A 57,671-nucleotide genomic window follows, 5' to 3' on the forward strand; every position below is an offset into this window, starting at 1 on the left:
ACGCCAGTTGCTGCGGAGCCGCTGTTGGGATACCACCCTTGCAGTACTGGGCTTCTAACCAGCCGCCGTGAACCGGCGGTGGGACAATGCCAGACGGGGAGTTTGACTGGGGCGGTCGCCTCCGAAAGGGTATCGGAGGCGCCCAAAGGTTCCCTCAGAATGGACGGAAACCATTCGAAGAGTGCAAAGGCAGAAGGGAGCTTGACTGCGACACCGACGGGTGGAGCAGGTACGAAAGTAGGGCTTAGTGATCCGGTGGTATTAAGTGGGAATGCCATCGCTCAACGGATAAAAGCTACCCTGGGGATAACAGGCTTATCACTCCCAAGAGTTCACATCGACGGAGTGGTTTGGCACCTCGATGTCGGCTCATCGCATCCTGGGGCTGTAGTAGGTCCCAAGGGTTGGGCTGTTCGCCCATTAAAGCGGTACGCGAGCTGGGTTCAGAACGTCGTGAGACAGTTCGGTCCCTATCCGGCGTGGGCGTAGGATATCTGAGAGGAGCTGTCCTTAGTACGAGAGGACCGGGATGGACGGACCGCTGGTGTACCGGTTAGACTGCCAAGTCTACGGCCGGGTAGCCAAGTCCGGAAGGGATAAACGCTGAAGGCATCTAAGCGTGAAGCCCCCCTCAAGATGAGATGTCCCATTCGAAAGAAGTAAACCCCCTTGAAGACGACGAGGTAGATAGGGCAGGGGTGGAAGTGCAGTAATGCACGGAGCTGACTGTTACTAATAGGGTGAGGGCTTGACCAAGAAATGGGAAAGGCGGTTATAAAGTAGCTGCCGGACTCACGCAGAGGTAAAATGATTCCATTAGGATGTAACATGTATGTAGTTTTGAAGGTACAGAACGGAAACGGTAGCCGGTTGGTTATCGTTTTTTTGTTATTAAATTCTGAAGAATATTAATTAAGGTTGCCTGCCCACTGGATTTGTAATATAATGGGAACGTTGAAAAATCGAAAAGAATAAGATCTGCTGTCATGTTTTAAACATAAATATACAAGGCTGTCAGCAGAGAAGAGGATGAAAAAATGAGCAGATTATCAGTGGTTTTGCCAGCTTATAACGAAGAACTGATGGTAGGAAAAACCTGTCGTGTTCTTCATGAAGTATTAGCAGAAGCCGGCATTTCCTACGAACTAGTTGTTGTTGACGATGGCTCAAAAGACAAAACCTGGGAAGAAATCACCAAAGCCGGAGAAAAAGATGGAAATGTTCTTGGCGTTCATTTTTCCAGAAATTTTGGAAAAGAAGCAGCAGTATATGCAGGAATGGCCCAGGCTACAGGAGATGTGGTGGCAGTTATGGATTGTGATCTGCAGCACCCGCCGGAAACTTTGATTTCCATGTACCATCTCTGGGAGCAGGGATGGGAAGTAATCGAAGGCGTAAAGAAATCAAGAGGAACGGAAAGTCTGCTTCACAAAGAGAGCGCTGGCTTTTTCTATGGAATCATGTCCAAGGCTACAGGTGTGAATATGCAGAATGCTTCGGATTTCAAAATGATGGACAGGAAAGCAGTGAATAGTATTCTTTCTATGCCAGAACGAAATATGTTTTTCCGTGCGACCTCATCCTGGGTGGGATTTAAGACCACTTATGTGGAATTTGAGGTGCGGGACAGAGAAGCTGGACAGTCTAAGTGGTCTACCTGGTCCTTGATAAAATACGCGTTTACCAATATTGTGGCTTTTACTACAGCACCGTTGCAATTTGTAACGGTCGTAGGAGGGGCATGCTTTGGATGCTCCCTGATTTTGATTATTTATTCGCTGGTACAATTTTTTGCCGGCAGAGCGGTAGAGGGATATACAACTACCCTTATCGTTCTTTTGCTTATTGGAAGCGCTATTATGCTCAGTCTTGGAATCATCGGCTATTATATTGCAAAAATATACGAAGAAGTAAAACGGCGTCCACGTTATATCATTTCCCAGATTCTTCGTGGAAAAGAGGATGTCTATCAGGAGGTAAACCATGACTGCTCTCATTAAGAAACTGTATGCCAGTGATGTGGTACGTTATGTGTTTTTTGGAGGATGTACTACACTGGTGAATTTGGTGAGCTTTTTTCTTCTGCGCCAGGCAGGAGTTCAAAGAGATCTTGCAAATGTGATCTCGATTATTCTGGCAATTCTTTTTGCTTATGTGGTAAACTCTAAATTTGTTTTTCAGGACAAATGCGAGACTTTGAAAGACCATATCCGTCCATTCTGCAAATTTGTCGGAGCGAGAGGTGTAACAATGGTGATCGAAGTAGCAGGCGTATGGTTCTTTGCAGAGATCATACACATGAATGATATGGCCGGCAAATTTATCACCCAGTTTGTAGTTCTGGCATTAAATTACATATTCAGTAAATTCCTGGTATTTACCAGCGGGAGGAAATCATGACATTAGAAGAAACACTTAAACAGATAAAGCCTCTGAATGAGGAAAAAATGAAAACAGCCAGAAGACGATGGGATAGCATCGCCAAGCCTCTCCATTCCCTTGGAAAAATGGAAGATCTGATTACGCAGATCGTTGGAATTACAGGGGAAGAGAAAGTGGATCTTGGAAAAAAGGCTCTTGTTGCCATGTGTGCAGACAATGGCGTGGTAGAAGAGGGGGTTACCCAGACAGGACAGGAAGTCACTGCAATTGTAGCAGATAATTTTGTAAAAGAAACCACTACCGCATGTGTAATGTGCCACCAGTGTGGAGTGGATGTAAAGCCAGTAGATGTGGGAATGGTAAGAGATACTACAGCACGTACAGATCTGAAAGTTATGTATGGAACCCACAATATGACGAAAGGTCCGGCTATGACAAGAGACGAAGCCATAAAGGGAATTGAAGCAGGAATTGCTATGGCAGAAGAACTGAAGGCTCAGGGGTATCGTCTTTTTGCAACTGGTGAGATGGGAATTGGAAATACCACAACCAGCAGTGCAGTTGCATCTGTGCTTCTGGGGCAACCTGTGGAAACCATGACTGGCCGTGGTGCAGGACTTTCTAGCGATGGGCTTACCCGCAAGATTCAGGCGATTAAGAAAGCCATTGATTTAAATAAGCCGGATGCAAAAGATTCCATAGACGTGCTTGCAAAAGTTGGAGGTCTTGATATCGCAGGAATGGCAGGTGTGTATCTTGGTGGAGCTGCATTACAGATTCCGGTTCTTATTGACGGTTTTATTTCCGGAGTTGCCGCACTTGTAGCAGCCAGAATTTGCCCGGAGACAGCGGATTATATGATCGCCAGTCATGTGTCAAAAGAACCGGCAGCACATCTTGTTCTGGATGAGCTTGGAAAAGAAGCTGTGCTTCATGCTGACATGTGTCTTGGGGAAGGCACTGGAGCCATTGCCCTTTGTCCGTTTCTTGATATGGGAGCTACTCTTTACAATACATTAAGTACATTTGATGATATTCACGTGGACCAGTACGAGGAGCTGAATTAATATGATGACAGTCGTGACCGGAGGAAGCGGAAGCGGAAAATCTGCTTTTGCAGAAGATAAAATAGTATCTTTTGGACCGGCAAAAAGAATCTATATTGCAACCATGCATCCATATGACGAGGAAAGTCATAAGCGTGTGGCACGTCATCGGAAAATGCGTGCAGGAAAAGGATTCGAGACAGTTGAATGCTATACCGGATTGAAGAATCTGGATTTCCCGGAAAATGCTGTGGTTCTTCTGGAATGTATGTCCAATCTTGCCGCTAATGAGATGTTTGAGGAAAAAGGGGCTGGTGAAAAAACTGTGGAAGCCGTTTTGGAAGGCATAAAAAAGTTGAGTAGCCAGGTACGTCATCTGGTGATTGTCACGAATGAGATTTTTTCCGAAGCAGCCAGTTATGAGGGCGATACCATCCGCTATCAGGAATATCTGGGGATAATCAATCAAAACATTGGAAAAATGGCTGATGAGGTGGTTGAAGTAGTATATGGGATTCCAATCTGGCATAAAGGAGGAAAAATCATTGAAAATGCTGTGGAATAATTTTAAAGTGGCATTTGCCATGTATTCAAAAATCCCTATGCCAATGGCAGACTGGAACAAGGAGAATATGAAATATACATTCTGTTTTTTTCCTTTTATCGGCCTGGTAATTGGAGCGCTTTCTTATCTGGTAGGATGGGCAGGCGGAAAATTTGGATTTAATCCGTCTTTTGTCTCAGCAGTTCTTGTACTGGTTCCGGTAATGGTGACAGGTGGAATCCATGTAGATGGTCTTCTGGATACTTCGGATGCATTAAGCTCCTGGCAGGAAAGGGAGAGACGTCTTGAAATTCTGAAAGATTCCCATGCCGGTGCATTTGCGGTTATTACAGCCTGTGCTTTTTTTCTGATATGGTATGGAGCTTACAGTCAGTTGTGGACGGACAGGCGGGCACTTTTGATTATGGCTCTCGGATTTATGGTTTCCAGATGTTTGTCCGGAATCAGTGTCATGATGTTTCCAAAGGCACGTAAAGATGGAACTGTAGCAGAATTTTCCAGAAAAGCAGAAGATATGATCGTGCGAAATGTGCTGATCGTCTATCTTGGAATTCTGCTGGCGGTGATGATATGGATCCAGCCTGTGATGGGCATTCTGGCATTTGGAACTGCAGTACTTGTTTTCCTTTATTATCATTATAAGGCAATGAAATATTTTGGCGGGATCACAGGTGACCTGGCAGGATATTTTCTGTGCCTTTGTGAGGTGGGAATGGCTGTTGTACTGGCTGTTGTTTCTGTATTTATTTAGACGTGTCTGAAAAATCATTCCCGCAATCTGCACGCCCCACTTTGCGGTATATTTTGCCCGAATTCGGTTGTCGTAGCCCGCTACGCGCCCTCATCCGGGCAAAATCTCCCACAAATTGTGACGTACATCTTGCAGAAAGTCTTTTACAGACACGCTCCGGGAACTGGGAAAAAAGGAGAAATTGTAACAATGGAAATGATCATTGGAGGTGCTTTTCAGGGAAAGAGCACATATGCAAAAGAACATCATCCTGATGTCTGCTGGAAAAAGGGAGCCGATCTGGAAAAAGAAGAGCTTATGAATGCAGAGGGCGTCCTTGATTTTCAGGAGTATATCAAAAAAGAATTAAAAGCAGACAAAGATGTGGCCAGACTGGCAGAAGAATTATGGGAGAAAAATCCGGATATCATTCTGGTAAGTCAGGAAGTAGGATACGGCGTTGTCCCCATGGATGTTTTTGACCGGAAATACCGGGAGGCAGTGGGAAGAGTCTGTACGGATCTCGCATCAAAAAGCAAAAAGGTAATACGTGTAGTATGTGGAATTGGGACGGTGATCAAAAATGCTTAAACTTATTCTGATTCGTCATGGGGAAACCCAGGGGAATAAGTTAAAAAGATATATAGGAAAAAGAACGGATGAACCTCTTTGTCCGGAGGCTGGGAATATGCTGGCGCAGCTTGCTTATCCGGAGGTACAGGCAGTTTATGCAAGTCCTATGATCCGCTGTACCCAGACAGCAGGAATCCTTTTTCCCGGAAAAAAGCTGAATATTATTGATGAGCTTGCAGAATGTGATTTTGGAGAATTTGAAAATAAAAATTATCAGGAACTGGACGGAAATGAACATTACCAGTCCTGGATCGATTCTGGTGGACTACTGCCATTTCCGGGAGGAGAGAGCAGAGAGGAATTTAAAAGACGCAATGTGACTGGCTTCCAGAAAGCTGTAAATGGTTGTCTCCGTAATGGGATTTCTTTGGCAGCACTTGTGGTGCATGGCGGTACGATCATGAATGTTATGGAAGAATATGCAGACGAAGACCGCTCTTTTTATGACTGGCATGTGCAGAATGGCAAAGGCTATGAGGTGGAAATTGATCCTGAATTATGGAAAAAGGGCCGGAAATTCTTGCATGTGATCCGGGAGTTATAAAGATACATATACGAATAATGCAGATGGAAAATCAGCTATGGATTAGAGCTTGTTTGAAAAATCCATTAATAGAGAGAACAAGGCAGTTTGTTTAATTGACAGACTGCCTTGTTTTCATGTTTATGCAGACTGCGGGCAAAATCTCCCTCGAATTGTGACGTACAGCTTGTAGAAAGCATTTTCAAACATGCCCTAGAGCGTGTTTTGGCTGTGATCAGTTAGTTTGTTTGAACAAAAATTTTGAGAAAGCCAAAAATATTTTTAGATTTCCTATTGAAATTTATATGGGAATGTGTTACATTATCTGTATAAAATATCCTAAAAAATGTTGAATTGTGCTATTTGATTCAACAATTTTAACAAGTAAAGGAGGATGCCATATGCTTATTATTGGTAATGGAAGAATGATCACACGGGACGCATCCAAGGCATTTATAGAGAACGGTGCAGTTGCAATGGATGGTAACACCATAGTTATGGTGGGGACTACAGATGAGGTGAAGAAGGCATATCCGGATGGAGAATTTGTAGATGCCAGAGGCGGAGTTATCATGCCTGCATTTATCAATACCCATGAGCATATCTACAGCTCTTTTGCCAGAGGTCTGAGTATTAAAGGATATAATCCCAAGGGCTTTCTGGATATTCTGGATGGACAGTGGTGGACTATTGACCGTCATCTTACCCTGGAGCAGACCAGACTTTCTGCGATGGCTACTTATATCGACAGTATCCGGAATGGTGTAACGACTGTATTTGATCATCACGCAAGCTTTGGACATATTACCGGTTCCCTCAGTGCTATTGAATCAGCAGCTAAGGATCTTGGTGTCCGTACCTGCCTTTGCTATGAAATTTCCGACCGTGACGGCATGGACAAGTCCAGAGAATCTGTAATGGAGAATGTGAACTTTATCAAACACGCACTTGCAGATGACAGCGACATGATCGCTGCTATGATGGGTATGCATGCATCTTTCACTATTTCCGATGAGACCATGGAATTGTGTAACGAACTGAAGCCAGATGGTGTTGGCTATCATATTCATGTTGCAGAGGGAATCTATGACCTTCATCAGTGCCTGAAGGAGCACAGCAAACGAATTGTAGACAGACTTTACGATTGGAATATTCTTGGGCCGAAGACGCTTCTGGGACATTGTATTTATATTAACGAGCATGAGATGGATTTAATTAAAGAGACTGACACCATGGTTGTCCACAATCCGGAATCCAATATGGGAAATGCCTGTGGATGTCCACCTACTATGGAATTGGTACATAAGGGAATCGTTACAGGACTTGGAACTGATGGATACACCCACGATATGCTGGAATCCTGGAAGGTTGCCAATATCCTTCACAAGCATCATCTCTGCGATCCAAATGCTGCATGGGGTGAGGTTCCCAAGATGCTCTTTGAGAACAATGCAGTTATTGCCAACCGTTACTTTAAGAAACCACTTGGTGTTCTGAAAGAGGGGGCAGCTGCAGATGTAATCGTAATGGATTACAACCCGCTTACACCTATGAGAGCAGACAATGTAAACGGACATCTTCTGTTTGGAACTACAGGACATGACGTTGTGACTACTGTATGTAACGGCAAGGTTCTTATGAAAGACAGGGAAGTGCTGGTTTGTGACGTAGATAAGGTTATGGCTGACTGCCGTCAGTCTGCACAGGAACTGGCTGACGATATTAACGGAGGAAAATAAATATGAGCGATATTATGACATGTATGCCTTTCGGGCAGCTGATGGACTGGGTCCTTCAGGAGAAAAAAGGGCAGGACACTGTATTTGGGGTACATCGCCCATACACAGCAGATCCGAAGAATGATATGACTATTTTTACCAGAAACCTGGAGACACCAGTGGGACCGGCAGCAGGTCCCCATACCCAGCTGGCACAGAATATCATCGCTTCTTATTATGCAGGAGCCCGTTTTTTTGAGCTGAAGACAGTTCAGAAGATGGATGGCGCAGAGCTTTCAGCATGTGTGAATAAACCGTGCATTCTTGCAGATGATGAGGGATATAACTGCGAATGGTCAACTGAGCTGACTGTTCCGGACGCGATGGGCGAGTACATCAAGGCATGGTTTATCCTTCATGTGATCGCAAAAGAATTCGGCCTGGGTGCACAGGATGGGTTCCAGTTTAATATTTCCGTAGGATATGATCTTGCAGGAATTAAGGGAGACAAGGTCAATACCTTTATTGACGGAATGATGGAAGCAAAGGACACTGTTATTTTCCAGGAATGCAGAAAATGGCTTTTGGACAATGCTGACAAGTTCCAGAACTTTACCAGAGAAGACATCGAAGCAATCCCATCCAATGTCTGTAATTCTGCTACGATCTCCACACTGCATGGATGTCCTCCACAGGAGATTGAGAGCATTGCAAATTATCTGCTTACAGAGAAACATCTGAATACCTTTGTAAAGTGCAACCCGACCCTTCTTGGCTATGATTTTGCAAGAAAGACCATGGATGAGATGGGATATGATTATATGGTATTCGGCGATTTCCATTTCAGAGACGATTTGCAGTATGAGGATGCAGTCCCCATGCTTACACGTCTGATGAAATTATCCGAAGAACTGGGTCTGGAATTTGGTGTAAAGATTACCAATACTTTCCCGGTTGATGTTACCCGAAATGAGCTTCCAAGTGAAGAAATGTACATGTCCGGCAAAGCTTTGTTCCCGCTGTCCATTTCCCTTGCAGCCAAACTTTCTGCTGAATTCGCAGGAAAACTTCGAATTTCCTATTCCGGAGGTGCAGATTATTACAATATTGACAAAATTGTAGGATGCGGTATCTGGCCTGTAACCATGGCTACCACCCTTTTGAAGACAGGCGGCTATCAAAGATTTACCCAGGTAGCGGATAAGGTGGAAGGAATCTGCCCGAAGAAATGGGAAGAAATCGATGTGGATGCACTGAAGAAGCTGGCAGCAGATGCTATTACTGATGGGCATCATGTGAAGAACATTAAGCCGGTTCCGAACAGAAAGAGCACAAAAGAAGTTCCTCTTCTGGACTGCTTCTATGCACCGTGTTCTGAAGGATGTCCAATCCATCAGGATATTCCACAGTATGTAGCACTGACTGGTGAGGGGAAATATAAAGAAGCACTTGAAGTGATCCTTGAGAAAAATGCCCTGCCATTTATTACAGGTACCTTATGTGCACACAACTGTATGACCAAATGTACCCGTAATTTCTACGAAGAATCCGTAAATATCCGTGGCACCAAGCTGACAGCAGCAGAGCATGGCTATGAGCAGCTGATCGGTGAGATCAAGGCTGGCGAGCCAAACGGTAAGAAGGTCGCCGTAGTTGGTGGCGGTCCTGCAGGTATTGCAGCTGCTTACTTCCTTGCAAGAGAGGGCGCAGCAGTTACCATTTTTGAAAAAGAAGAGAAAGCCGGCGGCGTGATCCGTTACGTGATACCTGGATTCCGTATTGGAGACGCTGCTATTGACAAAGATATTTCTTTCATCCAGAAGATGGGTGTAGAGATCCGCACAAATACAGAAATCACTTCTGTGGCAGATCTGAAAGCACAGGGCTATGATGCTGTGATCCTGGCAATTGGAGCTGGCAAGCCTGGCACTTTGAAACTGGAAAAAGGTGAGACCGTTAACGCTCTGAAGTTTCTTCGTGATTTCAAGGCAAATGATGGTAAGCTGAATATTGGCAAAAATGTAGTTGTAATCGGCGGCGGAAACACTGCTATGGACACTGCAAGAGCTGCGAAACGCACAGAAGGTGTAGAGCATGTTTATCTTGTATACAGAAGAACCAAGCGCTATATGCCAGCTGCAGAGGATGAGCTTCTGGAAGTTCTGGAGGAGGGCGTTGAGTTTAAGGAACTTCTTTCTCCGGTAAGTCTTGATGGCGGCAGACTGCTCTGCAAGAAGATGAAGCTCGGCCAGATGGATGCTTCCGGACGTGCAGGTGTAACCGAGACTGCAGATGTGGTAGAGGTTCCGGCTGACACCGTGATCGTAGCTGTTGGAGAAAAGATTGATACCGATTTCTACACTGCCAACCAGATCGTAGTAGATGAAAGAGGAAAAGCAAAGGTCAACGATAAAACTCTTGAAACCAGCGTGAGTGGTGTCTATGTTGCCGGAGACGGCGCCAGAGGCGCAGCAACCATCGTAGAGGGAATCCGGGATGCACAGCTGGCAGTGAAAGATATTCTTGGCAAAGAGATTACCAGAGATGCAGCTGTGACAGGTGATGTGAAAGACTGTTTCGAAAAGAAAGGTATCCTGAAGCACAGCAAAGAGGCGAAGACAGAGGAAGAGAGATGTCTTACCTGTAACAAAGTCTGTGAGAACTGTGTAGATGTGTGCCCGAACCGTGCCAATATTTCCATCAAGGTTCCTGGAATGGCTATGAATCAGGTGATTCACGTAGATTATATGTGTAATGAGTGCGGCAACTGTAAGAGCTTCTGCCCATACGCAAGTGCACCATACAAGGATAAATTTACTCTGTTTGCAAATGAGAAAGACATGGCAGACAGTAAGAACGATGGTTTTGTTGTTCTGGATAAAGAGAATAAGACCTGTAAGGTCAGATTTGTAGGCCAGATCACAGACTGCAAGGCAGACGATCCGGCAGATAAACTGTATGACGGTTTGAAGAAGCTGATCTGTGCAGTGATCGATGATTATGGATATCTGATAACTAAATAAAGTAATAGAAAATACTGTCCACAGCTTTTTAAGGGCTGTGGACAGTATCTATATTTTGACAGGCAGCGAGCCGAAGTATGTTCATGCATAAGATCTTGGTGACTGCTGCGATAATTTGGGAAACCTTCAGAATGTGTTTCTCATAGTTCACTGTGAAAGTTTAGGAGCGCAGTTAAAAGCATCTGACTTTCATGGGGGGAGTAGAAAGGAGAGTCCAACATGGCAGTATTTACAGTCAATGGCCAGAGGGTAGAGACGAAAAAAAATCAAAAGCTGCTCAGATTTCTCCGTGATGAGTTACATCTGACTTCTGTAAAAGATGGCTGTAGTGAGGGTGCCTGTGGAGCCTGTACAGTGATTATCGATGGCAGAACCTGTAAGGCCTGTGTGCCGGATACAGATCTGCTGGATGGCAGAAATATCATTACAGTAGAAGGTCTGACAGAGTGGGAAGAAAAGGTATATACGTATGCATACGGAAAGGCTGGTGCTGTACAGTGCGGCTTTTGCATTCCTGGCATGGTAATGTGCACGAAAGCTCTTCTGGATGTGAATAAAGAGCCCACTGATGAAGAAATCAAATATGCCTTACGTAACAATTATTGCCGTTGTACCGGATATGTAAAAATTATAGATGCAGTACGGATCGCGGCTAAAGTTATGCAGGAGGGGACACTTCCGGAAGAAATTAACAACGACTGGCATATTGGCTCTCGTGTAGCAAGAATCGATGTTGGGGAAAAGGTTCTTGGTACCGGAAAATATCCAGACGATTTTTACCTGGATGGTATGCTTTATGGATCAGCACTGAGAAGTAAATATCCGCGTGCAAGGGTGCTTTCCATTGATAAGACCAAGGCACTGGCACTTCCTGGGGTAGAGGCAGTTGTTACGGCGGAAGATATTCCAGGAGAGAATAAAATCGGACATTTGAAGCATGATCAGTATACCCTGATTCCGATAGGAGGGCTTACCCATTATCTGGGAGATGCCATTGCACTTGTAGCAGCCAGAGATAAAGAGACTGCGGATAAGGCAGCGAAGCTGATCCAGGTTGAGTATGAGGTGCTTCCTCACATTCATACGATTGAAGAGGCAGCGAAACCAGATGCACCAAAGGTATTTGATGAGGAAGAGAACAATATCTGTGCATATAAACATATCAGCCGGGGAAATGCAGCAGAGGCTATAAAAAATTCCAAATATGTGATTTCCCATCATTTTGAGACACCATGGACGGAACACGCATTTCTGGAACCGGAATGTGCCGTGTCTTTTTATGATGAAGACGGAGATGTTTTTGTATATTCCACAGACCAGTCAGCACACCAGACGCTGCACGAATGCAGCTTAGTTCTTGGTACAGACAAAGTAAAGGTACAGAATGCGCTGGTAGGCGGCGGATTTGGTGGTAAGGAAGACATGACCGTGCAGCATTTAAGTGCGCTTCTTACTTATGTGACGAAGAAACCGGTTAAGATGAAGCTTACAAGAGCAGAATCCCTGCTGGTTCATCCTAAGCGCCATCCTTTTTATATGGATATGACCATGGGCTGTGATGAAAATGGAAATATCATGGGAGTAAAGGCAAAGGTTGCCGCGGATACAGGTGCATTCGCATCTCTTGGCGGTCCGGTTCTGGAGCGCGCATGTACCCATGCAGCAGGTCCTTATCACTACGAAAACTTTGAAATTGAGGGAACGGCTTACTATACCAATAATCCGCCGGCAGGAGCATTTCGCGGATTCGGAGTTACCCAGACCTGTTTTGCTACAGAGACACTTCTGAATATGATGGCAGATAAGGTGGGAATCACTCCCTGGGAAATTCGTTACCGCAATGCGATCCGGCCCTGGGAGACGCTTCCAAATGGTCAGATTGTTGACGCTTCCACAGGTCTTGTGGAGACCTTAGAAGCAGTACAGCCGAAATATGAAGCTGCGTTGGCAGCAGGAAAAGCGGTTGGCATTGGCTGCGCCATGAAGAATGCAGGTGTTGGTGTTGGAATTCCGGACACTGGCCGCGTGAAACTGATTTATGAAGAGGATAAGAAGCTTCACATCTACTCAGGAGCTTCCTGCATTGGACAGGGGCTTGGCACAGTACTGACCCAGATGATCGTGAGTAATACAGATATAAAAAGAGAGGATATCATTTACGAGCGCAGCAATACCTGGATTTCACCAGATTCCGGAACTACATCCGGTTCCAGACAGACATTGATCACCGGTGAGGCCTGCAGAAGAGCCTGTGAGAAATTGATGGAGGATAAAAAAGCAGGATTAAGCGTAGAAGATATGATCGGTAAGGTTTATTATGCAGAATATCTTGCGAAGACCGATCCTCTTGGTGCAAATGTGCCCAATCCGGTATCCCATGTTGCTTATGGATATGCTACCCAGGTTTGTATTTTGGATTCCAAGACAGGTAAGATTGAAGAGATAGTTGCTGCTCATGATGTGGGAAAAGCGGTAAATCCTTTGTCCTGTGAGGGGCAGATCGAGGGTGGTGTGGTAATGTCCATAGGATTTGCCCTGCGGGAAAAATATCCCATTGATGAGAACTGTAAACCTATTTCCAAGTATGGTTCTTTAGGTCTTTTCCGTGCACATGAAATTCCGAAGATCGATGCCATTGTTATCGACAAGCCAGGCCTTAAGGTTGCTTGCGGTGCTATTGGTATTGGAGAAATTACATCCATTCCCACCGCACCCGCAATAGCAGATGCCTATTTCCGAAGAGATGGTGTAAGGCGTTACAGCCTTCCTCTTAGCGAAACACCATATGAAAGGAAGGGATGAGAGATGGCAGTAAAGAAGAAATTTCCGTATCGGTCAGCTGTTGTGGCATGTAACGGGGGATGCAGGGCTACAGCAGGGGACAATGGATGCAAAGATGGATGTATTGGCTGTGGTGCCTGTGTGGAGAAATGTAAATTTGGCGCCGTTTCCCTGAATGAGTATGGCGTGGCGGAAATAGATGAAGAAAAATGCATCGGCTGCGGGGCATGTGGGAAGGTATGTCCACAGAAGATCATTCATGTCCATGAATGTGCCAATTGGATCGTAGTAAAATGCTCAAATAAGAGTAAAGGGGCAGAGGCAAAAAAACAGTGTGAAGTCAGCTGTATCGGCTGTGGAATCTGCGAGAAGACCTGTACGGCCGGGGCAATCCAGGTTACAGATAACTGTGCAGTGATAGAAGAGTCTGTCTGCCTGAGCTGTGGAATGTGCGCAGTGAAGTGTCCAAGACATGCGATTTACGATCTGCGGGGGATTTATACGGCGAAAAATTAGAGAAGCGATTATGACAGTTACGCAATATTCCATGGCGAAATATACCGCAAAGCAGGGAATGAAGATTGCGGGAATGATTTTCCAGACATGCTCCAGGCTGATAGAGCTTCGAATTTGCAGAAATTTCAAAATTATACAGATAAAACAACTAAATTATTTATAAAATTATTGCAAAACATCGGTGAAATATGATACAATAATTTTGCATTGAAAGAATATTTTGTACAATATTTTTTAGGTTGAGACGGAAAGAGAAGAAGCATAAGGGGCCGACGATCAGTTCAAAGAAGAACCGTAAACTTGTTTTTTGAACGGCGTCGGCCATTCCTTTATGAGGGGGTAAAGGGCGGATTGGAGGCATCCGCTGCAAAAAATATAAAGAAGGTGAAGCATATGATTGGAAAGAGTGTTCCAAGAGTAGACGCTTATGAGAAAGTGACAGGACGTGCGAAATTTACAGATGACCTGATTCTGAATAAGTGTCTGGTAGCCAGGGTTTATCATGCAAAGATCGGAAATGGCGTGGTAAAATCCATTGATACCAGCGAAGCAGAGGCTCTGGACGGCGTAGTAAAGGTAGTTACCTTTAAGGACGTACCGAATCATTGTTATCCCACCCCAGGACATCCCTGGTCCGTGGAGCTTGCTCATCAGGATGTGGCAGACCGTAATCTGCTCACCGGACGAGTACGGTATTATGGCGATGATATTGCAGCTGTAGTAGCTGAGGACGAAGTGACAGCTTCCAGGGCATTGAAGCTGATCAAAGTAGAATATGAGGAATATCCGGTGGTCGTGAGCCCGAAGATTTCCATGCGTGGAACGGAGCATCCCATTCATCTTGACAAGAAGGATAACATTCTGGCAAGATCCAGCTTTGCGATCGGAGATGTGGACAGCGCAATGGAGAAGGTTGCGGTGAAGCTGAAAAGAAGCTATAAGACACCTATTGTCCAGCACTGCCATATTGAGAATAATATTTCTTACGCCTATATGGAAAAGGGAAGGGTCGTGGTGGTTTCTTCCACACAGATTCCACATATTGTACGCCGTATTGTTGGCCAGGCACTTGGAATCCCCTGGGGGCAGGTACGTGTGATCAAGCCTTATGTAGGCGGTGGTTTTGGCAACAAGCAGGAGGTGCTTTATGAACCTCTGAATGCATTTCTCACCATGCAGGTGGGCGGTCGTCCCGTGAAGATCGAGCTTACACGTGAGGAGACCTTTACCAATACCAGAACCCGTCACTCCATTGAATATGACATGGAAGCAGGCGTAGATGCAGAAGGACATCTTCTTGCAAAAGAGATGACTACCTATTCCAATCAGGGAGCTTATGCATCCCACGGACATGCCATAGCAGCCAATGGTCTGACAGCCAGCAGACTTCAGTATGCATGTCCAAATATCCGAGGAGAAGCATATACCGTCTATACCAACTGTCCTACAGCAGGGGCGATGAGAGGATATGGTATTCCTCAGGTTTGCTTTGCCACAGAGAGCTTTATGGATGATATTGCTTATGAAATCGGTATGGATCCGCTGGAATTCCGCAGAAAAAATCTGATCCATGGCTATTATGAAGATGCCTATCTGAAGCCAATCGCAGCGAATACCAACGGTATTTTTGAGTGCCTGGAAAAAGGAGCAGAGTATATTCACTGGGATGAGAAACGGAAAGCATATCAGAACCAGACTGGCGATATCCGGCGTGGAGTTGGTATGGCACTGTTTTCCTATAAGACTGGTGTATGGCCAATTTCTCTGGAGATTGCAGGTGCAAGGCTGTCTCTGAATCAGGATGGAAGTGTACAGCTGCAGGTTGGTGCTACAGAGATTGGACAGGGCGCGGATACTGTATTTTCCCAGATGGCAGCAGAGACCTTACATATGGATATTTCCAGGGTACATATTGTAACCCAGCAGGATACAGATGTGACGCCTTTTGATACAGGTGCGTATGCTTCCAGACAGTCCTTTGTCACAGGTACAGCTGTGAAGGAATGTGCGCAGCAGCTGAAGCAGAAGATCTTAGAATATGCCAGAACACTGGTTCCAGGTAATGTGGACCGGCTGGAACTGGAGGATGGTTATATTCTGGCAGATGGCAAGCCTGCGATTTCCCTTGAGGATCTGGCCATGGAGAGCTATTACAGTCTGAGTAATTCTTCTGTCCTTACAGCAGAGGTTTCCAGACAGGTGAAGAAGAATACAGTTGCCAGCGGCTGTTGTTTTGCGGAAGTAGAAGTAGATATGAAACTTGGTAAGATCAAGGTTCTGGATATTGTGAATGTTCATGACAGTGGAACCCTTTTGAATCCGCAGCTTGCAGCAATGCAGGTTCATGGCGGTATGTTCATGGGAATCGGTTATGGAGTTTCTGAGCAGCTTCTTATTGATGAGAAAACAGGAAGACCATTAAATGGGACTTTACTGGATTATAAAATGATGACAATGATGGATACTCCGGATCTGACTGCTGAGTTTGTAGAACTGAACGATCCAATGGGACCATATGGAAATAAAGCCCTTGGCGAGCCTCCTGCAATTCCAAGTGCACCGGCCATCCGGAATGCTGTGCTTCATGCAACTGGCATCGGCTTTTCCGAGATTCCTCTGACACCGCAAAGACTGATAGACGGTTTTACAAAGGCCGGACTGATCTGAGAAAGGGGGCATGAGGAATGTATGATATTGAAAATTATTATAATGCAGAGACCATTAAGGAAGCGGTAACTCTTCTGAAGGAGCATCCGGATGCAAGGGTGATTTCCGGGGGAAGTGATGTGCTGATCAAGATCCGTGAGGGCAAAATGGCCGGTACATCTTTAGTGAGCATTCGTGATATTAAGGAAATCAAGGGAGTCCGGCTGATGGAGTCTGGTGATATTTATATTGGTGCAGGAACTACTTTTTCCCATGTGACGAATGATCCAGTCATTCAGAAGCTGATTCCGGTTCTGGGGGAAGCAGTAGATCAGGTTGGCGGACCCCAAGTCCGTAATATTGGGACTATTGGCGGAAATGTCTGCAATGGTGCGGTCAGTGCGGACAGTGCACCTACACTTTTTTCGCTGAATGCCATGCTGCGGATCGCAGATGGAACTGGTGGACGGATGGTTCCCATCAGGGATTTTTATCTGGGACCTGGTAAGGTGGATCTGCATCAGGGAGATGTGCTCACCCACATTGTGATCCCTGGGAAGGATTATCAGGGATATCATGGATTTTATATTAAGTATTCCATGCGAAATGCAATGGATATTGCGACCCTGAGCTGTAGTGTAGTTAGCAGAATCAATCCTCTGAAAAAGGTTCTGGAGGATGTAAGAATCACCTTTGGTGTAGCTGCACCCGTGCCGTATCGGTGTGCGAAGACGGAAGAGGCGCTGAGGGGTATGGAAATTGGCGAAGAGCTGTATCAGAAGGTGGAAGAGCTGGTAAGGGAAGAAATCAATCCCAGAGATTCCTGGCGAGCTTCTAAGGCGTTCCGACTGCAGATTGGCGGAGAAATCGCGAAACGCGCGCTGAAGGAGAGTGTTCGCAGGGGAATGGTGACGGGAGTTGTAGTGCCGGATGTCCGGACAACTTCAGGCGAAAATATGAGTTCAAATGGAAAAATTTATCCTTCATCTGATGCGGAGAATGTAACAGGAGGTGAGCAGTCATGAAAAAGGATATGCGGCTGGTACAGTGTATCGTAAACGGAAAAGAGGTAGCTGAGTATGTGGACGTGAGAGAATCCCTTCTTGACATGCTGCGAAACCGCCTTGGGCTTACCTCTGTGAAGAAAGGCTGTGAAGTAGGTGAATGCGGTGCCTGTACTGTGATCATTGACGGTGAGACCATTGACTCCTGTATTTATCTGGCAGTCTGGGCTGAGGGAAAGAATATCCGCACCCTGGAAGGTCTTGAGAAAAACGGCGAACTTACCAGGATTCAGGAAGCTTTTATTGAGGAAGGCGCTATCCAGTGCGGATTCTGCACACCAGGCTTTGTTATGTCTGCCACAGTGCTTCTTGAGCGGGGCGAGAAGCTTACGAGAGATGCCATCCGCAAGCATATGGCAGGAAATCTTTGCCGCTGTACAGGGTATGAGAATATTGTGAATGCAGTGGAGAAGGTGAATAAGGAGAATATGACAGCTGAGGGTAAATAATTTAAGTGCTACTGTTGTTACTGTTTACTGGTGACATTCCGCGAGGTGTTTTTTGTGAACATAGTTCACAGAAAACCCGAGAAGTGCGGCGCGAAGCATGTTGCTGTGAACGGAGTGAACAGTAATCTACTGTTTGTGGGTTCAATATTAAAAATGTATTTTATACTATACTGTAAATGGGAAAAGTGTTATAATATTAATTGCAACACAATATTGTTATGAAATTGATTGAATCAAATGAAAAAACGATTAGCATGTAGCAATATTGTTATAATACAAAAATATCAGAGGGCGGGGACTTCCCCGCCTTTTCTAAAATATTAAAAATGGGCAGGAAAAAAGTATGAGTGACAAGTGTATAATAGTCCGCGGCGGCGGAGACCTGGCAAGCGGCGTGATCCACAGACTGCATCGCTGTAGCTATCGTGTACTGATCTTAGAATGTGAAAAACCAAGTGCGATCCGCAGAAAGGTAGCGTTTTGCGAAGCTGTGTATGATGGGACAGCAGCAGTAGAAGGGATTCTTTGCAGAAGAATAGATTCTCTGGAAGAATGCGAGCAAGTCTGGCAAGCAGGGGAAATTCCACTTATGGTCGATCCGGCAGGCGATTGTATGATTGAACTTTCTGCGCAAGGCAAGGTAGCTGCTCTGGTAGATGCAATTCTTGCAAAGAGAAATCTTGGAACTTCAAGAAATATGGCACCTCTTACCATTGGTCTGGGACCAGGCTTTTTTGCCGGGGAAGACGTGGATTACGTTGTGGAAACCATGCGAGGTCACGATCTTGCCAGAATCATTACTGAGGGTCCGGCAATTCCAAATACGGGTGTCCCCGGAATGGTAGGCGGTGTCAGCAAAGAACGTGTGATCCACTCCCCGGGGACCGGCAGAATCCATAATATGGCCCATATTGCCGATATTGTAGAGAAAGGACAGATTCTCGCCTACGTGGGAGAAACCCCTGTAGAAGCCTCTATAACAGGCGTATTAAGGGGAATTATAAAGGAAGGCTACAATGTTCCTGTTGGAATGAAAATCGCCGATATCGACCCCAGAAAAGAAGAGAAGAAGAACTGCTTTACCATTTCGGATAAGGCCAGATGTATTGCTGGAAGTGTGGTGGAGATTTTGCTCAGTGAGGGTGTATTGCCAAACACGCTCTAGATCCTGTTTGGTCACATTGCATTTATTAACATGTTTTCGCTTGGGGAATGTTATGAAGCCTATGTACTTTTTATAGAATTGTTTTTTATGGTTACGAAGTCAGGCAATGAATCATTGCATGAAAATAATTGGCGTGAAGGAGGTCAGGATGAAAAGATACGGTTATTTTCTGGACTTATTAAAACTTGATATAGAGAAATACCCAGTGATCGCTGTAGTCGGTGGTGGTGGAAAGACAAGTCTGATTTACCGCCTGAATGAAGAATTACAGGCTTTGGGTAAAAAAGTGATTATTTCCACAACCACCCATATGGCATATGATCCCATGCTGCCTCTGGTAAAGAGCACTTGCATTGAGCGCGTCCCGGAAATATTAAAGGAACACGGCTTTGCAGCAGTTGCCGATATTGAAGAAACCTCTGGAAAAATGTGTGCCATAGAGGAAGCCGCATTGAAGAAACTGGTTCCATTTTGTGATGTTATGCTGATCGAAGCAGATGGAGCGAAACGAAAACCCTTGAAGGTTCCAGCCGACTGGGAACCGGCAATTCCTGATTTTGCAGACGTAGTAGTAAGTGTGATCGGTCTGGACTGTCTTGGCAAACCCATCTGCGAGACCGCCCACCGTGCCGAATACACCAGCTCTTTTCTTGAAAAAAATCTGGAAGCACCTGTTACCGCAGAAGACATAGAAAAAATAGCAACCTCTGTTCACGGTTTGTATAAAAATGTAGACCATAAAGTTTACCGTGTATATTTAAATAAAGCAGACATATTGCCCGATTCTTCTCCGGCAGAGCATATAGTAGAAGACCTGGCAAAGCAAGGCACAATAGCTGCATATGGCAGTTTAAGAGAGGCAGAAAAATTATGAAGATTGCATTGATCATGCTGGCAGCTGGAAACAGTCGGCGGTTTGGAAGCAATAAGCTTTTATATGAGATCGAAGGGAAGCCCATGTACCGGCATATTCTGGAGAAGCTGATGATCGTGGCAGAATGGCTTGAAGAAACAGAGTGTATTGAAAAAGTGGAAAGCGGTGAACATTTGGAAAAGCAGAATGAGGAAGGCTATAAAGAAGAACATATAGAATGTAATAAAGTAATTGCACCTCTTGGTGAAATAAAGGGGAAATTATTTAAACAGAGAGAGTGCTATAAAAGAATAACAGTAGTCACTCAGTATGAAGAAATAGAGCAGGCCGCAAGATCCATGGGTGTAAACGTATACATCAACCCTCATCCGGACGAGGGAATCTCCTCCTCCCTGAAAATCGGCTTAAAAGCCAACTTAGACGTTGATGCCTGCCTTTTCACCGTTTCCGACCAGCCCTGGCTCACCATCGCCACAATTCGCCAGCTCATCACCCTCCTAAAAACATCAGGCAAAGGAATCGCCTGTGTCTCCTGCGAAGGAAAACTTGGAAACCCCTGCATTTTTACAAAAAAATATTACGACTCCCTGCTCTCCATTAACGGAGATAAAGGTGGTAAAGCTGTGATAACTGCACATAGAGATGATACGGTTGTTTTGAAGGTGAATGATGTGAAGGAACTTACTGATATGGATGTTAAATTGTAAAGAACGCTCTCTTTAAAAGCTATTGTCTAATATATGACATTTCAGAAAAAATGAGCAAAAGTATGGAATCTTTTATACACGGAAGCAGTTGAAAACGATATTTGAATATAAAATGTGGGATTTTGTTGTATTTTGTGAATTTGTGTGAGATTCCAGCCAGAAATTACTTGTAATTATGATAAAAACAAGGTATACTAATGGAAAAGAAAGCAGTCGGGAGAAGTGTTTTTATTTCTGCTTGCAAGAAGAGTTCCGTGGGTGTTTTACGTGAACAGAGTGAGCAGTACCCCATTTTCCCGTCTTACAAGGAGGATAAAATGGCAGATAACTATGATGGCATGGCAGTTGGGGTGTTTGAACTGGATAACCTGGTAGCCTGCTTTGTGGCTCTTGATGCAGCATCCAAGGCTGCAAATGTAAAGATCCAGAGCGTAGAGAGAAACCGACTGAAAAGTGGAGCCTGTGTAAAAATGCGCGGCAGTGTTTCCGATGTAAATGCAGCTATGGAAGTGGCATTGGAGACTGCGAAGCCCCTTGGTAAAATCGTTTCCCATACGGTAATTGCATCCCCCACAGCAGACACGGAAACAGCACTTAAGATGACCATTAACAAATAGAACATGTCAGGAGGAAATAGAAGATGTCTTATGGAGCATTAGGATTGGTAGAGGTTCTGGGAAGCTGCAATGCGGTAGTTGTCCTTGACCAGATGCTGAAAACATCAGATGTAGAATTCCGTACCTGGCATACCAAGTGCGGAGGTCATGCAACTGTATTTTTAAGCGGTGATGTAGCTGCAGTGAAGGCTGCGGTAGATGCGGTGAAAGAGAATCCGCCTTGTGAAATCGTGGCAGCAGCCGTGATTTCAGCACCATCAGAAGAAACATCGCGACTGGTGGAAGAAGAGGAAGAGAAACATCATAAATGATTTTTCAAACACGCTCTGGCGTATAAAAAGGGTATGGTGTAAACCATACCCTGCTAAAAAATCTAAGTGAGCTTTTAGGTCAAATTTCTATTATTGGTGACTCTATCAGTCCCAAACACTTCTTACAAATGAATCTGTGTCCCTGTCTTTCCCATAATACCATCTTTTGCCTTTTCCAACAGCGTGATCATAGCTGTGCGGCCGGTGCCGGAGCTTGCAAAGTCTACGCAGGCCTGAACCTTCGGCAGCATAGATCCAGCGGCAAACTGGCCTTCTTCAATGTATTTTCTGGCCTGGGAAACGGTAAGATCGTCCAGCCACTTCTCATTTTCTTTGCCGAAATTAACGGCAACTTTTTCCACAGCCGTCAGAATGATCAGCATATCTGCATCCAGCTGCTTTGCAAGCAGACAGCTTGCGAAATCTTTGTCAATGACAGCAGAAGCGCCTTTTAGATGGTGACCTTCTAAGGTGACCGGGATTCCGCCCCCGCCACAGCAGATGACGATCTTGTTGGCATCTACAAGGCTGTTGATGGCATCCTGCTCTACGATTTCCACTGGCTTGGGAGAAGCAACCACACGGCGGTAGCCGCGGCCTGCGTCTTCTTTCATAACATGCCCGTAGGCTTTTGCCTGGAAATCAGCTTCTTCCTTGGTAAGGAATTTACCAATTGGTTTGCTTGGATTTTCAAATGCAGGATCCTCAGGATCTACACGAACCTGTGTGACAACGGTGACAACCGGTGTACGCATGAAGCCACGTTTGCGAAGCTCTTCACGGAGCGCGTTCTGAAGGTCATAGCCAATGTAAGCCTGGCTCATAGCTACACAGACAGAGAGCGGAGTGTTTGGCTGTGCCTGATCTTCGTGGGTAAGAGCAGTCATAGCGTTGTTGATCATACCTACCTGTGGTCCGTTTCCGTGAACCACAACTACCTGGTGACCTTCCTCAATAAGGTCGCAGAGCGCCTTTGCAGTAGATTTTACTGCTATCATCTGTTCTGGAAGTGTATTTCCAAGTGCGTTGCCGCCAAGGGCAACCACGATACGTTTTCTTTTATATATCATAAAAACCTCCTCTGATAAATATTTAGGAAGGAGTAAACCAGAGTTTGTTAAAAAAATCATTCCTGCGAAGTGCGATAAATATTCCGCAGAAAGCCTGTGTGGGCGATACTCTAATATAACCACTTCTATAAATATTATCGTAAACAATCTATAAAATAGCAATTTGATAGTTACTGGTCGCGGAGTGAACAGTAACATTTGATATACTAAAAATATATCAAGTATAAGAAATACCATCAAAAATGAGAACAAAAAAGGGCTGTATTCCTACAGCCCCCTGAAAAGCATTATTCCATAATTCTCGGAGCAGCCTTTACTTCCAGTTTTTTCAGGATATCCTGTGGGTTTTCAAATTTGGAGAGCATGATCATTGCTGCAATTACATATGGTTTGAAGCTTGCTTCTTTATAAAGCGGGATACGGTAACGGTCAAATACGCTTGCATCAACCTCACCGGTCTCACAGCTTACGCCTGTAATATCAGCTGGCAGACAGTGCAGGTAAAGCGCTTTGCCGTCCTTGGTAGTCTTCATAAGTTCTTCTGTGCAAGCCCAGTCTTTGTGCTCTGCATTCTGAGCAAGAAGCTCTTTTTCCAGTTTATCGATTCCATCGAAGTCGCCTTCACCATAGAGGTTGGTACGTTTTTCCATTGCTGCAAATGGAGCCCAGCTCTTTGGATAAACGATATCGGCATCTTTGAATGCTTCTTCCATGCTGTTTGTCTTTGTGAAAGAACCGCCGGACTTCTCAGCATTTTTCTTGGCAATTTCCTCAACCTCTGGCATTACATCGTATCCTTCCGGATGCGCCAGAACAACGTCCATACCGAAACGTGTCATAAGTCCGATGACACCCTGTGGAACGGAGAGTGGTTTACCATAGGAAGGAGAGTAAGCCCATGTCATAGCAAGCTTTTTGCCTTTCAGATTCTCGACACCGCCGAATTCGTGGATGATGTGAAGCATATCTGCCATACACTGGGTTGGATGGTCAACGTCACACTGAAGGTTTACAAGAGTAGGTCTCTGCTCAAGAATACCATCTTTATTTCCTTCTGTTACAGCATCCATAAAATCTTTCTGATAAGTATGTCCCTTACCGATATACATATCATCACGGATACCGATTACATCAGCCATGAAGGATACCATGTTGGCTGTCTCACGAACGGTTTCACCGTGTGCAATCTGGGATTTCTTCTCGTCCAGATCCTGTACCTCAAGTCCAAGAAGGTTGCAGGCAGAAGCGAAGGAGAAACGGGTACGTGTGGAGTTGTCACGGAAAATGGAGATTCCCAGACCACTCTCGAATACCTTCGTGGAAATATTGTGCTCTCTCATGAAGCGGAGGGCGTCAGCAACTGTGAAAACAGCCTCCAGCTCCTCGTCTGTTTTATCCCATGTCCAGAAGAAGTCGTTGTTGTACATTTCTTTGAAGTTAAGGCTGTTAAGCTTGTCGATATAATCCTGTAATGTTTTCATGAATTTTCTCCTTATATAAATAAAATTTATCTGGTACAGAGAATATTAAGAAACCGTCATATTGATTTATATGATTTTTCAATATTGCGTCAATATCGCAGATACTTAATTTTCGCTGTGCTGGTTATTTGTTAAAAGTACTATGTGTAAAGTGGCAGTATGGAGCAGACACATTGTAACAGCTGTCTGATCCAAGGGTGTGCAGCTTGCGGAACGTTTACAGTTTCTGTAGTTCTGATAAACAGATATTTCCGGATTATTTACAGTAAGCAGTAGGAAGTGCTGCGTAAACAGCTGCACATCTTACCAGATCATCTTTCCATGTTTTCTCGTTTGGAGCGTGAGCCTGTGCCTCTGCGCCAGGTCCAAATCCGATGCATGGGATTCCGTTACGTCCCATAATGGAAACACCGTTGGTAGAGAATGTCCACTTGTCGGTAAGAGGACGGGCTTTTCTCATAGCTTCTGTCTCAGCATTGCCCATACGCTCTGTGCCATACAGATTGTGGTAAGCTTCCTCAAGAGCAGAAGTAACCTTGTGATCCTTCGGGATTACCCATGTTGGGAAATAGCACTCGATTGGATATACCAGCTCTGTCCAGGATGGACGGGAGTACTCATACATGGAAACCTTAACATCGTCACCATACTTTTTGACAGATGGAAGTGCGCGGATCTCATCCAGGCAGCTCTCCCAGGTCTCACCTGCTGTCATACGACGGTCAAGGGAAACGGCACAGGAGTCGGCAACTGCACAACGGCTTGGGGATGTGAAGAAAATCTCAGAAGTAGTAACCGTACCTCTTCCAAGGAAGTTTGCTTCTTCCCATTCCGGGTTATATTTCTTATCCAGCATTTTTACAAGACCTTTGATCTCGGTCTCATCTGCAGCATCATTTTCATTTAATGCACGAACATCCTGAAGGATGTCAGCCATCTTATAGATTGCGTTGTCGCCACGCTCAGGAGCAGAACCATGGCAGGAAACACCTTTTACATCAATACGGATCTCCATACGTCCGCGCTGTCCACGGTAGATACCGCCGTCTGTAGGCTCTGTGGAAACAACAAATTCCGGACGAACCTTGTCTTCGTTGATGATGTACTGCCAGCAAAGACCATCGCAGTCCTCTTCCTGAACAGTTCCTGTAACAACAACCTGATATTTGTCATTAAGAAGACCAAGATCTTTCATGATCTTAGCACCGTAAACAGCAGATACGATACCACCCATCTGATCAGAAGTTCCACGTCCGCCGATCTCAGTCTCAGTCTCAAATCCTTCATAGGGATCGAATTCCCAGTTGTTTCTGTTTCCGATACCTACAGTATCAATATGTCCGTCGAAACCGATGAGAGTGCTTCCAGTTCCCATATAGCCAAGGATATTTCCCATTGGGTCAATCTCAACTTTATCAAAGCCAAGCTTCTCCATCTCTTCTTTAATACGCATTACATGATCCTTCTCACCGCAGCTCTCGCCTGGAAAGTGAACCAGATCACGAAGAAATTTGGTCATATCTGCTTCATAATTCTGTGCAGCTTCTTTGATTTTGTTATAATCCATAACTTTTTACCTCCGTTTTTTGTAAAAAAGTATCATATTGTTATAAAAAATTATTTGCTTAATGATTCGGTTGTTCCGTATAAGCCATCCCATACGATCTCACGGTAACGAACTGGATCTGTATCACCTTCTGTGGAGATTACCAGAATGTTGGAATTCTCATCCAGCTTCAGGGCCTCTTTCAGATCTTTGGCATCTTCGTCATGAAGCGCTATATATGCAAGCCCCAGCGGAACAGAACCAGATTCACCAGATATGATGTGTGGATCGTTTTCAAGAGGATTGGCATAAATACGTGTTGCCTTGGCACTCATCCAGTCTGGGCAGGACGCAAAGACGGTTACATGATTCTTCAGGATGTCCCATCCGATGGTATTTCCCTCGCCGCATGCAAGACCTGCCATAATGGTCTGAAGATCACCGGTTACATTTACCAGATTGCCGTCGGCCTGAACAGCAGAGCGATAGAGGCAGTCGGCAGCACTTGCTTCGCAGACAACCATTACCGGAGGATTTTCTTTATATTTGTGGGCAAAATATCCTACAACTGCACCTGCCAGAGAACCAACACCTGCCTGTACAAATACGTGTGTCGGGCGGTCAACGCCGTTCTCCTTCAGCTGTTTATCTGCTTCCAGTACCAGAGTGCCGTATCCCTGCATGATCCAGGATGGAATCTCCTCATAGCCGGCCCATGCAGTATCCTGAACGATGATGCCATGTTCTGTCTTAGCTGCTTCTGCGGCAGCCATTCTTACGCAGTCATCATAATTTACTTCTTCGATGGTTACTTCGGCGCCTTCCTTGGCGATGTTGTCAAAACGTGTCTTAGTGGTTCCTTTAGGCATTCTGACTACGGCTTTTTGTCCAAGGCGTTTAGCAGCCCATGCAACGCCGCGGCCGTGGTTTCCATCTGTAGCAGTGAAGAAAGTAGCCTGTCCGAATTCTTCTCTTAATTTATCAGAAGAGAGAACATTGTAAGGAAGCTGGCTGATATCGCGGCCGAGTTCCTTCGCTATGTAACGTCCCATTGCATAAGAGCCTCCAAGAACCTTAAAGGCGTTTAATCCGAAACGATAGGATTCATCTTTGCAGTAGATGCCCTTTACTCCAAGATAGGAAGCAAGAGCGGAAAGCTTCTGCAGTGGTGTTACGGAGTACTGGGGGAAACTTTTGTGGAATTCATTTGCTTTGGTTACGTTCTCTTCGGACATCAGGTCCAGGAATTTATCATCAGATCCCGGAACATGATTGACCGTCCATTTCAGTCCGTCTGTCATGGTGAAAACCTCCTTCGTGGTTTTAGTTATTAGAGTACATCTTAACTACATTTTTGTTTTCCTTATAAGTATAATAACATAAATAAATCAATTTGCAATAGAAAATACAAAAAAATTTAGCTTTCTCAAAAAATATTTAGTCTGATTGCAAGAGCCTTCTGATTGTGGTAAAATATAGGGTATGGCATTTGAAAAAAGCCGAAGAAAAATAATGAAAATACTTTTGAACCGGATGTATGGAGCGTACAGATTGCTGGAATGATTTTTCAAACACGCTACGGGAAAGGAGCAAGATTTTATGGCAGTATTTCGTGCATTTAAAGCACTTAGACCTACAGAGGGAAAGGCAGCAGCAGTAGCTGCCCTTCCATATGATGTAGTGAATAGAGAAGAGGCAGCAGCCATTGGGAAAGAGAATCCGGATTCTTTTCTCCATGTAGACAGAGCAGAGATGGATCTGCCGGCAGAGACGGACCTCTATGATGCGAAGGTTTATCAGAAAGCGAAAGAGAACCTGCATAAGATGGAGGAGACTGGCGTTCTGGTTCAGGACCATAAGCCATGCTACTACATATATGAACTGGTACGCAAGGGGAAGGTTCAGACTGGAATTGCAGGCTGCGCTTCTATTGATGATTATCTGAATAATGTGGTGAAAAAGCATGAACTTACCCGATCAGATAAAGAGCTGGACCGAATCAATCATGTGGATGTATGTGATGCTAACACAGGCCCCATTTATCTTGCCTGCCGTTATACAGATGCGTTGAGTGCTCTTCTTGAGCAGTGGAAAAAAGAGCACAAAGCAGCCTATGATTTTACAGAAGAGGACGAGATCACACACCGTGTGTGGGTGATCGATGGGGACGAGGCGATTAGCCAGATCCAGGATGAGATGGAGAAGATCCCTGCACTTTATATTGCAGATGGACATCACAGAGCTGTCTCTGCAGTGAAAGTGGGGCTGAAGCGACGTCAGGAGAATCCGGATTATACAGGGGAAGAAGCGTTTAACTATTTTCTTTCCGTTGTTTTTCCATATGACCAGCTTACCATTCTGGCATATAACCGTGTGGTGAGGGACTTGAATGGGCAGAGCGTGGAAGATGTCCTTGAGAAAATTAAAGAGAACTTCGACATGACGATTGTTCCAGGTTTTCCTGCAAAGCCAGTGGAGAAGCATTGCTTTGGTATGTATCTGGATGGTTTCTGGTATCTTCTGAAAGCGAAATCGGAGCTTTATGAGGGAAAAGATGTGGTTGGTCAGCTGGATTCCCAGATTCTTCAGGACGTGGTTTTAGGTCCAGTTCTTGGCATTGGTGATCCAAGGACTGACAAGCGTATTAAGTTTGTAGGCGGAAGTCATAAGTTAAGAGAACTTCAGACTCTGGCAGATGAGACCAGAGGCGTTGCGTTTGCGCTTTATCCTACTTCTATGGAAGATCTGATGCAGATTGCAGATGAGAGTAAGCTGATGCCGCCGAAATCCACCTGGTTTGAGCCGAAGCTGCGAAGCGGGATCTTTGTGCATAAGCTGAGAGGATGATAAAATGGAAACAGAAGAATTTATCTCAGGTTTTTGCAGAACCTGTAACGGCAGTCAGACAGTGTGCTGTGAATATGAAGAAAAAGATGGGAAAAGGATACTTACCTTTATGGACTGTGCCTATAAAAGATGTGTAAATCAGGGCGCCTGTGAAATTTATAAAGAAGCGCACCAGTTGGGAAGCGAGGAAGAGTAGCCGCAACCTGCAGGCAGCAGACTGCAGAAAGCCTTTTTAAACACGCTCTAACGAACAGCAGGTAAAACTGGCAGAGGGTGTTCTGACTGGTTTTATAAAATAAGCCATATAATAACCAAATCCTGTAATGAGGAGACGGTATTATATGGCTTTTTTATAACATGTTTCCAATATGTTATTTTTGTTATAAAATATAAAGAAATAACTATAATATTACTTGTTTACATCAATATAACTATAAAGCGTATATTTAGAGATTCCAAAATAATTCGCTACTTTATCTCCGGACTTTGTAATAAGGAAAGCTCCGGAATCATTAAGAAACTGGATCGCAGTTACCTTATCCTCTTTATTCATGAGAGCTACCGGCTTGCCTACAAGCTTCACGGATTCTTCGATGAGACGATCCAGAAGATCGTTGACACTGTGAGTGATCTGCTTCGGCTTCTCTTCTTTGTTCTTCGGGGTGATCAGATCATCAAGGGCACTGTTGATCAGGGTCAGCTTGGTGATGTCGTAGTTGATGCCGAATACATAGTGAAGGCTGCCGTCATCGTCCTTTATATATGAAGTACTGCACTTCAAAATCTTGCCGTCTGCTGTTTTCATCAGGTAACCATTGTGGTCGGCTGGAGCACAGTCACTTCCCCGTCCTTTCTGGCGGATGCCGTCGAAAACTGCGTCCGATGGACCGTCACCTACATTTCGTCCGGTTACGTGTCCGTTTACAATATAGATAATGGAATGCTCCGGTTCTTTTGTCTTCAGATCATGGATGACGACCTCGCAGTCGTTCCCGAATTCTGCTGCGATATCCTGCGCAATCTGCTCTAAGACAGTTAATCTTCCCATATTTGTTCCCTCCTGTTTTGGATTTGATTTTTTTATTAAGAGCAGGAAAATCCTGCCATGGGTCGATGCCTGGAATCTCCGCATAGAATCCGGGCATCCTGTCTGTATTTATTACTGTTCACTGGGAGCGTTCCGCGAGGTGTTTTTTGTGAACAGAGTTCACAGAAAACCCGAGAATGTCGGCGCGAAATCATGCAAGGCATGATTTCTGTGCATCGCGAAGCGGGTTGCTGTGAACGTAGTGAACAGTAACCTGTATTCGTATGTTGCAGATAGTAACGAATGACTTACTATATTTATAATAGCATGTCAGAAAAAAAATAAAAAGACAATTTTACAAAAAAATTATTGAAGGCTTAAAAAATTTCGTATTTATTTTGTTGAAGATGGAAAATACATGTGGTATATTTACATTAAAATAAGATATGAGGTAAATAAAATTGGTTATTTTGTATAAATGCAAGTCAATGTGGAAGAAAAATAAATACAGGACTGGCTTGGGAATGGCAGATAACTACAGAAATGTGAAGGGAGGATCTGTTGTATGAAATATCTTTTGAAAAACGGAACCGTAATATCAGGTGCAGGCACAAGGAAACAGGATGTGTTGGTGGAAGGCGAAAAAATCATAAAAGTAGGAGAGGAGCTTTCACAGCCAGATGCCAAGGTGGTGGATGTATCTGGTAAGCTCCTTTTCCCGGGATTTATTGACGGACATACCCATTTTGACCTGGAGGTCGCAGGTACTGTAACAGCAGATGATTTCGAGACAGGAACAAGAGCGGCAATCCTTGGCGGAACCACTCTGGTTATTGATTTTGCTTCACAGGATAAAGGTGGACATACCCTGAAAGAGGGCCTTGAGAAGTGGCACAAAAAGGCTGACGGCAAATGCTCCTGTGACTATTCTTTTCACATGTCCATTGTGGAATGGAATGAGGAGACAAAGAAAGAAATTCAGGATATGATTAATGAGGGCATTACCAGCTTCAAGCTATATATGACTTACCCGGCAATGATCGTAGACGACGAGGATCTTTATAAGATCATAAAGGCCTTAAATGAAAAAGGCTGTTTCGCAGGCGTACATTGTGAAAATGCAGGCGTGATCGACGCATTGACCCAGGAAGCGAAAGCACAGGGAAAACTGGGTCCGGAGAATCATCCTCTTGTACGTCCGGATACCATGGAAGCCGAGGCAGTACACCGTCTTCTTGTAATTGCGAAGGAAGCAGGAGCTCCGGTCATGGTGGTGCATTTGACCAACCGCAAGGCATACGAAGAAATCATCCGTGCCCGGGAAAATGGTCAGACCGTATTTGCAGAGACCTGTCCTCAGTATCTTCTTCTGGACGACAGCGTTTATTCCAAACCTGATTTCGAAGGTGCCAAATATGTGTGCGCTCCGCCAATCCGCAAGAAAGCGGATCAGGATTGCCTGTGGAAAGCCCTGGCAGATGGAGATATCCAGACAGTAGCTACAGACCAGTGCAGCTTTACCCTTGCCCAGAAAGCAATGGGAAAAGCGGATTTTACCAAGATTCCAGGTGGCCTGCCGGGAGTTCAGACAAGGGGAACTCTTCTTTATACTTACGGCGTGCGCACCGGCAAAATTACAGTCGAGAAAATGTGCCAGCTTCTGTGTGAAAATCCAGCTAAGTTGTACGGTGTATATCCAAACAAAGGAGTTATCGCCGAAGGCAGCGACGCAGACATTGTAGTATTTGATCCGGAAAAAGAGAATGTAATTTCTGCGGAAACACATGCTTATAATACAGACAATAACCCCTATGAAGGCTTTGAAATACATGGAGATATTGACAAGGTATTCCTCCGGGGAAAACTTGCTGTGGATGATGGAAAACTGGTGCAGGAGAAACTTGGAACTTATATTAAGAGAGGATTGAGACAGCCACTGGCCTAGAACGTGTCTGAAAAAGGCTTTTTGCAAGATGTGCGCCACAATTTGTGGGAGATTTTACCCGAACTCGGTTGCCGTAGCCCGCGTTTTTTGAAAGTGAATATTGTCTGAAAAGTGAGCAGATCATGAAGGAAAGTATTGGGCAGCAGCGAAAGAAATAATGAAAGCGAAGAAAAAAGGAACAGCCATAATTGCAGCTATTTCTGTAACTGTTAAAAGATAATGTAAGGTAGCCGTAAAATAATGAATGACCAGAAACTCTTACAGTAAAGGAAATAAGAGTTTCTGGTCATTTAAGTTTTGTGAGATGTGAATGAACTGCTATTGTGCAACTAAAGATATGAGAGCAAATAATACTTTTTAGCTTTTAAAGCTTACTTTCTGCGCTAAATCATAAATCATGTCTTTTCACATACCCTGTCAGAAACAGTGCAGCGGCTCCGTCACATGTGGCATTACATGCTGCTGCAAAAGCATCATTCAGTGCAAAAACAGCGAACATCAGCGCCAAACCGGAATCTCCGAATTTCAGGATTCCTGTCAGGGTTCCCAGGGATACCATTACGGTTCCCCATGGAAGTCCGGGTGTGCCAATGGAACAGGTGGCAAGCAAAATACTGAAGATCACCATAGTTCCCGGTGCAGGAACAGAGCCGTACAGAATACGGGAGATCATCATAGCGAAGAATACCTCTGCAAGCACAGAACCACAGTGATGAATCTGGGTAAAAAGAGGAATTGCCTCTTTGATAAGCTCGGAATCAAGCGGCACACATTTGTCAGCTGCTTCCTGTGAATATTTTTCCACAGCTGTGGAAGAATGGGTTCTTAAAGCCATTTTACAGATCGGTATATAATTTTTCAAAATTCCCCATGCCTTTTCTCCGGCATAAGATCCTGCAATATGATACAGAACCAACACCCAGACCATATAAGCCGGAATTATAATAATAAGTGCCAGAAGCAACAGTGGCAGATACTTGATGAAATATCCCTGATAAGCCAGTGTACATAGAGAAAGCCCGATATAAGCAGGCAGCAGTGGAAGAAGAATCCTGGACATCAGGGAAAGGGTGATTCCCCGAAACTCCTGCAAAAGCTCTTTGGTTCGCACTGCATTGGTCCAGCAGGCACCAAGGGCAAGCAAAATAGCAAGTACTAACGCGCTCAGTGCAGAAACCGGTGCTGGAATGGGAAGCTCAAACAAGGTATCCGGCAGGAAGCGGAAAGATAAACTGTCTGTGGATACCGGAAGTTTTGGAATGATCAGATATCCAAGAACGGATGCGAAAGCTGCGGCTCCAAGCATGGAAAAATAAGTGATCCGGACAATTGGCGCGGTGACTGGTGTGGGAGCTTTTTTTACGGAAATAATGGAAGATGCCACAAGACCGATAATGATCAGCGGTGCCAGAAAGGTGATTATCTGACTTAGCACATAACGGGCTGTAACCACCAGATTCAAAGCCCCGGAGGTCAGTCCCATAGTTCTTGTGGCATTTAAAAACAGGCCTGCAAGGAGGCCGGGTATACTGACTGCCAGAATCCGAATGGGAAAACTGGCCATAATTCTTTTTTTCTTCATTGTGAAAATTCCTCCGGATGTATTATAATATATAGGAATGAAAGGTGCAATGAAATTTTAACCGCTGCATCATCCTCTTGCCAATAAAAGGTTACTGTTCACTCCGTGACCAGTAACGCGCTTCGCGATGCACAGAAATCATGCATTCGCATGATTTCGCGCCGCAATTCTCGGGTTTTCCGTGAACTTTGTTCACAAAAAACACCTCGCGGAACGTTACCGGTGAACAGTAACAATAAAAGGGATTGATTAAAGAATGCCTGGTAATGATGGCAGGAAGGGATGGGTAGTTGATATGACAGGATGGAGTGAAAAATCATGTATAATAAAATTTATCAGATTCTTGATGAAAAAGGCAGGGCAAAAACTGGAATTTTTCTGGATGGACCATATATGGGAAAGAAGTGCATTTTGAAACCAGAAACGGTTATTAGAGAAGAAAACTGTGGTGAAGCTGCTGAAAAAAAATCAGGTGTACAGCTGATCCCCGAGAAAACGGAAGATGCTTCCATATGGGATAATTATCTGAATATTCTGAGTGAGACGAAAGAGACAAAAGTGACAGAAGCAGACGGTCACCGGCTTTTCGTAGAAGATTACCGCAAGAATCCAAGGCTTGTGATCTTTGGCGGCGGTCACGTATCCCAGCCTACTGCTCATCTGGGAAAAATGCTTGGTTTCCATGTAACGATCATGGATGACAGAGAATATTTCGTGACAAAGGAGCGTTTTCCAGAAGCAGACCAGCTGGTCTACGGTGATTTTAAAGAACTGGATAAGTACATTACGCCTTACGATAACACTTATTATGTAATCCTTACCAGAGGCCACATTGGTGATGCAGACTGCCTTCGCAGGCTTCTCCATCGTCCCTACGAATATCTTGGCATGATCGGCAGCAAAAACAAAGTGCGGATCACCAGGGAAAATCTTCTAAAAGAAGGTTACACTCTGGAGCAATTGGACGAAGTCCATGCACCAATCGGAATTCCTCTTGGCGGGCAGCTTCCGGAGGAAATTGCAGTGAGCATTATGGCAGAGATCATTAAGGTAAAAAATCAGCATTATTCCGCATACTGTGATGAAAAAGTAGAGACAGCAGTTCTGGAAGGTCGTCATGGTGTCATGGTCACTATCGCAGAGAAATCCGGCTCTTCTCCAAGAGGAGTAGGAAGCAAAATGTTCGTAGAACCATCCGGACACATTACAGGCAGCATTGGCGGCGGCAAAGTAGAGTACGAAGCCATCAATCATTGTAAAGAAGTAAAAGAAAAAGAAGTAAAACACTATGCCTTAACAGCAGACGGCCAGGACAGTCTTGGAATGATCTGCGGCGGACAGGTGACGGTGGTATTTGAGCGGGTATAAGTTATGGAATGGGAAAATGTTCCTATAACACGTACAAGATCACATTGTAAACCAATAAGAATTCAGGCTGGCTTCTACAGAAGATATGTGGACCAGGCTGTTTTCTTTGTGTATATAAAACATAGATGTGATGGCACTTCTAAAAAAGAAATCAATCCCTGTCCGCTCTGACAGACAATTCCCCAAACTTAAAATTATCTAAATATCATAGATTTACAATTCGTGTCATTTTCTGGCGTTTCGTGACAGAATTATTGAAATAATTTCCGACTTTTTTATAATGAGAATAACAAATGGGAGACATCAGATGGAAAAGGAGGGATGTCGTGTATTGTATTGCTATATTGACTGATCAGAAACAGGAAGGACAGAACTGTGCGGAATATATCAGAAATTACTGTACAGAAAAGAAAGTTTTTCCATTGATTGAAATCTATCAGGACCAGGAACAATTTTTTGAGTGGACACGAAAAACAGTACCGGCAGTGGTGTTTCTTGCATTACCTGGTGTGTCCGGTTTGAATGCGGCAGAACATCTTCGTTCCCTGTATCCCAAATGTGGGATCATCTGGTGCAGTGATCTTGATTTTTCGCTTCATGCGTTCAGGATGCGGATAGAATATTTTTTTATGAAACCTATGGAAGAGCAAAAAATAAAAGAAGGACTTTCCATTTGGTTTGAACGCAGCAAGGTAATATGATAAAAACACTCAGGAGGAAAACAATATGAAGAAAAGAGCTTTAATTCTTGCAATGATCACTTTTATAGCTGCTGCAACATCTGAATCATCAATAAATATGGTACGTGCAGAAGAAACACAGACGGAGGAAAATACAGCTCAGACATCAGAACTGCCCATAAAGACACTTACACAGAAGGTTATTGACGAGAATCCTTATATGGCAGCAAGTGATTCCAATATTCATCATGACTGCTACAATACAGATTCCACAGACGAAGTATTACCGGTAGGCATTTATTCAGAAATCAATGTTTCTTATGAAAAAACCAATGCAAATGCGTCTCCTGCTATCTTTTTCGATTCCTATGGACATGCAGTGGTTCCGTTGCTTGGTGGACTGGCAATTCGTGATATCAATGCAGAGGAAACACAGACACTGGGATATTTTTCTCCAAAACAGCATGACAATGGAGAATATCTGATCCAGAGCTCCTATTCCTTTGTAGATGAGAGTAACCGTCTGGTGTGTCCGACCAATAATAACCATGTGCTGATGCTGAAAGCAACAGATGAAGACGGAAACGTACTTCCGGAATTTGAGAAAGTGCTGGATATTGATATTAAAGCAGCGGCAGAGGCAGCACTTGGAAAAACACTGGATCAGAATCTTCTTGCTGTAGTGTTTGACTATGAAGGAAATCTCTGGTTTGCAACCGGAGGATTCCGTATTTACCCTGACAGGAAACAGCAGGGTGCTATGGGCTATATTTCCCGTACAGCTATTGATGCCATTTTAAATGGAGAGGAAACGGATCTGTCAGAGGCAGTCTTCGTATATGAGCTGGCTCCGGGAGAGGGTGCAGAGAATGGAATTGCAGCATCCAAGGATGGAGCAGTGATCCTGACGAATCAGAACTGTTATCTGCTGCAGGCGGACAATGGGGTGAAGAAAATCTGGGAAACTCCTTACGAGAGTGCTGGTGCGAAAGAAAGCAAAGAAGGGGATGAAACAACTGGCGGAGGTCTTGCCTGGGGCAGCGGATGCTCTCCATCCCTTACAAAAGATCTGGTGATGTTTACCGATAATCAGGAGACCGTAAATCTCCTTGCTCTGGATATGAAAACAGGAGAAGTTGTTGCAAGTCTTCCTGTGATCGATGAACTTCCGGAGGGCAGCCAGGTATCTGTTGAAAATTCTGCGATCGTATATGATAACGGTGCAGGAACCGTAAGTACCATCGTATGTAACTGGTTTGGTGCAGGAAGTGCCAACCTGGGAAAAGAGGACAGTGATTCCTCCATTCAGAGTTATACCAATATTTATGATGAAAATTGGTTGAAACAGGGAAATAAAATGATCACGCCGGGTGTGGAACGTGTAGATACGATTAAGACTGAGGATAGATATGAAATGAAGAGTATCTGGTGCAGAAGTGATCTGTCAGATACTTCCATGATGAAATTATCTACGGCAACCGGATATATCTACGGATATGTACAGAATCTGGAAACCGGTATGTGGCAGTATATTATACTTGATTTTGAGACCGGTGAAACTGTTTTTTCCATGGATGTTGCCAGCAAGCCTATGTACAACAACATGGCTATCGGAATGTATGCCGGAAACAGCGGAAATTCACTTTACTGTCCTACCGGTTATCTGGAACTTCTGAGACTTCAGGACAGATTCGTTTATCTGCCGGAAATGCCTTATCGTAGGGTTGATCTGGATCAGGCGATGCGCAATGTGTTAAGCCAGGAGAAATTTGCGGCAGATGGTGGTCTGGGAGATGTGGAAGGATGGCTGAATACGATCACAATTGAGAACGTACATCCGAATACAACCGTTGCAATACGTATGAAAGGAATCTCTGGGGAAACAGGTTCTCTGAAGCTGTATGCATACGGCACAGATGGTACCTTGAAAGAAGTTCCGGCAGAGAAATGGCATATCCAGACAGAAGATGGTGAAACACCGGATACATTATCCGAAGATGTACTGTATGAGGTACACATGACTGTGGAAGATGGCGGTGACTTTGATCTCAGTGAAACAGAAAAGGAGATTAAGATATCTGCTGTTCTGGGAATCTGAAGGAGATCTGATAAACAACCACCAGTTGAGCCGGTGGTTGTTAACTAAGAACGCTTTATTTCAAATTACTGTTCACTCCGTGACCAGTAACTATTTCAAATATGCTTTATTGCAAAGATACACTTAGGGGTTGCATAATTTGTAATAATACTGTATATTAATTGTAACGATTCGCGAAATGAGTCTGTTTTTGTAATATTATATGAAAAGAAGATGAATCAATTCAAAGCACCATTGCTTTGTAAAGGAGGAACTATATTATGAAAAAAGCAGCATTAGCCGTTTTGCTTCTGGGCGCAGCACTTTGCATCCCTGGATGTGGATTTGAGGAAGGTGCAGGAGCAAGCGTTACAGTTATACAGGCAACCCCGACCCCTATTCCAACACCAACCCCTGAGGTGACTCCTACACCAGAAGTTACTCCTACTCCAGAACCAGTTGTAGAGCAGACTGCAAGCGGTGTGAATGTAACCAAGCAGGATGGTACATATGTTGCGAATGCAGATATTAACCTTCGTGCAGATGCAAGTGCAGATGCTACCTGGATTGCAGGTGTAACAAGCGGTACACAGCTTACAAGTACAGGTGTATGCGACAATGGCTGGATTGAGGTTTCCTATGAGGGACAGACTGCTTATGTGTCCGGTGATTATGTAAGTGCAGTGGCAGCTGACGGTGCAGCCGCAGATGGAACTGCTGATCAGGCAGCTACAGAAGGAAGTGCAGATGCTGCAGCTGATGAGGCTGTCGCAGGCTGACAGGCTGGAAATTTAAGCGATGAAATGATGAGATGAAAGACGCTATGTAAATGGATGATATTATCGTTTGCATAGCGTTTTTTGAGTACTAAAGAAATTCCCTCCTGCCATGAAATGGTAAGAGGGAGATTTCTGAATATATCAAATCAAATTATTCCGGATAAACCAGTCTGTCTGGCTTGATGTCATACAGCACTTCATCCAGGAACTTCTTAGCCAGATATTTCGCCATTCCAAGGTTCATATCCAGATAATTTCCACAGTCTTTCGGGGAAGCACCAGGAACCTCGCCCTGGAAATCACGGATAAACTCAAAGGTTTCAACCATAAGCGGAACAATATCCTTAGATTCATAATCTCCGTTCAGCAGCAGATAATTGCCGGTACGGCAGCCCATTGGTCCCCAGTAGATCATCTTCGGTCCGAATTCCTTGTGGTTGCGAAGAAAAGTAGCAGCAAGATGCTCAATGGTGTGAAGCTCTGCTGTGTTCATAACAGGCTCCTCATTTGGGGAAGTCATACGAATGTCAAAAGTGGTGATCACACTATTTCCAACCGGATCCTTGCGGGAAACGTAAACGCCTGGCTGAAGTTTGATGTGATCTATTGTGAAACTGGTAATCTTTTCCATAAAAAAGACCTCGCTTTCTGATAAATTCTTTCTTGATTTTAGCAGACAATACAAGCTGTGGCAAGACAAAGAAAAAGAAATTGAACAATCTGTGAAAACAATTGTTTTTTACGTGATTTTCGTTATAATAGAAAAAGATGGCATCAAGAATTGGAGGCATAAAATCATGAAAAAAAGAAAAATTCTGGCAATGCTGATGGTGGCAGCTCTTTCCGCAGGAATGCTGGCAGGCTGTGGTTCAGATGATACGAAAGAGGAAAGCAAGAGCACAGAAGCAGATACTAAGGAGAATACAGAAGAAAATAAAGACACTGAAGAAACAAAAGAGGAAAGTACAGAGGAAAGTGCTGACCAGCCAGAAGGAACGGAGGAAGAAGTTTCCGGCTTTACAGACGGTTCCGGGGATGGAGAAGGTACAGATGAGACAGCAGACGATACCAGCACTGTTCTGGATACTTCAGAGCCTCTTACCGGTCTTCATCATGCAGAGATTGAGGTGAAGGACTACGGTACCATTAAGGTGGAACTGGATGCGGACACAGCACCTATCAGTGTAACCAACTTTGTGAAACTGGCACAGGAGCATTTCTATGACGGACTTACTTTCCACCGTATTATTGATGGATTTATGATCCAGGGCGGAGATCCGGAAGGAACCGGAAGAGGAGGCTCTGATGAGACTATTAAGGGCGAGTTTTCTGAGAATGGTGTAAAGAACGATATTTCCCATGAGAGAGGTGTGATCTCCATGGCAAGATCCTCAGACCCGGACAGTGCAAGCTCCCAGTTCTTTATCGTGCAGTCTGACAGTACCTATCTGGATGGACAGTATGCCGCTTTCGGACATGTGACAGAAGGCATGGACATTGTTGACCAGATCTGCAAGGATGCAAAGCCTACAGATAACAATGGAACTATTTCAGCAGATGAGCAGCCGGTGATGACAAGCGTTACCGTTATTGACTGACAAAGTACAGTTTAAGAATACCGAAGATAAAATACCCCTTTGGCAGACACAAATAATTACAGTCTGTCTAAGGGGTGTTTTTGAGTAAATATATGGAAAAAAGTTGTTGCTTTTTGTATACAAGTTACAGTTTGACTACAAGTACGGGCATAGGCGGATGATTAGGACGGTTGTAATATTCTGTTTTGATAACCAGAAATTTCCTGGAATCCAGTACCTTCAGCCATTCCAGCAGTGCATCCCGTTCCTCAAACCCGGAATCTCCGCCGCTGTAGATACACAGCATCAGGATCCCGCCCTTTTTCAAAAGGGACAGGGATACGGTAAGTGCCTGAATACTGGATTCTGCCCTTGTGGCAAGAGTATGATCGCCCTTCGGCAGATAGCCGAAATTGAATACAATGCAGCTTACACTCACAGGCTCTGCGTATTTTCCCATATTTACGTGGGAATCCAGAAATAGTTCATAATTGTGGGGGGCATTTTCTTTTTCGAGCCGCTCTCTGGTATTGGCAAGTGCTATTTCCTGAATATCGAAAGCGAGTACATGCCCTTTTTCCCCACAAAGACGGGAAAGAAGCAGAGTGTCATTTCCGTTTCCCATGGTGGCATCAATGCAAAGGTCTCCTTCTTTTACATGCTCTGAGATAAAGTGGGCGCACCACTGTGTGATCTGGTAGTTCATAATGGTTCCTTTCTTTTGTAGTATCCTTATAATGAAAGTCGAAAACAGATGGCAAAATTTCCCGCAAAGTGGGGCATGCAGGTTGCGGGAAGGATTTTCAAACATGCTCTGGAATAGCTGTTAAAAGTCTAAGGTTATTATAACAGATAAAAAAACAAAGAAAAGATGCATATAAAGGTAAATTATGTATGAAAAGCCGAACATATAAAAAATACATTGCATTCATACGTCTCTTTGCATTATAATAAGCGGTACGGACAAAAGGTATAAAATAACAGATGAATTTTGTCCAAAAGATTTCAAAGAGAGATGAGGGAAGATAATGTTAGAGGGAAAGACAGTTCTTCTGGGAGTTACTGGAAGTATTGCAGCATATAAGATTGCATATCTTGCAAGTACGCTGAAGAAGCAGCAGGCAGACGTTCATGTGCTAATGACCAGAAATGCCACTAATTTTATTAATCCCATTACTTTTGAGACACTTACCGGGAATAAATGCCTTGTGGATACCTTTGACCGGAATTTTCAGTTCCAGGTAGAGCATGTGTCCATTGCGAAAAAGGCTGACGTTGTGATGATCGCACCGGCAAGTGCTAATGTGATAGGCAAGCTGGCTCATGGAATTGCAGACGATATGCTTACAACCACCATTATGGCATGCAGATGCAAGAAATTTATTTCTCCGGCGATGAACACCAATATGTTCGAGAACCCCATTGTCCAGGATAATCTAAAAACCTTGGAGCATTATGGATACGAAGTAATCGATCCTGCTGTAGGCTATCTTGCATGCGGCGATACTGGAGCTGGCAAAATGCCGGAGCCTGAGACTCTTTTAAACTATATTTTGAGAGAGTGTGCCTGTGAGAAGGATATGAAAGGGCTGAAGGTGCTGGTTACCGCCGGTCCTACCCAGGAGGCAATTGATCCTGTCCGTTATATTACCAACCATTCTTCCGGCAAGATGGGCTATGCCATTGCAAAAATGGCTATGCTGCGCGGAGCAGATGTCACACTGGTAAGTGGACGTACTGCACTTGCACCGCCACCATTTGTGAGAGTGGTTCCAGTGGTAACAGCCAGAGATATGTATGAGGCTGTAACCTCTGTCAGTCAGGAACAGGATATTATCATTAAAGCAGCAGCAGTGGCAGACTATCGTCCGGCCAGTGTGAGCGATGAAAAAATTAAAAAGAAAGACGATGACATGTCCATTGCCCTTGAGAGAACAGATGATATTCTGAAATATCTTGGAGAGCACAAACCGGATGGACAGTTTCTCTGTGGATTTTCCATGGAAACAGAGAATATGATCGGTAATTCCAGAGTCAAACTTACCAGGAAAAATCTGGATATGGTAGCTGCCAACAATGTAAAAATGGCAGGCGCCGGATTCCAGGGGGACACCAATGTTCTGACTCTGATTACACAGGATGAGGAAGTATCACTCCCGCTAATGAGCAAGGAGGATGCAGCCGGTAAGATCCTGGATAAAATACTGCTTGAGAGAGTTCGCAGATAGTTATTTACAGGCTGTCATTCTGGCAGCATTTATAAATCTTTTGCGAAGCCGCAGGCAGTGGCACTGGTGTTATATTCGCAGATTGTATTTTGTAAATCTGGACAGAGGATAACACATTTTTCAGAGTGGCGGGTAAATACAAAAAAAGCATGCCCGCTGTTCCATACCGTATTGTATCCCTGAGTCTGAACAGGCTCTAATATAGGGAACGATAACAAGGAGGACAACATGAACAAAAAATTTACAACATCTCAAATCACCTTACTGGGCCTTATGATCGCAATTCTGCTTCTTATGGCTTACACACCTCTTGGCTACCTGAATATCGGGCCTCTTGCAATCACCTTTAATATTATTCCGGTTGCCATCAGCGCAATTACAATGGGACCTGTAGGCGGAGCCATTGCGGGAGCCGTATTCGGACTTACCAGCTTTGGACAGTGTATCGGCATTGGCGGTACCAGCCTTATGGGTGTTACCTTATTCGGAATCAATCCATTCCTGGCGTTTGTTCAGAGATTTATTCCAAGACTGGTTGACGGACTTCTTCTTGGATATATTTTCCAGGGAGTCCGCAGAAAATCAAAAAATATTTATCTTTCCTGCGCTGTAACAGGATTTCTTTCCGCATTTTTAAATACTCTGTTTTTTATGGGGTTATTAGTTGGCCTTTTCGGAAATACCGAGTATGTACAGGGACTTATGGGTGGAAAAAACGTGATTCTGTTCATCTGTACATTTGTAGGAATCAACGCAGTATGTGAAATGCTTTCCGCTACCGTTATCACAGGTGCTGTAGGTGCAGCCCTTTACAAGGCAAGGCTTCTTCCGGGAACAGAGAAGAAATCTGAGAAAGTGGTAAAAACAGCAGAAGTTTAAGAAAATTGAAAACAGCCAGATTGTTTCTGAAAAGGTCCGCTGATTGCGGCTGAAAGCAGTCTGGCTGATGATAGAGAAACCATGGAGGAAAAAATGATTTTAGCAATTGATATTGGAAATACAAATATTGTAGTTGGCTGCATTGATTCAAAGCAAACCTATTTCATTGAGAGACTTTCCACTGTCCGTACAAAAACAGAACTGGAATACGCAGTTGATCTGAAGACAGTTTTGGATTTATATCATATTAAGCGGATTGATATTGAAGGCTGCATTATTTCCTCTGTAGTACCGCAGATTACCAATGCCGTGAAGCTTGCAGCTGAAAAGGTTCTGAAAAAAGAACCTATGGTATTGGGACCAGGTGTAAAAACAGGACTGAATATCCTGATGGATAATCCCGGACAGCTTGGAGCAGATCTTGTAGCAAATGCAGTTGCAGGAATTCATGAATATTCTCTTCCACTGGCAATTATTGATATGGGAACTGCAAGTACGGTAAGCGTGGTAGATGAGAAGAAGCATTATGTGGGAGGCATGATTTTTCCCGGAATGGGAGTGTCCCTGGATGCCCTTACAGCCCGTGCTTCTCAGCTTAGCGGAATCAGTATTGAAGCACCGAAGCGCATCATTGGAAAAAATACCATTGAATGCATGAAAAGCGGTGTGATTTACAGCAATGCAGCAGCCCTTGACGGAATTGTTGACAGAATTGAAGAAGAGCTTGGTCAGAAAATTACAGTTGTTGCAACTGGTGGTCTTGCACGTAAGATTATCCCACATTGCAAGCGGGAGATTTTGTTGGATGAGGATCTTTTGTTAAAAGGTTTGCTCATTATATATGAGAAGAACAGAAAAGAATTATAAGCTTTCTGAGAGTGAAAAATGAGACAGGTCAGAACTTCACGGTTATGAGGTTCTGACCTGTTTTTGCCCGAATTCGGTTACCGTTAGGAACGATGAAAGGCATCTGCAAAATCTTCTGGGACAGGGGCAGTAATACACATGTTTTCTCCTGTAACAGGGTGAGCAAATTCCAGCTGAAAGGAGTGCAGGGGCTGTCTTTTTATAATTCTGTAATCTGGATTGTAGAGAAAGTCTCCTGGCAGCGGATGTCCAATGTACTTCATATGCACACGGATCTGATGAGTGCGTCCGGTTTCCAGATGGAGCTCGATGAGAGAGTAGGAATGATAGGTGGCTAATCGCTCATAGTGTGTGACCGCACTTTCCCCATTTGCGAAATCCACCTGTCTTTCGATGGTGGAATCTGCTGCGCGCCCGATAGGCGCATCAATAGTTCCTTGCTCTGGTGCGATTCCCTGTACAATTGCCAGATAGGTACGCCGGATCTGACGCTGTTTCATCTGGGCAGAGAGAACTGCTGCACTATAAGGATTTTTCGCCAGGATCAGGGCTCCTGTGGTGTCTCTGTCCAGACGGTTGATGCAGCGGTAGACGAAATGCTGTCCTTTTTCTTTGAAATACCAGGTAACTCCATTCGCCAGTGTATTATCATAATTTCCAATGGAAGGGTGCACAGGCATGTCTGCCGCCTTATTTATGACTAAAATATCTTCATCTTCATATAGAATAGAAAGATCCATTTTCACAGGCAGGATATTCTCAGTGTTGTCCGCTTCCGGAATATGTATGTGAAGAGAATCCCCGGCCTGAAGAATTGATTTCCCAAATCCTCGTTCACCATTTAGCTGAATCGCATTTTTATCTGCCTTCATGGAAGATAAAATTCCCCGGGAAAAGCCCTTGCTCCTGAGAAAATCAAGAAGCTGCATTCCTTCCTGCTCTGGCTTTATAGTGTATGTAAGAATTCTGTCCAAGGTGTTCCTCCTAAAATTGTATTAAAATTATGTTGAAACATAAGGATTGTGCGTAATTAAATACTGTATTTTTTTCGCTCAAGGTGTATAATAGCACAGAAAATATTTGCATGGAAGTATCTGAAGCAGTTTTATGAGATATACATCCATGCGACAGGAACTATTTATACATTTAAGGAAAAAGAGAAAACATATGAAACAACAGCAACATCTTTTTACAAACAAAATGCTCCGGGCGCTTCTTGTTCCTATTATTATGGAACAGCTGTTAAATGCCTTGATGGGTACGGTAGATACTATGATGGTCAGCAATGTAGGTTCTGCGGCCATTTCCGCCGTTTCTCTTGTGGACTCTATCAATGTACTGATTATTCAGGCCTTTTCTGCACTGGCAGCAGGAGGTACCATTATCTGTACCCAGTATCTTGGACAGAAGAATCACGAGATGGCGAACAAATCAGCCAGGCAGGCACTTTTTATTATAACAACCATTTCTGTCTTCATCGTTGTGCTTGGACTTGCTTTCCGTGCACCGCTTCTTAGCTTTATTTTCGGAAAAGTAGACGCGGATGTTATGGAGAATTCTATGGTGTATTTCTTTTATACTGTGCTGTCCTATCCTTTTATTGCACTTTATGATGCCGGAGCATCCATTTTCCGTGCACAGGAAAACACCAGAGGACCGATGGTAATTTCCATTATTTCCAATGTGATGAATATTGTGGGAAATGGAATCCTGATCTGGGTATTTCATATGGGAGTTGCCGGAGCAGCCATTTCCACACTGGTATCCAGAATTTTCTGTGCAGTAGTAGTGCTGTACCAGCTTAGAAAAGACAGGCAGCCAATTGTGGTACGTGATTATCTGAAAATCCGTACGGATGGAAAAATGATTGGCAGGATTCTTGCTCTTGGCATTCCTTCTGGCATAGAGAACAGCATGTTCCAGCTTGGAAAGCTGGCAATCCAGTCTACAGTCTCTACACTTGGAACCACTGCAATTGCAGCCCAGGCTATGACAAATATGCTGGAGATGTTAAATGGAACAGCTGTAATTGGTGTTGGAATCGGACTTATGACAGTAGTGGGACAGAGTCTTGGAGCCGGAAAAAAAGACGAGGCAGTTTATTATATGAAGAAACTGATGATCTTTTCCGAAGTCTTTCTCATCGCCTGCTGTGCAGTGGTATATGTCCTTGCACGGCCGATTACCATGATTGGTGGAATGGAAGCTAAAAGCGCTGAAATGTGTCTTGATATGATGTTCTGGATCACCATTGTGAAACCAATCGTATGGATGTTTGCGTTTATTCCGGCTTACGGCATGCGTGCGGCAGGAGATGTGAAGTTTTCCATGATTACTTCCTGCATTACTATGTGGACCTTCCGCTTTTGCCTGTGCGTTTATCTGATCCGGGTATGTGGCATGGGACCGATGGCTGTCTGGATCGGAATGTTCACAGACTGGACGGTACGTGCGATCGTGTTTGGTCTGCGGTTTAAGAGTGGAAAATGGATGGAACATAAAGTTGTGTAAAAGGTAACTGCAAAAGATAAGGAAAGCGATCCCCTTTTATTGACTTTTAAATGGCAAAATTATATAATGTAACGGATAAAAACAGGGAAAAGCATGATCAGGAAGCCAGGTGTAATTCCTGCACAAGTCCGTTACTGTACAGTCAGATACTGGTTGCTTTTTCAGAAACAGGATTTCCTGCGGCAACCGGGATAAGACTGATAGGAAAGAAGCTTTGTTGTCAGGACAGGGCTTCTTTTATTTACGTAACAGATGGGGCGGACGTGAAGATTGCCGTCACAATCCCGGAAGCCCGCATAGCGGGTTCCTCATAGCTTTGGAGGCAAGAAACATGGAACATAAGACAGGATTGGAAGATTATTATGTGATTCGCGGACAGAAGAAAATGCGTTTTGGCTATACTACAGGTTCCTGCGCGGCAGCAGCTTGCAAGGGCGCCTGCCTGATGCTTCTGGGAAAAGAAAAGTTAACATCTGTACCGCTTATGACTCCCAAGGGAATCCTCCTTGACCTGGAACTGCATGACATTCAGATCAGTGAAAATCAGGTTACCTGTGCAGTGAAAAAAGATGCCGGAGATGATCCGGACACAACAAATGGCATTCTTGTGTATGCTACAGTGTGGAAGACGGATACTGCCGGAATCGTTATAGATGGCGGAGCGGGCGTAGGCAGAGTTACAAGACCTGGGCTCTCCCAGAAAGTGGGAGAAGCGGCGATCAATCCTGTTCCTCGTGCCATGATTCTTCGGGAGGCAGAAGAAGCTGCAGTTTCCCATGACTATGAGGGAGGGCTGAAGGTTGTGATTTCTGTCCCAGAAGGTGTAGAAATCGGCAAGAAGACCTTTAATCCCAGACTGGGAATCACAGGGGGAATCTCCATCCTTGGAACTTCCGGAATCGTGGAGCCGATGAGCGAAAAAGCCCTTGTGGAGAGCATCCATGTGGAAATGAAGCAGCATTTTACCCAAGGTGAGAAGTATCTTCTTGTGACACCTGGAAATTATGGGGCAGATTATCTGCGTGAGCACATGACCTTACCTTTCGAACGAAATATCAAGTGCAGCAATTATGTGGGAGAAACCATTGATATGGCTGTGGATATGGGCGTGAAAGGAATCCTATTTGTTGCCCATATTGGCAAGTTTGTAAAGGTAGCAGCAGGAATTATGAACACCCATTCCCACAGTGCAGATGCTCGAATGGAAGTGCTTGCATCCAATGCTCTTCGTGTGGGAGCGGATGGAGATACTGCCAGAGATATCCTGAATTGTAATACCACAGATGAGGCTCTTGATATTTTGCACGAAAAAGGCCTTTTAGAGCCTGCAATGAAAGAAATTATGGAAAGAATCCAGTTTTATCTGGATCACCGTTCCTATGAACAAATTAAGCTTGGTGCGGTTGTTTTTAACAATGTATATGGATATCTGGGAAAAACAAGAGATGCCGGTGAACTGATTCAGGAAATTCAAAAGCAGGATGAAATGCTTAAACTTCAAATGTAAGCGGGATGATAGAGTGTGCAGATTGCAGGCATGGACAGTATGTTGCAGGGCATTTTTACGAATAAAGATATGTTCAGTTTATGAGAGCAAAAAATAAAAACAGAGTAGTTATGCTTAAAAACTATTTCAGAAAGAGAGATCTATGACAGGAAAATTATATGGCGTAGGAGTTGGCCCAGGGGATCCGGAGCTGATCACTTTAAAGGCCTTAAGACTTACAAAGGAAGCAGATATACTGGCTTTTCCAGGGGAAAAGCCAATAGAATCTGTGGCATACAGGATCATGAAAGGAGCGTACCCGGAAATTGACAGCAAACAGATGATTTCCCTGCCAATGCCCATGATCAAAGACAGAGAAGAACTGAAACGTGTTCATGATGAAGGAGCAAAAATAATTGCAGAATGGCTTGAGAAAGGAAAAAATGTAGTATTTCTCACCCTGGGAGACCCGACCGTATATTCTACATATATTTATGTACACAAACGTGTGGAACAGCTGGGATATGCCACAGAAATCGTCAGCGGCATTACATCCTTTTGTGCAGTCAGTGCCAGATTTAATGAAGGACTGGTGGAAAAATCCCAGCAGCTTCATGTAATCCCTGCCTCCTATCAGATAGAAGAAGCATTGAAGCTTCCCGGAACGAAAGTTTTGATGAAAACCGGCAAAAAAATGCAGGAAGTAAAAGCACAGATCAAAGCATCTGGTAATAAGGCCGAGATGATTGAAAATTGCGGAATGCCAGATGAGAAAATTTATAGAAGTGTGGAAGAAATTCCAGATGATGCAGGTTATTATTCGTTGATCATTGTGAAGGAAAAATAAGATAATGTAAATAAAAAACCAATGTAGGCAAAGTGAAAATTTATTAAAGTAAGAATTATAAAACTTTGCCGCACAATAAAAATTATAGTGAAAAAGGAGAGAAAGCCATGATTCATTTCGTAGGAGCAGGTTCCGGAGCACCGGATCTGATCACCGTAAGAGGAAAGAAATATCTGGAAGAAGCAGACGTAGTTATTTATGCAGGATCTCTGGTAAATCCCAAACTTCTGGAGTATACAAAGGATATTTGTACTATTTATAACAGTGCAAAGATGACACTGGAAGAGGTGCTTTCTGTTATGGAAAAGGCAGAAGCGGCCGGCAAGACAACAGTAAGACTTCACACAGGTGATCCCTGTATTTATGGTGCCATCCGTGAGCAGATGGATGTGCTGGATGAGAAAGGGATTGCTTATGATTACTGTCCTGGTGTCAGTGCATTCTGCGGTGCGGCAAGTGCTTTAAATCTGGAATATACGCTGCCGGATATTTCCCAGAGCGTGATCATCACCCGTATGGAAGGCAGAACTCCGGTTCCGCCAAAGGAAAGCATTCAGTCCTTTGCTGCTCATCAGGCAACCATGGTTGTTTTTCTCAGCACAGGAATGCTGGAAGAACTGAGCAGAAGACTGATCGAAGGCGGTTATACGGCAGATACTCCTGCTGCGATTGTGTATAAGGCAACCTGGGAGGATGAGAAGAAATTTGTGTGCACAGTAGGAACTCTGGCGCAGACTGCGAAAGAGAATCATATTACGAAGACTGCACTTATGATCATTGGAGACTGCGTAAATGCCGCTCATTATGACCGTTCCAAGTTATACGATCCAGGATTTACAACAGAGTTCCGTGAAGCAACGAAATAAGAATAAGGTTATTTGATATGGCAGCTTAGGTTAGAGCCTGTTCCAGATGAAAGGAAAACGGATGAAAATTTCCATGATATGCTACACCCTGACAGGGCAGCAGACAGGAGAGAAATTAAAAAAAGGACTGGAAAAAGAAGGAAATATAGTTTCTCTTTTCACAAAGAGCAAATACATTCCAGATTCTATAAAGGGAAGCTGCGGGAAATGGACGGGAGAACAGTTCGAAACTGCAGACAGTATTATTTTCATTGGAGCAGCCGGAATCGCAGTACGCAGCATCGCCCCCTTTATACAGAGCAAAAAGAAAGATCCGGCTGTGCTGGTAGTAGATGAATTGGGCAAATTTGTGATATCCCTGCTGTCTGGACATCTTGGTGGGGCAAATGAACTTGCCTGTCTGGCTGCAGACATTTTACAGGCAATCCCTGTAGTCACAACTGCCACAGACCTTGAGGGAAAATTTGCTGTGGATGTGTTTGCAAAGAAAAATAACTGTCACATTTTTCGAATGAAAGAGGCGAAAGAGGTTTCTGCCGCGCTGCTGGCAGGTGAGAAGGTGGGATTCTACAGTGAATTTCCCTGGGAGGGAGAACTGCCAAAGGGACTGATCTGGTGCCAAAAAACTGGCATATCACTTTCTGAAATACAGTATGAAACTGTGGATGGCACACCACTTCCAGAGGTGGGAATTGCCGTGACCGTACATAAAAGCTGTCATCCCTTTGCCTCAACGACGCATGTAGTTCCACCAGCTGCTGCGCTTGGAATGGGTTGCCGGAAAAATAAAGAATCAGAAGCCGTGGAAAATGTAGCATTCAGCTGCCTGAAAGAAAATGACATTTATCCGGAGGCAGTTGCAGCTCTTGCAAGCATTGATGTAAAAAAAGAAGAACCCGGGCTTCTGGCTCTTTCAGAAAAGCTGGGAGTTCCTTTCAAAACATTTTCCAGTGAGGAACTTCTGTCTGTGCAGGGTGAATTCACCTCATCCTCTTTTGTGAGTAAGACAGTAGGTGTGGATAATGTGTGTGAACGAAGCGCGGTGAAAGCCGCAGAGAATCATACTGGCATTCATTTTATACAGAGAAAACGGGGCGCAGAGGGCGTGACAACGGCTCTTGTCCTTGGAGATTGGAGGATACGTTTTGAGTAAAGAAAAGAAAATCTATGTGGTAGGAATCGGACCAGGTTCTTATGAAGGAATGACAGGAGCTGCAGCTACAGCTCTTGAAAAAAGTGATGTGATCGTTGGATACACTGTTTATATTGATCTTGTAAAAGACCATTTTCCGGGAAAATCTTTTCTCACTACACCTATGAGAAAGGAAGTAGACCGCTGTGTAATGGCTTTTGATGAGGCTATGAAAGACCAGACAGTTTCCATGATCTGCAGTGGTGATGCGGGAGTTTACGGAATGGCTGGTCTTATGTATGAAATCGGCGCAAACTATCCGGAGGTGGAGCTGGAAGTGGTAGCTGGTGTTACAGCAGCAACCGGAGGAGCAGCAGTTCTTGGTGCACCATTGATCCATGATTTTTGTCTTATAAGTCTCAGTGATCTGCTTACCCCATGGGAAAAGATCGAGAAGCGTCTTCTTCTGGCTTCGGAAGCTGATTTTGTGATTGTTCTTTACAATCCGTCCAGTCACAAGAGACACGATTATCTGAAAAAAGCCTGTGAACTTATGCTTCAACACAAATCTCCGGAAACAGTATGCGGTACCGTACAGAACATTAACCGCGAGGGTGAAACTGCCAGGGTTATGACTCTGGCTGAATTGAAAGAAACACAGGTAGATATGTTTACCACTGTATTTATTGGAAATTCACAGACCAGAAATATTGATGGAAAAATGGTAACACCAAGAGGATATAAAAATGTTTGATGTTGTCGTATTTGCAGGCACCACAGAAGGCTGTGAAATCTGCAGCTTTCTGGCAAAAAATAAAGTAAGTGTGCTTGCATGTGTCGCTACCGATTACGGCAGCAAATCATTAAAAGAGGGCGAATATCTGAAAATCCACGCTGGCCGCCTGAATGGGGCGGAGATGGAAAATCTTCTGAAAGAACTCAGTCCCGGATTGGTGCTGGATGCTACCCATCCGTATGCTGCCGAGGTAACGGAGAATATTTGGACAGCCTGCAAAAATACAGGGCTTTCCTATGAGAGAGTACTTCGTGAAAAGGGCGCATATCAGGATAAAGCTGTATATGTGGAAGACACGGAGGCAGCAGTGAGGTTTCTGGAAGACACTAAGGGGAATATCCTGCTAACTACAGGCAGCAAGGAGCTTGGAAAATTTACAGCTTTATCTGATGCTGGAGAACGCATTTATGCCCGTGTTCTGTCTTTGCCATCTGTGATGGAAACCTGCAAAGGTTACGGCTTTGAGGGCAAGCATCTGATCGGTATGCAGGGACCCTTTTCCATGGAATTAAACGCAGCCATGCTTCGTCAGTATGACTGCAAATATCTTGTGACAAAGGATACAGGAAAAGCAGGTGGTTTCCAGGAGAAAATTGATGCTGCACTTATGTGCGATGTGATTCCTGTTATAATTGGAAGACCGCTGCAGGAAGAGGGTCTTTCTGTGGCAGAATGTAAACATATGCTCGCGGAACACTTTGGACTCACCCTGAAACCTCACGTTACACTTCTGGGAATTGGGATGGGAAGTGAGAAAACCCTTACAATTCAGGGAAAAAGGGCAGTTCAAAGAGCTGATCTGATCATTGGGGCCAGGCGTATGGCAGATTCCATCCGGGAGCCGGGACAGCAGGTGGTGTATGAATACCGCAGTGATGTGATTGGAGCTTATATTAAGAGCCATCCGGAATATGAGAATATTGTGATAGCTTTGTCCGGGGATGTGGGATTCTACAGCGGAGCGAAAAAGCTGCTGGATGTGTTGAATGGAAGGAAACCAGAGGGTGTTTTAGCAGATGGTTTTGAAGGGCAGGAGGACAGTGAAAAAGAGAATGGCTGTGTCTCCATTGAGATTATCTGCGGAATTTCTTCTGTGGTTTATTTTATGTCCCAGATCAGTTTATCCTGGGATGATGCGAAGATCACCAGCGCCCACGGCAAAAATTGCAATTTGGTTTCCATGATCAAGCAGAATCAGAAGGTTTTTTCCATTCTGGGAACAGGAAGTGCAGTTGCGGAACTTGCACAGAAGCTGGTGGAATATGAGATGGGAGATGTGGTTCTCTATGTTGGAGAAAATCTTTCCTATCCAGATGAAAAAATATTCCAGGCGAACGCCAGTGAACTGACTTCCTATGAGGGTCAGGCATTGAGCGTTGTCTGTGCTTACAATGAAAAAGCCAGACCGGCATTTTCCACTCATGGAATTCCAGATGAGAAATTTATCCGTGGAAAAGCACCTATGACAAAAGAAGAGGTGAGATGTGTTTCCCTTTCCAAGCTTCGTCTTCAGGAAGATTCCATCTGCTATGATGTAGGTGCCGGAACAGGTTCTGTTTCTGTGGAAATGGCTCTTCGCGCAGATCAGGGACAGGTTTTCGCTGTTGAGAAAAAGGATGACGCGGTGGCTCTTCTTTACGAAAACAAACAGCGGTTTGCAACGGATAATCTGGAAATTATAAAGGGCGAGGCACCGGAAGCACTAAAAGAACTGCCGGTTCCTACTCATGCGTTTATCGGTGGTTCATCAGGAAATCTGAAAGAAATCGTTGCCCTGCTTTTAGAAAAGAACCGAGATGTGCGGATCGTGATCAACTGCATTACGCTGGAGACTATCAGTGAGGCACTGGAAATATTGAAAGAATACGATTTCGCAGATCAGGAAGCAGTGCAGCTTACAGCCTCCAGATCAAAAGAGATTGGAAGATACCATCTAATGATGGGAGAAAATCCTATTTATATCATTACCTGCCAGAGCCCCCGGGCGCAGATATGACAGGTGTGGTTTTCTTAAGAGTGCAGAAAAAGGCTGTTGGCGCGGAAAGAAGAGGAGGACTATCATGAAAAAAAGAATACCCAGGATCTTGCTTGCAGCAGGAGCCAGCGGAAGCGGAAAAACACTTCTCACCTGTGGTCTGCTGCAGGTACTGGTAAACAGAGGAATAAAGACAGTCTCCTTTAAATGCGGACCGGATTATATTGATCCCATGTTCCATACCCAGGTAATTGGTACAAAATCCCGAAATCTGGACACTTTTTTTACAGGAGAGGATATTACCCGATCTCTTCTTGCAAAAAACAGTGCTGACTGTGAAATAGCAGTGATGGAAGGCGTTATGGGTTTTTACGATGGAGTGGCAGGAACCACTACTTTGGCAAGTGCTTATGATCTGGCGCGAGTTACGGATACGCCGGTTATTCTGATCGTGAACAGCAAGGGAATGAGTGTCTCTCTTGCTGCCTACATAAAAGGCTTTCTGGAATACAAAAAAGACAGCCGCATAAAAGGCGTGATTTTTAACCAGATGTCCCCTATGCTCTATCCCAGAATGAAGAAACTGGTGGAAGAGGAGCTTGGCATCAAAGTACTGGGCTATGTGCCAAGGGTGGAAGATTGTGTGATCGAGAGCCGACACCTGGGACTGATTTTGCCAGAAGAAATCCCGGAACTGAAGGGACGGCTTTTGAAGCTGGCAGAAGTGCTGGAGAACAGTCTGGAAATAGAAGAGATATTAAAACTGGCCAATGAGGCACCAGTGTTGGAATATCCATTGTTGGAAAAGACAGATGAGAGATCCCTATGTCAGCCATCTGGAACCAGTGCAATAGCTGAAAAGGTGAAAAGAGAAGTGGATGTATTGACTGAAATGAGTCAGGTGTATACCTGGAAAAGCCCAAAGAAGCTTCGGATCGGTCTTGCGAAAGATGAGGCATTCTGCTTCTTTTATGAAGACAATCTGGATCTTCTTCGTTCCATGGGTGCCGAGCTGGTGGCCTTTTCGCCTGTACATGACGGACATTTACCAGAAAATCTGGACGGACTTCTTCTCTATGGTGGATATCCGGAATTAAATGGAAAAGCATTGGAGGAGAATCTTTCTATGCGGCAGGAAATTGCGGCAGCCATAAAGGATGGAATGCCCTGTCTTGCAGAATGCGGTGGGTTCATGTATCTCCACGAAAGCATGGAGGGAATGGATGGGAAATTCTATGAAATGGCAGGCGTTATTCCGGGTAAGGTATGGCGCACACCCAGACTGACCCGGTTTGGCTATATTACTTTGAAGCAGAATCAGGGGATTTCCCATGGAAAACAGGAAACTGCAATTCTTGGGGAGTCAGATCTTGGAGTAAGTCCGGCCCATGAATTTCATTATTTTGATTCGGATAATTGTGGAACTGCATTTCATGCTTCCAAACCGGAAAGCAAACGCGGGTGGGACTGCATGCACGGCTCTGATCATTTGTTAGCTGGTTTTCCTCATTTATATTATTACGCAAATCCGAAAATCCCGCAGGCATTTTTAAAAAAGTGTCTGGAGTATAAGGAGTTACAAAAATGATACGATTATTAACTCTTCCCGCAGGTTTTATTCTTGACCTGCTTATGGGAGATCCAAGATGGCTATATCATCCGGTATGTCTTATAGGAAATCTGATCAGCATACTGGAAAAAGGAATACGAAAGGTGTTTCCGAAAACAGATAAGGGTGAGCGGGCAGGAGGCATTCTGGAAGTTGTCCTTGTCTGTTTTATTACCTTTTTTATTCCTTACGTTGTAATCCATCTGTTTTATAAATGGAATTTCTGGCTGGGCTTTGCACTGGAGACTTTCTGGTGCGGACAGCTGCTTGCAACAAAATCATTGAAAGTGGAAAGTATGAAAGTATATGACCGCCTGAAAAACGGAACCATTGAGGAAGCGCGTTATGCCGTTTCCATGATTGTGGGACGTGATACACAGGCACTTTCAGAAATCGGAGTGACGAAGGCAGCTGTGGAAACGGTTGCGGAAAATTCCTCTGACGGAATTATTGCCCCTATGCTTTATATGGCAATCGGCGGCATTCCCCTGATGTTTTTGTACAAGGGCATCAACACTATGGATTCTATGCTTGGATATAAAAACGATAAATATCTGTATTTTGGAAGATGTGCAGCCAGACTTGACGATGTGGCAAATTATATTCCAGCCAGAATTTCCGGCTGGCTGATGGCATTGTCCACAGTATTTGTTAGAATGGATACTAAAAATGCAGTAAAAATATACAGAAGAGACCGCCGCAATCATGCAAGCCCCAATTCTGCCCAGACAGAAGCGGCTATGGCAGGAGCCTTGGATGTACAGCTGGCAGGAAATGCTTATTATTTTGGTAAGCTATATGAAAAACCGACGATCGGGGATCCGATCCGCCCGGTTGAAATCGAGGATATTCCAAGAGCGAATAAACTGCTTTATGCAACCTGTATTGTGGGAGCAATTTTATTCTTCGGTCTGAGTGTTCTTCTGAAGACTGTGTTATAGCGGATTTTGCTGAAAAAACAGCAAAAAATAAAAGATTAAAGTATGTTTTAAAATTGAGACGCACATCTTGTAGAAAGCCTTTTTCAAACACGCTTTAGACCGTGTAATTACTTGAATGGAGACAACAATGGAAAAACACATACATGGCGGTGATGTGTATCATCATCAGGGGTGCATTGACTTTTCAGCAAACTGCAATCCTCTTGGTACCCCAGAGGGAATCAAAAAAGCAATCATTAAAAGTCTGGAGCATATAAACGACTACCCCCAGGTAGGCTGCACTCCCTTAAAAAAAGCCATTGCAGAATATGAGAATACGAAGCCGGATCAGGTAATCTGCGGAAACGGTGCTGCAGAGGTGATCTTTTCCCTTTGCCGGGCGGTGAATCCAAGACGGGCTCTGGTGCCGGCTCCGACTTTTGCAGAATACCAGCAGGCATTATATAGTGTGGATTGCCAGGTAGAGTTTTTTCCCCTGAATGGGGAAAAGGGGTTTGTGCTGGAGGAAGACTTCTTACAGACATTGACAAAAGAGATTGACATTATTTTCCTGTGTAATCCCAATAATCCAACCGGGCTTCTGGTGGAAAAACCGTTGCTGGAAAAAATTCTGAAGCGTTGTCAGGAGCTTGATATTCTTATGGCTGTGGACGAATGCTTCCTGGATTTCGTTCCATCACCAGAAAAATATACGCTAAAAGAATATCTGGAAACCTATGACAATCTGTTTCTTCTGAAAGCTTTTACAAAGCGCTATGCTATGGCAGGTGTGAGACTTGGCTATGGTCTTTGCGGAAATAAAGGACTTCTGGAAAAAATAGAAGGTGTATGTCAGCCCTGGAATGTCTCTTCCATGGCACAGGCAGCAGGTCTGGCTGCATTACAGGAAACGGAATATGTAGAAAAGGGCAGACAGGTGACATTTGAAGAGCTGGCTTACCTGAAAGAGCAATTGACTGCTCTTGGTTATCCGGTTTACCCATCTCAGGCAAATTATGTGTTTTTTACAGGTCCGCTGGATTTGTATGAGAAGCTGGAGCAGAAGAAGATCCTGATACGCGATTGCAGCAATTATACCGGACTTTCCAAAGGATATTACAGGGTTGCGGTGAAGGAACATGAAGAAAATCAGCAGCTTGTCAAGGCATTGAAAGAAATAGAAAGAAATAGATAGAACCAAAGTTGAAAATGTGATTTTATAAAAGGAGGAACACATTTTGGCAAAAGCAATCATGGTGCAGGGGACAATGTCCAATGCCGGAAAAAGCCTTCTGGCAGCAGGCCTTTGCAGAATTTTTAAACAGGACGGTTATCGTGTGGCACCTTTCAAGTCCCAGAATATGGCGTTGAATTCTTTTATCACAAAAGAAGGTCTGGAAATGGGACGTGCCCAGGTGATGCAGGCAGAAGCAGCCGGAATTGCTCCTTCTGTTCTGATGAATCCTGTTCTTTTAAAGCCTACAAACGATGTAGGCTCCCAGGTAATCGTAAACGGTGAGGTTTTGGGAAATATGAGCGCCAGGGATTATTTCAAATATAAGAAAAAACTGGTGCCGGATATTATGAAGGCTTACAATGCTCTTGCAGCAGAAAATGATATTATTGTTATAGAGGGAGCCGGAAGTCCGGCGGAAATCAATCTGAAAAGTGATGATATCGTAAATATGGGTATGGCGAAAATGGCAAAGGCTCCGGTTCTTCTGGTGGGAGATATTGACCGTGGCGGTGTTTTTGCCCAGCTGATCGGAACTGTCATGCTTCTGGAAGAAGATGAAAAGGAGATGGTAAAAGGTCTGATCATCAAT

The 57,671-nt window shown here is 44.3% G+C and carries 54 protein-coding genes, 1 rRNA gene and 4 pseudogenes (1 of these 59 running past the window's edge); 48 read left to right on the forward strand and 11 right to left on the reverse strand.

From position 1 onward, the window contains the following. From ACESTK_RS07265 to cobS, 6 genes are all read left to right on the forward strand, one after another. Positions 1-756 (forward strand): 23S ribosomal RNA (locus ACESTK_RS07265); the annotation flags it as partial. Positions 757-1,037: 281 nt separating this feature from the next. Then, positions 1,038-2,000 (forward strand): glycosyltransferase family 2 protein, encoded by a 963-nt coding sequence (locus tag ACESTK_RS07270; protein ID WP_118583340.1) that lies wholly within the window; start codon positions 1,038-1,040, stop codon positions 1,998-2,000. Then, positions 1,984-2,400 (forward strand): GtrA family protein, encoded by a 417-nt coding sequence (locus ACESTK_RS07275; RefSeq protein ID WP_173771960.1) that lies wholly within the window; start codon positions 1,984-1,986, stop codon positions 2,398-2,400. Before ACESTK_RS07270 ends, ACESTK_RS07275 begins: the two co-directional genes overlap by 17 nt. After that, positions 2,397-3,449, forward strand: coding sequence for a nicotinate-nucleotide--dimethylbenzimidazole phosphoribosyltransferase (cobT, locus tag ACESTK_RS07280; protein WP_373119324.1), 1,053 nt, complete (start codon positions 2,397-2,399; stop codon positions 3,447-3,449). The genes ACESTK_RS07275 and cobT overlap by 4 nt, the downstream gene beginning before the upstream one ends. A 1-nt stretch (position 3,450) precedes the next feature. Next, positions 3,451-3,993, forward strand: coding sequence for a bifunctional adenosylcobinamide kinase/adenosylcobinamide-phosphate guanylyltransferase (locus ACESTK_RS07285; protein ID WP_118583346.1), 543 nt, complete (start codon positions 3,451-3,453; stop codon positions 3,991-3,993). Further along, positions 3,980-4,744 carry an adenosylcobinamide-GDP ribazoletransferase gene (gene cobS / locus ACESTK_RS07290; RefSeq protein ID WP_330590186.1) on the forward strand — a complete coding sequence of 255 codons (765 nt, stop codon included), beginning with the start codon at positions 3,980-3,982 and terminating at the stop codon, positions 4,742-4,744. Before ACESTK_RS07285 ends, cobS begins: the two co-directional genes overlap by 14 nt. A gap of 36 nt (positions 4,745-4,780) precedes the next feature. On the opposite strand, the pseudogene ACESTK_RS07295 reads toward cobS, so the two are convergent. After that, positions 4,781-4,827, reverse strand: a pseudogene (locus ACESTK_RS07295) (DUF6783 domain-containing protein); the annotation flags it as partial. A gap of 9 nt (positions 4,828-4,836) precedes the next feature. Between ACESTK_RS07295 and ACESTK_RS07300 the strand changes: the two are divergent. From ACESTK_RS07300 to ACESTK_RS07380, 17 genes are all read left to right on the forward strand, one after another. Next, complete coding sequence (locus ACESTK_RS07300) at positions 4,837-4,998, forward strand: DUF6783 domain-containing protein (RefSeq protein ID WP_373119401.1); 162 nt, start codon at positions 4,837-4,839, stop codon at positions 4,996-4,998. Next, a complete protein-coding gene (locus ACESTK_RS07305; RefSeq protein WP_195391939.1) occupies positions 4,934-5,314 on the forward strand; it encodes a bifunctional adenosylcobinamide kinase/adenosylcobinamide-phosphate guanylyltransferase in 381 nt (126 codons plus the stop codon). The genes ACESTK_RS07300 and ACESTK_RS07305 overlap by 65 nt, the downstream gene beginning before the upstream one ends. After that, the gene (locus ACESTK_RS07310) at positions 5,307-5,900 is read left to right on the forward strand and encodes a histidine phosphatase family protein (protein WP_118583352.1); all 594 of its coding nucleotides are present in this window, start codon (positions 5,307-5,309) and stop codon (positions 5,898-5,900) included. The genes ACESTK_RS07305 and ACESTK_RS07310 overlap by 8 nt, the downstream gene beginning before the upstream one ends. A gap of 108 nt (positions 5,901-6,008) precedes the next feature. Then, entirely contained in the window at positions 6,009-6,122 is a 114-nt protein-coding gene (locus ACESTK_RS07315; RefSeq protein WP_373119326.1) for a DUF6783 domain-containing protein, read from the forward strand. Positions 6,123-6,280: 158 nt separating this feature from the next. Beyond that, positions 6,281-7,618: a putative aminohydrolase SsnA gene (gene ssnA, locus ACESTK_RS07320; RefSeq protein WP_148463351.1), complete on the forward strand. Its 1,338-nt coding sequence runs from the start codon at positions 6,281-6,283 to the stop codon at positions 7,616-7,618. Between the two features lie 2 nt (positions 7,619-7,620). After that, positions 7,621-10,620: a putative selenate reductase subunit YgfK gene (gene ygfK / locus ACESTK_RS07325; protein ID WP_373119328.1), complete on the forward strand. Its 3,000-nt coding sequence runs from the start codon at positions 7,621-7,623 to the stop codon at positions 10,618-10,620. A gap of 219 nt (positions 10,621-10,839) precedes the next feature. Beyond that, entirely contained in the window at positions 10,840-13,422 is a 2,583-nt protein-coding gene (gene xdh, locus ACESTK_RS07330) for a selenium-dependent xanthine dehydrogenase (RefSeq protein ID WP_173769657.1), read from the forward strand. 3 nt (positions 13,423-13,425) lie between these two features. Next, positions 13,426-13,917 carry a 4Fe-4S binding protein gene (locus ACESTK_RS07335; protein ID WP_373119330.1) on the forward strand — a complete coding sequence of 164 codons (492 nt, stop codon included), beginning with the start codon at positions 13,426-13,428 and terminating at the stop codon, positions 13,915-13,917. Positions 13,918-13,927: 10 nt separating this feature from the next. Next, positions 13,928-14,080, forward strand: a complete 153-nt coding sequence (locus tag ACESTK_RS07340; RefSeq protein WP_373119332.1) for a DUF6783 domain-containing protein — start codon at positions 13,928-13,930, stop codon at positions 14,078-14,080. A 230-nt stretch (positions 14,081-14,310) separates the two neighbouring features. Next, positions 14,311-16,584 carry a xanthine dehydrogenase subunit XdhA gene (gene xdhA / locus ACESTK_RS07345; RefSeq protein WP_373119334.1) on the forward strand — a complete coding sequence of 758 codons (2,274 nt, stop codon included), beginning with the start codon at positions 14,311-14,313 and terminating at the stop codon, positions 16,582-16,584. A 17-nt stretch (positions 16,585-16,601) separates the two neighbouring features. After that, the gene (gene xdhB, locus ACESTK_RS07350; protein WP_373119335.1) at positions 16,602-17,588 is read left to right on the forward strand and encodes a xanthine dehydrogenase subunit XdhB; all 987 of its coding nucleotides are present in this window, start codon (positions 16,602-16,604) and stop codon (positions 17,586-17,588) included. Further along, complete coding sequence (xdhC, locus tag ACESTK_RS07355; protein WP_148463357.1) at positions 17,585-18,076, forward strand: xanthine dehydrogenase subunit XdhC; 492 nt, start codon at positions 17,585-17,587, stop codon at positions 18,074-18,076. Before xdhB ends, xdhC begins: the two co-directional genes overlap by 4 nt. A 343-nt stretch (positions 18,077-18,419) precedes the next feature. Continuing rightward, on the forward strand, positions 18,420-19,241 hold the full coding sequence (gene yqeB, locus ACESTK_RS07360) for a selenium-dependent molybdenum cofactor biosynthesis protein YqeB (protein ID WP_373119337.1): 822 nt from the start codon (positions 18,420-18,422) through the stop codon (positions 19,239-19,241). Between the two features lie 148 nt (positions 19,242-19,389). After that, positions 19,390-20,115: a selenium cofactor biosynthesis protein YqeC gene (gene yqeC / locus ACESTK_RS07365; RefSeq protein ID WP_173716598.1), complete on the forward strand. Its 726-nt coding sequence runs from the start codon at positions 19,390-19,392 to the stop codon at positions 20,113-20,115. Beyond that, positions 20,112-20,822 (forward strand): NTP transferase domain-containing protein, encoded by a 711-nt coding sequence (locus tag ACESTK_RS07370; protein WP_195699709.1) that lies wholly within the window; start codon positions 20,112-20,114, stop codon positions 20,820-20,822. Before yqeC ends, ACESTK_RS07370 begins: the two co-directional genes overlap by 4 nt. Positions 20,823-21,139: 317 nt before the next feature. Beyond that, complete coding sequence (locus ACESTK_RS07375) at positions 21,140-21,439, forward strand: BMC domain-containing protein (RefSeq protein WP_118583374.1); 300 nt, start codon at positions 21,140-21,142, stop codon at positions 21,437-21,439. A gap of 23 nt (positions 21,440-21,462) precedes the next feature. Then, complete coding sequence (locus ACESTK_RS07380; protein WP_148463361.1) at positions 21,463-21,750, forward strand: BMC domain-containing protein; 288 nt, start codon at positions 21,463-21,465, stop codon at positions 21,748-21,750. Positions 21,751-21,872: 122 nt separating this feature from the next. Here ACESTK_RS07380 and arcC read toward each other — a convergent pair whose 3' ends face one another. The 4 genes from arcC to dpaL all read right to left on the reverse strand — a co-directional run bounded on the left by arcC (position 21,873) and on the right by dpaL (position 27,148). After that, positions 21,873-22,820 (reverse strand): carbamate kinase, encoded by a 948-nt coding sequence (gene arcC / locus ACESTK_RS07385; RefSeq protein WP_179988296.1) that lies wholly within the window; start codon positions 22,818-22,820, stop codon positions 21,873-21,875. Between the two features lie 287 nt (positions 22,821-23,107). After that, positions 23,108-24,301 carry a knotted carbamoyltransferase YgeW gene (ygeW, locus tag ACESTK_RS07390; RefSeq protein ID WP_118583376.1) on the reverse strand — a complete coding sequence of 398 codons (1,194 nt, stop codon included), beginning with the start codon at positions 24,299-24,301 and terminating at the stop codon, positions 23,108-23,110. Positions 24,302-24,557: 256 nt separating this feature from the next. Further along, positions 24,558-25,868: a YgeY family selenium metabolism-linked hydrolase gene (locus ACESTK_RS07395; RefSeq protein ID WP_195380237.1), complete on the reverse strand. Its 1,311-nt coding sequence runs from the start codon at positions 25,866-25,868 to the stop codon at positions 24,558-24,560. Between the two features lie 50 nt (positions 25,869-25,918). After that, entirely contained in the window at positions 25,919-27,148 is a 1,230-nt protein-coding gene (gene dpaL, locus ACESTK_RS07400) for a diaminopropionate ammonia-lyase (RefSeq protein WP_373119340.1), read from the reverse strand. Between the two features lie 237 nt (positions 27,149-27,385). Here dpaL and ACESTK_RS07405 point away from each other — a divergent pair. The 3 genes and pseudogenes from ACESTK_RS07405 to ACESTK_RS07415 all read left to right on the forward strand — a co-directional run. Continuing rightward, positions 27,386-27,469: pseudogene (locus tag ACESTK_RS07405) on the forward strand (DUF6783 domain-containing protein); the annotation flags it as partial. Beyond that, positions 27,447-28,694, forward strand: coding sequence for a DUF1015 domain-containing protein (locus tag ACESTK_RS07410; RefSeq protein ID WP_368371179.1), 1,248 nt, complete (start codon positions 27,447-27,449; stop codon positions 28,692-28,694). The pseudogene ACESTK_RS07405 and the gene ACESTK_RS07410, both read left to right, overlap by 23 nt. A gap of 4 nt (positions 28,695-28,698) precedes the next feature. Next, a complete protein-coding gene (locus ACESTK_RS07415; protein ID WP_118583384.1) occupies positions 28,699-28,890 on the forward strand; it encodes a hypothetical protein in 192 nt (63 codons plus the stop codon). Positions 28,891-29,103: 213 nt separating this feature from the next. Here the strand turns inward: ACESTK_RS07415 and ACESTK_RS07420 are convergent, their stop codons facing one another. Then, the gene (locus ACESTK_RS07420) at positions 29,104-29,742 is read right to left on the reverse strand and encodes a transcriptional regulator (RefSeq protein ID WP_118583386.1); all 639 of its coding nucleotides are present in this window, start codon (positions 29,740-29,742) and stop codon (positions 29,104-29,106) included. Positions 29,743-30,286: 544 nt separating this feature from the next. Between ACESTK_RS07420 and hydA the strand changes: the two genes are divergently transcribed. Both hydA and ACESTK_RS07430 read left to right on the forward strand, forming a co-directional pair. Beyond that, positions 30,287-31,666, forward strand: a complete 1,380-nt coding sequence (gene hydA / locus ACESTK_RS07425) for a dihydropyrimidinase (RefSeq protein WP_270431573.1) — start codon at positions 30,287-30,289, stop codon at positions 31,664-31,666. A 7-nt stretch (positions 31,667-31,673) separates the two neighbouring features. Beyond that, positions 31,674-31,739: pseudogene (locus ACESTK_RS07430) on the forward strand (DUF6783 domain-containing protein); the annotation flags it as partial. On the opposite strand, the pseudogene ACESTK_RS07435 reads toward ACESTK_RS07430, so the two are convergent. After that, positions 31,716-31,790: pseudogene (locus tag ACESTK_RS07435) on the reverse strand (hypothetical protein); the annotation flags it as partial. The pseudogenes ACESTK_RS07430 and ACESTK_RS07435 sit on opposite strands and share 24 nt — an antisense overlap. Before the next feature lie 264 nt (positions 31,791-32,054). Continuing rightward, positions 32,055-33,248 carry a cation:dicarboxylate symporter family transporter gene (locus tag ACESTK_RS07440; RefSeq protein WP_373119343.1) on the reverse strand — a complete coding sequence of 398 codons (1,194 nt, stop codon included), beginning with the start codon at positions 33,246-33,248 and terminating at the stop codon, positions 32,055-32,057. 318 nt (positions 33,249-33,566) lie between these two features. Here ACESTK_RS07440 and ACESTK_RS07445 point away from each other — a divergent pair, with 318 nt between their 5' ends. The 4 genes from ACESTK_RS07445 to ACESTK_RS07460 all read left to right on the forward strand — a co-directional run bounded on the left by ACESTK_RS07445 (position 33,567) and on the right by ACESTK_RS07460 (position 38,152). After that, positions 33,567-34,616: an XdhC/CoxI family protein gene (locus ACESTK_RS07445; RefSeq protein ID WP_256144182.1), complete on the forward strand. Its 1,050-nt coding sequence runs from the start codon at positions 33,567-33,569 to the stop codon at positions 34,614-34,616. A 293-nt stretch (positions 34,617-34,909) separates the two neighbouring features. Further along, the gene (locus tag ACESTK_RS07450; protein ID WP_373119345.1) at positions 34,910-35,317 is read left to right on the forward strand and encodes a response regulator; all 408 of its coding nucleotides are present in this window, start codon (positions 34,910-34,912) and stop codon (positions 35,315-35,317) included. A 97-nt stretch (positions 35,318-35,414) separates the two neighbouring features. Beyond that, positions 35,415-37,394, forward strand: coding sequence for a hypothetical protein (locus ACESTK_RS07455; protein WP_373119403.1), 1,980 nt, complete (start codon positions 35,415-35,417; stop codon positions 37,392-37,394). Positions 37,395-37,654: 260 nt separating this feature from the next. Then, positions 37,655-38,152 carry an SH3 domain-containing protein gene (locus tag ACESTK_RS07460; protein ID WP_118579901.1) on the forward strand — a complete coding sequence of 166 codons (498 nt, stop codon included), beginning with the start codon at positions 37,655-37,657 and terminating at the stop codon, positions 38,150-38,152. Positions 38,153-38,303: 151 nt separating this feature from the next. Here the strand turns inward: ACESTK_RS07460 and ACESTK_RS07465 are convergent, their stop codons facing one another. Beyond that, positions 38,304-38,783: an S-ribosylhomocysteine lyase gene (locus ACESTK_RS07465; RefSeq protein WP_118579904.1), complete on the reverse strand. Its 480-nt coding sequence runs from the start codon at positions 38,781-38,783 to the stop codon at positions 38,304-38,306. 166 nt (positions 38,784-38,949) lie between these two features. Between ACESTK_RS07465 and ACESTK_RS07470 the strand changes: the two genes are divergently transcribed. Next, entirely contained in the window at positions 38,950-39,750 is an 801-nt protein-coding gene (locus ACESTK_RS07470) for a peptidylprolyl isomerase (RefSeq protein WP_118579907.1), read from the forward strand. A 124-nt stretch (positions 39,751-39,874) separates the two neighbouring features. Here ACESTK_RS07470 and ACESTK_RS07475 read toward each other — a convergent pair whose 3' ends face one another. Next, positions 39,875-40,435, reverse strand: coding sequence for a class I SAM-dependent methyltransferase (locus ACESTK_RS07475; RefSeq protein WP_264295785.1), 561 nt, complete (start codon positions 40,433-40,435; stop codon positions 39,875-39,877). Positions 40,436-40,757: 322 nt separating this feature from the next. Here ACESTK_RS07475 and coaBC point away from each other — a divergent pair, with 322 nt between their 5' ends. The 3 genes from coaBC (at position 40,758) to ACESTK_RS07490 (ending at position 43,703) form a co-directional block, all read left to right on the forward strand. Then, positions 40,758-41,957 (forward strand): bifunctional phosphopantothenoylcysteine decarboxylase/phosphopantothenate--cysteine ligase CoaBC, encoded by a 1,200-nt coding sequence (gene coaBC / locus ACESTK_RS07480; protein ID WP_118579910.1) that lies wholly within the window; start codon positions 40,758-40,760, stop codon positions 41,955-41,957. Between the two features lie 228 nt (positions 41,958-42,185). After that, the gene (locus tag ACESTK_RS07485) at positions 42,186-42,836 is read left to right on the forward strand and encodes an ECF transporter S component (RefSeq protein WP_118579913.1); all 651 of its coding nucleotides are present in this window, start codon (positions 42,186-42,188) and stop codon (positions 42,834-42,836) included. Between the two features lie 93 nt (positions 42,837-42,929). Beyond that, on the forward strand, positions 42,930-43,703 hold the full coding sequence (locus ACESTK_RS07490; protein WP_118579916.1) for a type III pantothenate kinase: 774 nt from the start codon (positions 42,930-42,932) through the stop codon (positions 43,701-43,703). 83 nt (positions 43,704-43,786) lie between these two features. Here the strand turns inward: ACESTK_RS07490 and ACESTK_RS07495 are convergent, their stop codons facing one another. After that, positions 43,787-44,677, reverse strand: a complete 891-nt coding sequence (locus tag ACESTK_RS07495) for an RluA family pseudouridine synthase (RefSeq protein WP_243110361.1) — start codon at positions 44,675-44,677, stop codon at positions 43,787-43,789. A gap of 193 nt (positions 44,678-44,870) precedes the next feature. Between ACESTK_RS07495 and ACESTK_RS07500 the strand changes: the two genes are divergently transcribed. From ACESTK_RS07500 to ACESTK_RS07555, 12 genes are all read left to right on the forward strand, one after another. Beyond that, positions 44,871-46,214, forward strand: coding sequence for an MATE family efflux transporter (locus ACESTK_RS07500; RefSeq protein WP_373119349.1), 1,344 nt, complete (start codon positions 44,871-44,873; stop codon positions 46,212-46,214). 50 nt (positions 46,215-46,264) lie between these two features. Further along, a complete protein-coding gene (locus ACESTK_RS07505; protein ID WP_373119351.1) occupies positions 46,265-46,528 on the forward strand; it encodes a hypothetical protein in 264 nt (87 codons plus the stop codon). 17 nt (positions 46,529-46,545) lie between these two features. Further along, the gene (gene cbiD, locus ACESTK_RS07510; RefSeq protein ID WP_204452308.1) at positions 46,546-47,721 is read left to right on the forward strand and encodes a cobalt-precorrin-5B (C(1))-methyltransferase CbiD; all 1,176 of its coding nucleotides are present in this window, start codon (positions 46,546-46,548) and stop codon (positions 47,719-47,721) included. 142 nt (positions 47,722-47,863) lie between these two features. Next, complete coding sequence (cobI, locus tag ACESTK_RS07515; RefSeq protein WP_173769672.1) at positions 47,864-48,547, forward strand: precorrin-2 C(20)-methyltransferase; 684 nt, start codon at positions 47,864-47,866, stop codon at positions 48,545-48,547. Between the two features lie 107 nt (positions 48,548-48,654). Continuing rightward, the gene (gene cobM / locus ACESTK_RS07520) at positions 48,655-49,413 is read left to right on the forward strand and encodes a precorrin-4 C(11)-methyltransferase (RefSeq protein ID WP_118579928.1); all 759 of its coding nucleotides are present in this window, start codon (positions 48,655-48,657) and stop codon (positions 49,411-49,413) included. A 61-nt stretch (positions 49,414-49,474) separates the two neighbouring features. Continuing rightward, positions 49,475-50,566, forward strand: a complete 1,092-nt coding sequence (locus ACESTK_RS07525; RefSeq protein ID WP_302672239.1) for a cobalt-precorrin 5A hydrolase — start codon at positions 49,475-49,477, stop codon at positions 50,564-50,566. Further along, a complete protein-coding gene (cobJ, locus tag ACESTK_RS07530) occupies positions 50,559-51,299 on the forward strand; it encodes a precorrin-3B C(17)-methyltransferase (RefSeq protein WP_173716581.1) in 741 nt (246 codons plus the stop codon). Before ACESTK_RS07525 ends, cobJ begins: the two co-directional genes overlap by 8 nt. Further along, positions 51,292-53,337, forward strand: coding sequence for a precorrin-6A reductase (gene cobK / locus ACESTK_RS07535; RefSeq protein WP_373119354.1), 2,046 nt, complete (start codon positions 51,292-51,294; stop codon positions 53,335-53,337). The genes cobJ and cobK overlap by 8 nt, the downstream gene beginning before the upstream one ends. A gap of 64 nt (positions 53,338-53,401) precedes the next feature. After that, a complete protein-coding gene (locus tag ACESTK_RS07540) occupies positions 53,402-54,904 on the forward strand; it encodes a cobyrinate a,c-diamide synthase (RefSeq protein ID WP_373119355.1) in 1,503 nt (500 codons plus the stop codon). Continuing rightward, on the forward strand, positions 54,901-55,866 hold the full coding sequence (gene cbiB, locus ACESTK_RS07545; protein WP_226855004.1) for an adenosylcobinamide-phosphate synthase CbiB: 966 nt from the start codon (positions 54,901-54,903) through the stop codon (positions 55,864-55,866). The genes ACESTK_RS07540 and cbiB overlap by 4 nt, the downstream gene beginning before the upstream one ends. A gap of 127 nt (positions 55,867-55,993) precedes the next feature. Next, complete coding sequence (locus ACESTK_RS07550) at positions 55,994-57,040, forward strand: histidinol-phosphate transaminase (protein WP_226855003.1); 1,047 nt, start codon at positions 55,994-55,996, stop codon at positions 57,038-57,040. 43 nt (positions 57,041-57,083) lie between these two features. Beyond that, a protein-coding gene (locus ACESTK_RS07555; RefSeq protein WP_187565981.1) for a cobyric acid synthase crosses the window boundary here: on the forward strand, positions 57,084-57,671 show its beginning. Its footprint extends 921 nt past the window's final position; the window shows 588 of its 1,509 coding nt (coding positions 1-588); its start codon is at positions 57,084-57,086; its stop codon lies beyond the right edge, outside the window.

It is taken from the genome of Ruminococcus sp. Marseille-P328, from assembly GCF_964249465.1.
GTDB classification, from domain to species: domain Bacteria; phylum Bacillota; class Clostridia; order Lachnospirales; family Lachnospiraceae; genus Blautia_A; species Blautia_A faecis.

Coding starts and splice junctions, on each gene's coding strand:
- cobI (WP_173769672.1), top strand. CDS start 47,864: ATGACAGGAAAATTATATGGCGTAGGAGTTGGCCCAGGGGATCCGGAG.
- ACESTK_RS07500 (WP_373119349.1), top strand. CDS start 44,871: ATGAAACAACAGCAACATCTTTTTACAAACAAAATGCTCCGGGCGCTT.
- ssnA (WP_148463351.1), top strand. CDS start 6,281: ATGCTTATTATTGGTAATGGAAGAATGATCACACGGGACGCATCCAAG.
- ACESTK_RS07470 (WP_118579907.1), top strand. CDS start 38,950: ATGAAAAAAAGAAAAATTCTGGCAATGCTGATGGTGGCAGCTCTTTCC.
- ACESTK_RS07540 (WP_373119355.1), top strand. CDS start 53,402: ATGAAAAAAAGAATACCCAGGATCTTGCTTGCAGCAGGAGCCAGCGGA.
- cobK (WP_373119354.1), top strand. CDS start 51,292: ATGTTTGATGTTGTCGTATTTGCAGGCACCACAGAAGGCTGTGAAATC.
- cbiB (WP_226855004.1), top strand. CDS start 54,901: ATGATACGATTATTAACTCTTCCCGCAGGTTTTATTCTTGACCTGCTT.
- xdhA (WP_373119334.1), top strand. CDS start 14,311: ATGATTGGAAAGAGTGTTCCAAGAGTAGACGCTTATGAGAAAGTGACA.
- dpaL (WP_373119340.1), bottom strand. CDS start 27,148: ATGACAGACGGACTGAAATGGACGGTCAATCATGTTCCGGGATCTGAT.
- ACESTK_RS07370 (WP_195699709.1), top strand. CDS start 20,112: ATGAAGATTGCATTGATCATGCTGGCAGCTGGAAACAGTCGGCGGTTT.
- xdhB (WP_373119335.1), top strand. CDS start 16,602: ATGTATGATATTGAAAATTATTATAATGCAGAGACCATTAAGGAAGCG.
- ACESTK_RS07395 (WP_195380237.1), bottom strand. CDS start 25,868: ATGGATTATAACAAAATCAAAGAAGCTGCACAGAATTATGAAGCAGAT.
- ACESTK_RS07380 (WP_148463361.1), top strand. CDS start 21,463: ATGTCTTATGGAGCATTAGGATTGGTAGAGGTTCTGGGAAGCTGCAAT.
- ACESTK_RS07445 (WP_256144182.1), top strand. CDS start 33,567: ATGTATAATAAAATTTATCAGATTCTTGATGAAAAAGGCAGGGCAAAA.
- yqeC (WP_173716598.1), top strand. CDS start 19,390: ATGAAAAGATACGGTTATTTTCTGGACTTATTAAAACTTGATATAGAG.
- ACESTK_RS07460 (WP_118579901.1), top strand. CDS start 37,655: ATGAAAAAAGCAGCATTAGCCGTTTTGCTTCTGGGCGCAGCACTTTGC.
- hydA (WP_270431573.1), top strand. CDS start 30,287: ATGAAATATCTTTTGAAAAACGGAACCGTAATATCAGGTGCAGGCACA.
- ACESTK_RS07485 (WP_118579913.1), top strand. CDS start 42,186: ATGAACAAAAAATTTACAACATCTCAAATCACCTTACTGGGCCTTATG.
- cbiD (WP_204452308.1), top strand. CDS start 46,546: ATGGAACATAAGACAGGATTGGAAGATTATTATGTGATTCGCGGACAG.
- ACESTK_RS07420 (WP_118583386.1), bottom strand. CDS start 29,742: ATGGGAAGATTAACTGTCTTAGAGCAGATTGCGCAGGATATCGCAGCA.
- ACESTK_RS07550 (WP_226855003.1), top strand. CDS start 55,994: ATGGAAAAACACATACATGGCGGTGATGTGTATCATCATCAGGGGTGC.
- cobT (WP_373119324.1), top strand. CDS start 2,397: ATGACATTAGAAGAAACACTTAAACAGATAAAGCCTCTGAATGAGGAA.
- ACESTK_RS07490 (WP_118579916.1), top strand. CDS start 42,930: ATGATTTTAGCAATTGATATTGGAAATACAAATATTGTAGTTGGCTGC.
- ACESTK_RS07285 (WP_118583346.1), top strand. CDS start 3,451: ATGATGACAGTCGTGACCGGAGGAAGCGGAAGCGGAAAATCTGCTTTT.
- ACESTK_RS07410 (WP_368371179.1), top strand. CDS start 27,447: ATGGCAGTATTTCGTGCATTTAAAGCACTTAGACCTACAGAGGGAAAG.
- coaBC (WP_118579910.1), top strand. CDS start 40,758: ATGTTAGAGGGAAAGACAGTTCTTCTGGGAGTTACTGGAAGTATTGCA.
- ACESTK_RS07415 (WP_118583384.1), top strand. CDS start 28,699: ATGGAAACAGAAGAATTTATCTCAGGTTTTTGCAGAACCTGTAACGGC.
- cobM (WP_118579928.1), top strand. CDS start 48,655: ATGATTCATTTCGTAGGAGCAGGTTCCGGAGCACCGGATCTGATCACC.
- ACESTK_RS07270 (WP_118583340.1), top strand. CDS start 1,038: ATGAGCAGATTATCAGTGGTTTTGCCAGCTTATAACGAAGAACTGATG.
- ACESTK_RS07375 (WP_118583374.1), top strand. CDS start 21,140: ATGGCAGATAACTATGATGGCATGGCAGTTGGGGTGTTTGAACTGGAT.
- ACESTK_RS07450 (WP_373119345.1), top strand. CDS start 34,910: ATGGGAGACATCAGATGGAAAAGGAGGGATGTCGTGTATTGTATTGCT.
- ACESTK_RS07305 (WP_195391939.1), top strand. CDS start 4,934: ATGGAAATGATCATTGGAGGTGCTTTTCAGGGAAAGAGCACATATGCA.
- ACESTK_RS07465 (WP_118579904.1), bottom strand. CDS start 38,783: ATGGAAAAGATTACCAGTTTCACAATAGATCACATCAAACTTCAGCCA.
- ACESTK_RS07440 (WP_373119343.1), bottom strand. CDS start 33,248: ATGAAGAAAAAAAGAATTATGGCCAGTTTTCCCATTCGGATTCTGGCA.
- ygeW (WP_118583376.1), bottom strand. CDS start 24,301: ATGAAAACATTACAGGATTATATCGACAAGCTTAACAGCCTTAACTTC.
- ACESTK_RS07275 (WP_173771960.1), top strand. CDS start 1,984: ATGACTGCTCTCATTAAGAAACTGTATGCCAGTGATGTGGTACGTTAT.
- ACESTK_RS07475 (WP_264295785.1), bottom strand. CDS start 40,435: ATGAACTACCAGATCACACAGTGGTGCGCCCACTTTATCTCAGAGCAT.
- arcC (WP_179988296.1), bottom strand. CDS start 22,820: ATGATATATAAAAGAAAACGTATCGTGGTTGCCCTTGGCGGCAACGCA.
- ACESTK_RS07335 (WP_373119330.1), top strand. CDS start 13,426: ATGGCAGTAAAGAAGAAATTTCCGTATCGGTCAGCTGTTGTGGCATGT.
- ygfK (WP_373119328.1), top strand. CDS start 7,621: ATGAGCGATATTATGACATGTATGCCTTTCGGGCAGCTGATGGACTGG.
- ACESTK_RS07310 (WP_118583352.1), top strand. CDS start 5,307: ATGCTTAAACTTATTCTGATTCGTCATGGGGAAACCCAGGGGAATAAG.
- ACESTK_RS07455 (WP_373119403.1), top strand. CDS start 35,415: ATGGTACGTGCAGAAGAAACACAGACGGAGGAAAATACAGCTCAGACA.
- xdh (WP_173769657.1), top strand. CDS start 10,840: ATGGCAGTATTTACAGTCAATGGCCAGAGGGTAGAGACGAAAAAAAAT.
- ACESTK_RS07525 (WP_302672239.1), top strand. CDS start 49,475: ATGAAAATTTCCATGATATGCTACACCCTGACAGGGCAGCAGACAGGA.
- yqeB (WP_373119337.1), top strand. CDS start 18,420: ATGAGTGACAAGTGTATAATAGTCCGCGGCGGCGGAGACCTGGCAAGC.
- ACESTK_RS07505 (WP_373119351.1), top strand. CDS start 46,265: ATGGCAAAATTATATAATGTAACGGATAAAAACAGGGAAAAGCATGAT.
- ACESTK_RS07340 (WP_373119332.1), top strand. CDS start 13,928: ATGACAGTTACGCAATATTCCATGGCGAAATATACCGCAAAGCAGGGA.
- xdhC (WP_148463357.1), top strand. CDS start 17,585: ATGAAAAAGGATATGCGGCTGGTACAGTGTATCGTAAACGGAAAAGAG.
- cobS (WP_330590186.1), top strand. CDS start 3,980: ATGCTGTGGAATAATTTTAAAGTGGCATTTGCCATGTATTCAAAAATC.